Annotated in this window: 59 protein-coding genes (1 of these 59 only partly in view); 43 read left to right on the top strand and 16 right to left on the bottom strand. The window is 47.1% G+C overall.

The genetic code is table 11. The features are described 5' to 3' along the window. On the top strand, window positions 1-101 hold the end of the coding sequence (gene purD / locus CYJ37_RS23155; RefSeq protein WP_101552172.1) for a phosphoribosylamine--glycine ligase. The gene continues 1,183 nt to the left of window position 1, outside the view; only the last 101 of its 1,284 coding nucleotides appear in the window; its start codon lies beyond the left edge, outside the window; it ends in the stop codon at window positions 99-101. Here purD and CYJ37_RS28070 read toward each other — a convergent pair. Next, a complete protein-coding gene (locus CYJ37_RS28070) occupies window positions 67-180 on the bottom strand; it encodes an EYxxD motif small membrane protein (RefSeq protein WP_323131897.1) in 114 nt (37 codons plus the stop codon). The two genes, purD and CYJ37_RS28070, sit on opposite strands and share 35 nt — an antisense overlap. Before the next feature lie 69 nt (window positions 181-249). Further along, on the bottom strand, window positions 250-600 hold the full coding sequence (locus CYJ37_RS23150; protein ID WP_009792556.1) for a YgaP family membrane protein: 351 nt from the start codon (window positions 598-600) through the stop codon (window positions 250-252). Window positions 601-785: 185 nt separating this feature from the next. On the opposite strand from CYJ37_RS23150, the gene CYJ37_RS23145 reads away from it, so the two are divergent. The 13 genes from CYJ37_RS23145 (at window position 786) to CYJ37_RS23085 (ending at window position 19,920) form a co-directional block, all read left to right on the top strand. Next, complete coding sequence (locus tag CYJ37_RS23145; protein WP_180827426.1) at window positions 786-2,531, top strand: adenine deaminase C-terminal domain-containing protein; 1,746 nt, start codon at window positions 786-788, stop codon at window positions 2,529-2,531. 53 nt (window positions 2,532-2,584) lie between these two features. After that, window positions 2,585-3,652, top strand: coding sequence for a DUF3048 domain-containing protein (locus CYJ37_RS23140; protein ID WP_441296447.1), 1,068 nt, complete (start codon window positions 2,585-2,587; stop codon window positions 3,650-3,652). A 37-nt stretch (window positions 3,653-3,689) separates the two neighbouring features. Continuing rightward, window positions 3,690-4,004 carry a YerC/YecD family TrpR-related protein gene (locus CYJ37_RS23135; protein WP_009792553.1) on the top strand — a complete coding sequence of 105 codons (315 nt, stop codon included), beginning with the start codon at window positions 3,690-3,692 and terminating at the stop codon, window positions 4,002-4,004. Between the two features lie 219 nt (window positions 4,005-4,223). Continuing rightward, complete coding sequence (locus CYJ37_RS23130; RefSeq protein WP_009792551.1) at window positions 4,224-4,904, top strand: heptaprenylglyceryl phosphate synthase; 681 nt, start codon at window positions 4,224-4,226, stop codon at window positions 4,902-4,904. A gap of 72 nt (window positions 4,905-4,976) precedes the next feature. Beyond that, a complete protein-coding gene (gene pcrA / locus CYJ37_RS23125; protein ID WP_101552121.1) occupies window positions 4,977-7,217 on the top strand; it encodes a DNA helicase PcrA in 2,241 nt (746 codons plus the stop codon). A gap of 318 nt (window positions 7,218-7,535) precedes the next feature. Next, window positions 7,536-9,542 carry an NAD-dependent DNA ligase LigA gene (gene ligA, locus CYJ37_RS23120; RefSeq protein ID WP_101552168.1) on the top strand — a complete coding sequence of 669 codons (2,007 nt, stop codon included), beginning with the start codon at window positions 7,536-7,538 and terminating at the stop codon, window positions 9,540-9,542. 14 nt (window positions 9,543-9,556) lie between these two features. Continuing rightward, window positions 9,557-10,729 carry a CamS family sex pheromone protein gene (locus tag CYJ37_RS23115; RefSeq protein WP_101552119.1) on the top strand — a complete coding sequence of 391 codons (1,173 nt, stop codon included), beginning with the start codon at window positions 9,557-9,559 and terminating at the stop codon, window positions 10,727-10,729. Window positions 10,730-11,407: 678 nt separating this feature from the next. Further along, on the top strand, window positions 11,408-12,361 hold the full coding sequence (locus CYJ37_RS23110) for a nuclease-related domain-containing protein (protein ID WP_101552118.1): 954 nt from the start codon (window positions 11,408-11,410) through the stop codon (window positions 12,359-12,361). Between the two features lie 115 nt (window positions 12,362-12,476). Then, a complete protein-coding gene (gene pruA / locus CYJ37_RS23105) occupies window positions 12,477-14,024 on the top strand; it encodes an L-glutamate gamma-semialdehyde dehydrogenase (protein WP_009792546.1) in 1,548 nt (515 codons plus the stop codon). Window positions 14,025-14,579: 555 nt separating this feature from the next. Further along, the gene (gene putP / locus CYJ37_RS23100) at window positions 14,580-16,043 is read left to right on the top strand and encodes a sodium/proline symporter PutP (RefSeq protein WP_094769571.1); all 1,464 of its coding nucleotides are present in this window, start codon (window positions 14,580-14,582) and stop codon (window positions 16,041-16,043) included. 360 nt (window positions 16,044-16,403) lie between these two features. After that, window positions 16,404-17,906 carry a sodium/proline symporter PutP gene (gene putP, locus CYJ37_RS23095; protein ID WP_009792544.1) on the top strand — a complete coding sequence of 501 codons (1,503 nt, stop codon included), beginning with the start codon at window positions 16,404-16,406 and terminating at the stop codon, window positions 17,904-17,906. 151 nt (window positions 17,907-18,057) lie between these two features. Further along, on the top strand, window positions 18,058-19,341 hold the full coding sequence (gene aceA / locus CYJ37_RS23090; RefSeq protein ID WP_101552116.1) for an isocitrate lyase: 1,284 nt from the start codon (window positions 18,058-18,060) through the stop codon (window positions 19,339-19,341). A gap of 132 nt (window positions 19,342-19,473) precedes the next feature. After that, window positions 19,474-19,920, top strand: a complete 447-nt coding sequence (locus tag CYJ37_RS23085) for a YueI family protein (RefSeq protein ID WP_009792542.1) — start codon at window positions 19,474-19,476, stop codon at window positions 19,918-19,920. Between the two features lie 73 nt (window positions 19,921-19,993). On the opposite strand, the gene CYJ37_RS23080 is transcribed toward CYJ37_RS23085, so the two are convergent. Then, entirely contained in the window at window positions 19,994-20,452 is a 459-nt protein-coding gene (locus CYJ37_RS23080; RefSeq protein WP_009792541.1) for an NUDIX domain-containing protein, read from the bottom strand. A 284-nt stretch (window positions 20,453-20,736) separates the two neighbouring features. On the opposite strand from CYJ37_RS23080, the gene CYJ37_RS23075 reads away from it, so the two are divergent. Continuing rightward, window positions 20,737-21,564, top strand: coding sequence for a VanW family protein (locus CYJ37_RS23075; protein ID WP_101552166.1), 828 nt, complete (start codon window positions 20,737-20,739; stop codon window positions 21,562-21,564). Window positions 21,565-21,813: 249 nt separating this feature from the next. Here the strand turns inward: CYJ37_RS23075 and CYJ37_RS23070 are convergent, their stop codons facing one another. After that, a complete protein-coding gene (locus tag CYJ37_RS23070; RefSeq protein ID WP_094769550.1) occupies window positions 21,814-22,164 on the bottom strand; it encodes a cupin domain-containing protein in 351 nt (116 codons plus the stop codon). Window positions 22,165-22,423: 259 nt separating this feature from the next. Here CYJ37_RS23070 and CYJ37_RS23065 point away from each other — a divergent pair, with 259 nt between their 5' ends. The 5 genes from CYJ37_RS23065 to CYJ37_RS23045 all read left to right on the top strand — a co-directional run bounded on the left by CYJ37_RS23065 (window position 22,424) and on the right by CYJ37_RS23045 (window position 27,802). Beyond that, window positions 22,424-23,665 (top strand): MFS transporter, encoded by a 1,242-nt coding sequence (locus CYJ37_RS23065; protein WP_101552114.1) that lies wholly within the window; start codon window positions 22,424-22,426, stop codon window positions 23,663-23,665. Window positions 23,666-23,844: 179 nt separating this feature from the next. Continuing rightward, window positions 23,845-24,135: an Asp-tRNA(Asn)/Glu-tRNA(Gln) amidotransferase subunit GatC gene (gene gatC, locus CYJ37_RS23060; protein WP_094769552.1), complete on the top strand. Its 291-nt coding sequence runs from the start codon at window positions 23,845-23,847 to the stop codon at window positions 24,133-24,135. Window positions 24,136-24,146: 11 nt separating this feature from the next. After that, window positions 24,147-25,604 (top strand): Asp-tRNA(Asn)/Glu-tRNA(Gln) amidotransferase subunit GatA, encoded by a 1,458-nt coding sequence (gatA, locus tag CYJ37_RS23055; protein WP_101552112.1) that lies wholly within the window; start codon window positions 24,147-24,149, stop codon window positions 25,602-25,604. Window positions 25,605-25,617: 13 nt separating this feature from the next. Further along, entirely contained in the window at window positions 25,618-27,045 is a 1,428-nt protein-coding gene (gene gatB, locus CYJ37_RS23050) for an Asp-tRNA(Asn)/Glu-tRNA(Gln) amidotransferase subunit GatB (RefSeq protein WP_101552110.1), read from the top strand. 205 nt (window positions 27,046-27,250) lie between these two features. Next, window positions 27,251-27,802, top strand: a complete 552-nt coding sequence (locus CYJ37_RS23045; RefSeq protein WP_101552108.1) for a thioredoxin family protein — start codon at window positions 27,251-27,253, stop codon at window positions 27,800-27,802. Window positions 27,803-27,911: 109 nt separating this feature from the next. On the opposite strand, the gene CYJ37_RS23040 is transcribed toward CYJ37_RS23045, so the two are convergent. From CYJ37_RS23040 to plsY, 4 genes are all read right to left on the bottom strand, one after another. Beyond that, complete coding sequence (locus tag CYJ37_RS23040; RefSeq protein WP_009792532.1) at window positions 27,912-28,235, bottom strand: hypothetical protein; 324 nt, start codon at window positions 28,233-28,235, stop codon at window positions 27,912-27,914. Between the two features lie 129 nt (window positions 28,236-28,364). Next, complete coding sequence (locus CYJ37_RS23035) at window positions 28,365-28,805, bottom strand: NUDIX hydrolase (RefSeq protein WP_180827425.1); 441 nt, start codon at window positions 28,803-28,805, stop codon at window positions 28,365-28,367. Between the two features lie 71 nt (window positions 28,806-28,876). Next, the gene (locus CYJ37_RS23030) at window positions 28,877-30,124 is read right to left on the bottom strand and encodes a dicarboxylate/amino acid:cation symporter (protein WP_009792530.1); all 1,248 of its coding nucleotides are present in this window, start codon (window positions 30,122-30,124) and stop codon (window positions 28,877-28,879) included. A gap of 194 nt (window positions 30,125-30,318) precedes the next feature. Further along, on the bottom strand, window positions 30,319-30,945 hold the full coding sequence (plsY, locus tag CYJ37_RS23025; RefSeq protein WP_101552104.1) for a glycerol-3-phosphate 1-O-acyltransferase PlsY: 627 nt from the start codon (window positions 30,943-30,945) through the stop codon (window positions 30,319-30,321). 126 nt (window positions 30,946-31,071) lie between these two features. Here plsY and CYJ37_RS23020 point away from each other — a divergent pair, with 126 nt between their 5' ends. Both CYJ37_RS23020 and lepB read left to right on the top strand, forming a co-directional pair. Continuing rightward, a complete protein-coding gene (locus tag CYJ37_RS23020; RefSeq protein WP_101552102.1) occupies window positions 31,072-31,866 on the top strand; it encodes a class I SAM-dependent methyltransferase in 795 nt (264 codons plus the stop codon). Window positions 31,867-31,970: 104 nt separating this feature from the next. Continuing rightward, window positions 31,971-32,522, top strand: coding sequence for a signal peptidase I (lepB, locus tag CYJ37_RS23015; protein ID WP_009792527.1), 552 nt, complete (start codon window positions 31,971-31,973; stop codon window positions 32,520-32,522). 41 nt (window positions 32,523-32,563) lie between these two features. Here the strand turns inward: lepB and CYJ37_RS23010 are convergent, their stop codons facing one another. Beyond that, entirely contained in the window at window positions 32,564-33,697 is a 1,134-nt protein-coding gene (locus CYJ37_RS23010; RefSeq protein WP_180827424.1) for an NAD(P)/FAD-dependent oxidoreductase, read from the bottom strand. 153 nt (window positions 33,698-33,850) lie between these two features. On the opposite strand from CYJ37_RS23010, the gene CYJ37_RS23005 reads away from it, so the two are divergent. Together CYJ37_RS23005 and CYJ37_RS23000 are read left to right on the top strand one after the other, a co-directional pair. Continuing rightward, window positions 33,851-34,396: a hypothetical protein gene (locus CYJ37_RS23005; RefSeq protein WP_101552098.1), complete on the top strand. Its 546-nt coding sequence runs from the start codon at window positions 33,851-33,853 to the stop codon at window positions 34,394-34,396. Between the two features lie 110 nt (window positions 34,397-34,506). Beyond that, complete coding sequence (locus tag CYJ37_RS23000; RefSeq protein WP_009792524.1) at window positions 34,507-34,671, top strand: DUF3934 family protein; 165 nt, start codon at window positions 34,507-34,509, stop codon at window positions 34,669-34,671. A gap of 65 nt (window positions 34,672-34,736) precedes the next feature. On the opposite strand, the gene CYJ37_RS27460 is transcribed toward CYJ37_RS23000, so the two are convergent. After that, window positions 34,737-34,892, bottom strand: a complete 156-nt coding sequence (locus CYJ37_RS27460) for a hypothetical protein (RefSeq protein WP_009792523.1) — start codon at window positions 34,890-34,892, stop codon at window positions 34,737-34,739. Between the two features lie 52 nt (window positions 34,893-34,944). Then, the gene (locus CYJ37_RS22995) at window positions 34,945-35,382 is read right to left on the bottom strand and encodes an Lrp/AsnC family transcriptional regulator (RefSeq protein ID WP_009792522.1); all 438 of its coding nucleotides are present in this window, start codon (window positions 35,380-35,382) and stop codon (window positions 34,945-34,947) included. 122 nt (window positions 35,383-35,504) lie between these two features. Between CYJ37_RS22995 and CYJ37_RS22990 the strand changes: the two genes are divergently transcribed. The 6 genes from CYJ37_RS22990 (at window position 35,505) to CYJ37_RS22965 (ending at window position 39,784) form a co-directional block, all read left to right on the top strand. After that, window positions 35,505-35,990, top strand: coding sequence for a hypothetical protein (locus tag CYJ37_RS22990; protein WP_009792521.1), 486 nt, complete (start codon window positions 35,505-35,507; stop codon window positions 35,988-35,990). After that, entirely contained in the window at window positions 35,990-36,538 is a 549-nt protein-coding gene (locus CYJ37_RS22985) for a cysteine hydrolase family protein (protein WP_009792520.1), read from the top strand. Before CYJ37_RS22990 ends, CYJ37_RS22985 begins: the two co-directional genes overlap by 1 nt. Window positions 36,539-36,656: 118 nt before the next feature. Further along, complete coding sequence (locus tag CYJ37_RS22980; protein WP_009792519.1) at window positions 36,657-37,232, top strand: RNA polymerase sigma factor; 576 nt, start codon at window positions 36,657-36,659, stop codon at window positions 37,230-37,232. Next, on the top strand, window positions 37,229-37,699 hold the full coding sequence (locus tag CYJ37_RS22975; protein WP_009792518.1) for a hypothetical protein: 471 nt from the start codon (window positions 37,229-37,231) through the stop codon (window positions 37,697-37,699). The genes CYJ37_RS22980 and CYJ37_RS22975 overlap by 4 nt, the downstream gene beginning before the upstream one ends. Continuing rightward, complete coding sequence (locus CYJ37_RS22970; protein ID WP_009792517.1) at window positions 37,699-38,799, top strand: hypothetical protein; 1,101 nt, start codon at window positions 37,699-37,701, stop codon at window positions 38,797-38,799. The genes CYJ37_RS22975 and CYJ37_RS22970 overlap by 1 nt, the downstream gene beginning before the upstream one ends. Window positions 38,800-38,806: 7 nt before the next feature. Next, window positions 38,807-39,784, top strand: a complete 978-nt coding sequence (locus CYJ37_RS22965) for a LiaI-LiaF-like domain-containing protein (protein ID WP_248138506.1) — start codon at window positions 38,807-38,809, stop codon at window positions 39,782-39,784. A 39-nt stretch (window positions 39,785-39,823) separates the two neighbouring features. Here CYJ37_RS22965 and CYJ37_RS22960 read toward each other — a convergent pair whose 3' ends face one another. Continuing rightward, a complete protein-coding gene (locus tag CYJ37_RS22960) occupies window positions 39,824-40,012 on the bottom strand; it encodes a hypothetical protein (protein WP_142385296.1) in 189 nt (62 codons plus the stop codon). 163 nt (window positions 40,013-40,175) lie between these two features. On the opposite strand from CYJ37_RS22960, the gene CYJ37_RS22955 reads away from it, so the two are divergent. After that, complete coding sequence (locus CYJ37_RS22955; RefSeq protein WP_009792514.1) at window positions 40,176-41,531, top strand: TrkH family potassium uptake protein; 1,356 nt, start codon at window positions 40,176-40,178, stop codon at window positions 41,529-41,531. 97 nt (window positions 41,532-41,628) lie between these two features. Further along, complete coding sequence (locus CYJ37_RS22950; protein WP_165352690.1) at window positions 41,629-42,147, top strand: spore coat protein; 519 nt, start codon at window positions 41,629-41,631, stop codon at window positions 42,145-42,147. Here the strand turns inward: CYJ37_RS22950 and CYJ37_RS22945 are convergent. Continuing rightward, window positions 42,088-42,738, bottom strand: coding sequence for a hypothetical protein (locus tag CYJ37_RS22945; RefSeq protein WP_101552092.1), 651 nt, complete (start codon window positions 42,736-42,738; stop codon window positions 42,088-42,090). The genes CYJ37_RS22950 and CYJ37_RS22945 overlap by 60 nt on opposite strands. A gap of 255 nt (window positions 42,739-42,993) precedes the next feature. On the opposite strand from CYJ37_RS22945, the gene CYJ37_RS22940 reads away from it, so the two are divergent. From CYJ37_RS22940 to CYJ37_RS22925, 4 genes are all read left to right on the top strand, one after another. Continuing rightward, entirely contained in the window at window positions 42,994-43,242 is a 249-nt protein-coding gene (locus CYJ37_RS22940; RefSeq protein WP_009792511.1) for a hypothetical protein, read from the top strand. Between the two features lie 15 nt (window positions 43,243-43,257). Beyond that, complete coding sequence (locus CYJ37_RS22935; RefSeq protein ID WP_101552090.1) at window positions 43,258-43,815, top strand: GNAT family N-acetyltransferase; 558 nt, start codon at window positions 43,258-43,260, stop codon at window positions 43,813-43,815. After that, window positions 43,816-44,430: a TetR/AcrR family transcriptional regulator gene (locus CYJ37_RS22930; RefSeq protein ID WP_101552088.1), complete on the top strand. Its 615-nt coding sequence runs from the start codon at window positions 43,816-43,818 to the stop codon at window positions 44,428-44,430. Between the two features lie 263 nt (window positions 44,431-44,693). Next, entirely contained in the window at window positions 44,694-45,623 is a 930-nt protein-coding gene (locus CYJ37_RS22925) for a diacylglycerol kinase (protein ID WP_022543268.1), read from the top strand. Window positions 45,624-45,851: 228 nt separating this feature from the next. Here CYJ37_RS22925 and CYJ37_RS22920 read toward each other — a convergent pair whose 3' ends face one another. After that, a complete protein-coding gene (locus tag CYJ37_RS22920) occupies window positions 45,852-46,181 on the bottom strand; it encodes a hypothetical protein (RefSeq protein ID WP_094769568.1) in 330 nt (109 codons plus the stop codon). A gap of 609 nt (window positions 46,182-46,790) precedes the next feature. On the opposite strand from CYJ37_RS22920, the gene rlmD reads away from it, so the two are divergent. Then, on the top strand, window positions 46,791-48,167 hold the full coding sequence (rlmD, locus tag CYJ37_RS22915) for a 23S rRNA (uracil(1939)-C(5))-methyltransferase RlmD (RefSeq protein WP_009792505.1): 1,377 nt from the start codon (window positions 46,791-46,793) through the stop codon (window positions 48,165-48,167). A gap of 84 nt (window positions 48,168-48,251) precedes the next feature. Beyond that, window positions 48,252-49,181, top strand: coding sequence for a glutaminase A (gene glsA / locus CYJ37_RS22910; protein WP_009792504.1), 930 nt, complete (start codon window positions 48,252-48,254; stop codon window positions 49,179-49,181). Window positions 49,182-49,222: 41 nt separating this feature from the next. On the opposite strand, the gene CYJ37_RS22905 is transcribed toward glsA, so the two are convergent. Further along, window positions 49,223-50,113: a TetR/AcrR family transcriptional regulator gene (locus CYJ37_RS22905; RefSeq protein ID WP_101552087.1), complete on the bottom strand. Its 891-nt coding sequence runs from the start codon at window positions 50,111-50,113 to the stop codon at window positions 49,223-49,225. Between the two features lie 182 nt (window positions 50,114-50,295). Between CYJ37_RS22905 and CYJ37_RS22900 the strand changes: the two genes are divergently transcribed. Then, window positions 50,296-51,840 carry a DHA2 family efflux MFS transporter permease subunit gene (locus tag CYJ37_RS22900; RefSeq protein ID WP_009792502.1) on the top strand — a complete coding sequence of 515 codons (1,545 nt, stop codon included), beginning with the start codon at window positions 50,296-50,298 and terminating at the stop codon, window positions 51,838-51,840. A gap of 78 nt (window positions 51,841-51,918) precedes the next feature. Here the strand turns inward: CYJ37_RS22900 and CYJ37_RS22895 are convergent, their stop codons facing one another. Next, the gene (locus CYJ37_RS22895) at window positions 51,919-52,593 is read right to left on the bottom strand and encodes an NAD(P)H-dependent oxidoreductase (RefSeq protein ID WP_009792501.1); all 675 of its coding nucleotides are present in this window, start codon (window positions 52,591-52,593) and stop codon (window positions 51,919-51,921) included. A gap of 279 nt (window positions 52,594-52,872) precedes the next feature. Here CYJ37_RS22895 and CYJ37_RS22890 point away from each other — a divergent pair, with 279 nt between their 5' ends. The 4 genes from CYJ37_RS22890 to CYJ37_RS22875 all read left to right on the top strand — a co-directional run bounded on the left by CYJ37_RS22890 (window position 52,873) and on the right by CYJ37_RS22875 (window position 56,459). Next, on the top strand, window positions 52,873-53,958 hold the full coding sequence (locus CYJ37_RS22890) for a YsnF/AvaK domain-containing protein (protein ID WP_009792500.1): 1,086 nt from the start codon (window positions 52,873-52,875) through the stop codon (window positions 53,956-53,958). Between the two features lie 116 nt (window positions 53,959-54,074). Next, window positions 54,075-54,698 carry a LysE family translocator gene (locus CYJ37_RS22885; protein ID WP_009792499.1) on the top strand — a complete coding sequence of 208 codons (624 nt, stop codon included), beginning with the start codon at window positions 54,075-54,077 and terminating at the stop codon, window positions 54,696-54,698. 66 nt (window positions 54,699-54,764) lie between these two features. Beyond that, on the top strand, window positions 54,765-54,995 hold the full coding sequence (locus CYJ37_RS22880) for an excisionase family DNA-binding protein (protein ID WP_009792498.1): 231 nt from the start codon (window positions 54,765-54,767) through the stop codon (window positions 54,993-54,995). 585 nt (window positions 54,996-55,580) lie between these two features. Next, entirely contained in the window at window positions 55,581-56,459 is an 879-nt protein-coding gene (locus tag CYJ37_RS22875) for a hypothetical protein (RefSeq protein WP_101552085.1), read from the top strand. Window positions 56,460-56,493 lie beyond the last annotated feature (34 nt).

The following is a 56,493-nucleotide window of genomic DNA, read 5'->3' as shown; positions in this document are numbered from 1 at the left end:
TCTATGCCGGGCTTGAAAAGCTTCAGTGCGACGGTGTTTTCTACCGCAGGGATATAGGCGGCAGGGCTATCGCGCGCCTTTCTTCCCGGACTTCCTTATAAAAGCGTAAAGAATTGCGACGATGCTGCCGATCAGGATGATCAGCACAAACGACATATCGGTAACATACTCAAGAAACATTCATATCATCTCCTTAAGATTCAAAAGCGGCAGGCACCTTTATACAGGTGTCCGCCGCTTTCTTTTTTCTCATTTAAGCGTGTTATTCTGCATCAGGGTCTTTTCAAGCATGGCCAGATCCTGATCGTTCAGGTCCTGTTTGCTCCCGCCAGCCTGGTGTTCATGATGCTTCTGTTCAGAATGATCTTTCCGGCTGCCGCTTTCATTCATCATATCCTGTCCGCGGTCAAGCATGGCTGTCACCGGACAATAGCGGACAATCCCTTCTGCCACCTTCATGGCCCCAAGCATAGCCATTACCAAATAAGAATCACGCCAAGGCATTTTTACCAGCTTCGCGGTGCTCCAGGAAAGGACGGTAAGACCGATGGTGATGCGGATAAGAGCATTCAAGATGCCGATGTTCTGCTTGATCTTCATGACTTCTGCACTCCTTCACAAAATTTTCAATTTCTTTACAATTCTTTAATGCGTTAAACAGTGAAATATGTTAGTATAGATAGAACAGCTCTGAAAGGGCTTTCTTTTTTAGAATCTGATCTTTTAAGATCTTTTTAAAATATAACTAAGCCGTCTCAGCGGCATCGTAAACGGAGGGGACATTGTTGCTCGAACAGCGGTATCGGTGGAAAAACAAACAAATTAGGGAACAGGTCTCCGTTCTGGATGGAAAGCTTGCCCCGACTATGCTTTTGAAAAATGCCACATACTTAAACCAAGTACTGAATAAATGGATTACCGCCAATATCTGGATCTATGACGACCGGATTGTCTATGTCGGAGAGAAGCTTCCTGCACGGACAGACGGCTGTGAAATCAGGGACTGTCATGGCGAATGGCTTGTTCCAGGCTATATTGAGCCCCATGCCCATCCATTTCAACTTTATAATCCCCATTCTCTGGCGGCCTATGCATCACAACTCGGCACAACGACACTCATCAATGATAATATGTCGCTTGTTTTGCAGATGGATAAAAAGAAAGCGTTTTCTTTTTTGAGGGAGATGCGCAATATTCCTTCTACGATGTATTGGTGGTGCCGGTTTGATGCTCAGACAGAGATTCAAAATGAAGAACAGGCCTTCTCCCATGGAAACATCAAATCCTGGCTTGAACATGACGCCGTCCTGCAGGGCGGGGAACTCACAGGGTGGCCGCGGCTTTTGGACGGCGATGATATGATGCTTCACTGGATACAGGAAGCTAAACGGATGCGCAAGCAGATTGAAGGGCATTTCCCGGGTGCATCGGAAAAAACACTGGCGAAGATGATGCTCTTTGGCGCAGACTGCGACCATGAAGCGATGACAGGAAAAGAGGCTTATGACCGGCTCATGCATGGATATACGGTATCCCTTCGCCATTCCTCCATCAGGCCGGACCTGCCTAAGCTGCTGGAAGAAATTCATGAGCTGGGAATCGATATGTATGACCGGTTTATTTTTACGACGGATGGTTCGTCCGCTTCCTTTTACGAGCAAGGCATGATTGATCATATGATCAGGATTGCCATCGAAAAAGGGGTGCCTGTAATAGACGCTTATAATATGGGGACGATCAATCCCGCCCGCCATTATAACATCGACTATCTTCATGGCAATATCACGACAGGCAGAATTGCCAACATCAACTTCCTTGAAGATGAAAGAAACCCCACACCGGTTTCTGTCCTGGCGAAAGGCAAATGGGTCAAAAAGGACGGCAAAGAAGTGGAAGGTGCTTACGGCTGGAATACCTGGGAGGAACATGGCTTTGAAAAGCTGGACATTGACTGGAGCCTGACGGGTGATGATATGCAATTCTCCATGCCGTTTGGGATCAAAATGGAAAACGCAGTGATTACAAAACCGTATTCCATCTCCATTGATGTTTCCTATGAAGAGCTGTCAGAAGACCATGATGAATGCTTCTTCATGCTTGTTGACAGGAAGGGCAAATGGCGGATCAACACCATGCTGAAGGGCTTTGCCAGCAGGATTGGGGGCATGGCGAGCTCGTTCTCCAATACCGGGGATATCATCCTGATCGGGAAGAACAAACAGGATATGCTGACAGCCTTTGAACGGATCAAAATGCTCGGCGGAGGGATTGCGATTGCCGGAAATGGAACGATTGAATGCGAGGTCGAGCTCCCGCTGAATGGAGGGATGTCCGCAAAGGCCGTTCCAGACTTGATAGAGGATGAAAAGAAGCTGCTGAGGCTGCTCGAAGAAAAAGGGTACAGATTCGAGGACCCGATCTATTCGCTCCTCTTTTTCTCATCGACCCATCTTCCGTACATCCGGATCACTCAGCATGGAATGTATGATGTCATGAATAAAACGGTACTCTTTCCAACGATAATGCGTTAAAATATAAAAGAATAGACTATAAAGATAGATAGGGATCAACAGGGGTGAAAAAGATAAAGAAGTGGATGATGCTTTCAGCAGCAGTGCTGATGCTTATTTCAGGGTGCAGCAAGTCAAATGATGAGGCAGAGCCTGGAAAAGGGAATAATCAGGCTCCGGTTGAACAACCTTCCAAGGAAGACGAAGGACAGGAAACAGTGGCAGAATCGCCGTATGCCTTTCCGCTGACAGGGATTGGCACAGAGAAGGAAGCCGCTGGCCGTGCCGTCGCAGTGATGATCAATAACCATCCGGCTGCAAGACCGCAATCCGGACTTCCGGAAGCTGATATTGTTTATGAGCTTTTAGCGGAAGGGGATGTGACCAGGTTCCTGGCCATATACCAAAGTGAACAGCCGGAGAAGATCGGTCCGGTCAGGAGTGCCCGTGATTATTACATCGAGCTTGCCAAAGCATATGATGGGCTTTATGTCTGCCACGGAAACAGCCCGGACGCGAAGGAGCTTATGGACAACGGCTATATCGACCATCTGAATGGTCTTTATTATGACGGGACCCTTTTTCAAAGGGCCGGTTTCCGCAAGGCGCCGCATAACTCGTATACCTCTTATGAAAATATTCTGAAGGGGGCAGCGGAAAAGGACTATGAAATGGAAGAAGCCCCCGGTCCCCTCAGCTTCATGACAGCTGAAGAAGCAGGGCAGCTCACAGGCGAAGAAGCAGAGAGTGCAAAGGTTTCGTACCTTTCAAACGAAACATTCTCGAGCACCTATGAATACGACAGGAATCTAGATAAATACAAAAGATATTCCAATGGCGAACTGACCGCTGATTATGACAGCGGCGCCCCCGTCCTGATTGACAATATATTCATCATAGAAGCCTCCCACAAAATTGTTGACAGTGCAGGCAGGCGTGAGATTAACTTAACATCTGGGGGAAGAGGCTATCTTCTTCAGAAAGGCCTCCTCGTGGAAGTTGAGTGGAAAAATGAAAAAGGAAGGCTGCTTCCTTATATTGATGGAAAGGAAGCACCGCTGGTCCGCGGAAAGACATGGATCAATGTTGTTCCATCAGACCCTGGCCTCGGCCAGGCAGTCAGCTTGAATGAATCTAATTAAATCTTAAAAAATATGGTTTAAATAAAGGAGACCCCATATGCAAATTGAAAAACTTAGAGGCAAAGAACTGGATCAATTGTTCAAATCGGTCCTGTCCCTAAAAGACCTGGAAGAATGCTATCGATTCTTCGACGATCTTTGCACGGTAAATGAAATCCAATCTCTTGCCCAGCGCCTTGAGGTTGCCCGGATGCTGCGCGAAGGAAAGACCTATCATAAGATCGAAACAGAAACAGGAGCAAGCACGGCAACGATTTCCCGTGTAAAACGCTGCCTGAATTATGGCAATGACGCCTACGAAATGGCCCTTGAGCGCATCAAGGACGAAGAAGCACAGGCCGCAGCAGAATAATTGATGAAAAGCCGCAGGATGAAGATCCCGCGGCTTTTTCTTTAGGAAAAGCCAGCATTCCGGTCTGCGCTTTTTGTTTTCGCTGCCGCCCCGCATCCTGCAGGCATGACTTGCCTTCTTCCATCAATATGCAGGAAAAGTCCTCCCTGCTTTCCTTTTTGATTCCAGTGTCTAATGCTATAATGTTGTAATGGAATGATAGAATGGAGGCAAGTATGCATGTATGATGTTCGCGAGTGGCGCCACGCCTTTAAACTCGATCCCAATAAAGAAATTTCTGACCGGGACCTGGAGCGGATCTGCGAATCAGGGACGGATGCTGTAATAGTCGGAGGAACAGACGGCATTACACTTGAAAAGGTGCTGGACCTCATGGCAAGAATACGCCGCTATACGGTGCCCTGCGTGCTCGAAGTTTCGACGATTGAGTCTGTTACTCCGGGCTTTGATTTGTATTTTATCCCGTCTGTCCTGAACAGCGGGGACAGCAAATGGATCACCGGGCTTCATCATCAGGCGGTCAAGGAATACGGCGAGATCATGAGCTGGGAGGAAATCCTTGTCCAGGGCTATTGCATCCTGAACAGCGAATGCAAGGCGGCAAAGCTGACAGGGGCGAAGACGGATCTGGATGCAGAGGATGTTGTTGCATACGCCATGATGGCAGAGAAGATGTTTCATCTCCCAATCTTCTATCTCGAATACAGCGGGACATATGGCGATCCCGGGCTTGCGGCTGAAGTCAAGCGCACACTGGAGGAAACAACCTTTTTCTACGGCGGAGGAATCTCGTCTGAAGCACAGGCAAGGGAAATGGCTGAAGCAGCGGACGTCATTGTTGTCGGCAATATAATATATGAAAATCTAGATGAAGCTCTAAAGACAGTTTTGCCTAAATAAAGTTGCTTGCAGAGGGACTTAAGGATACACTAACTATAAAGAACATATGTTTGTTTGGCGGTGAATAAAAAGATGCAATATTTAACGGATAAATTATTAAACGGATTGAATGCCCAGCAGCAGAATGCTGTAAAGGCAACGGACGGGCCGCTGCTTATCATGGCCGGTGCGGGAAGCGGAAAGACGAGGGTGCTGACCCACAGGATTGGATACCTGATGGTTGAAAAAGGGGTAAACCCGTATAACATCCTTGCCATCACCTTCACTAACAAGGCGGCAAGGGAAATGCGCGAGAGGATCCAGAACATGATGGGGGGAGCAGCCGATGATATTTGGATTTCAACGTTCCACTCAATGTGTGTGCGGATTCTCAGGAGAGATATAGACAGAATCGGCTTTAACCGTAATTTCACGATCCTTGATACAACAGACCAGCAGTCTGTCATCAAGGCGATCCTCAAGGAAAAGAATCTGGATCCCAAAAAATACGACCCGCGTGCGATTCTGGGCAGCATCAGCTCGGCGAAGAACGAACTGATCGACCCGGAGGAATATGCAAAGGCGGCCGGCGGCTACTTCGAGCAGATCGCAAGCGACGTATACACAGAATATCAAAGACGCCTCCGCAAAAATCAGGCGCTGGACTTTGATGACCTGATCATGACAACGATCCAGCTATTCCAGCGGGTGCCTGAGGTGCTGGAATATTATCAGCGCAAATTCCAATATATCCATGTTGATGAGTATCAGGATACAAACAGAGCACAATATATGCTTGTAAAGCTGATGGCAGACAGATTCAAGAATCTTTGCGTGGTCGGGGACTCCGACCAGTCAATCTATCGCTGGCGCGGAGCTGACATTGCCAATATCCTGTCATTTGAAAAAGATTACCAAAATGCCCGCACAATCCTCCTGGAGCAGAATTACCGTTCAACAAAGCGGATCCTGCTGGCTGCCAATGAGGTGATTGCCAAGAACCTCAACAGGAAGGCCAAGAATCTCTGGACAGAAAATGCAGAAGGCAATAAACTGTTCCATTACCGCGCCGACAGCGAGCAGGGTGAAGGGCAGTTTGTCGCAGGGAAAATCAAAGAAATGGTCGACAGCGGCAAACGGAAGTATTCCGAGATCGCCATCCTTTACCGGACCAATGCCCAGTCACGTGTAATGGAGGAAGTGCTGCTTAAATCAAACATCGAGTACTCCATTGTCGGCGGCATCAAGTTCTATGACAGAAAAGAAATCAAGGATATCCTTGCCTATCTGAGGCTGATTGCCAATCCTGATGATGACATCAGCCTGCAGCGCGTGATCAACGTGCCAAAACGCGGCATAGGCTCAGGGTCCGTGGACAAAATCGCCAATTTTGCGCAGATGCATGATATGACGATGTACCAGGCACTCGATGCCCTTGACCTGATTGGCCTGAGCCCGAAAATCACGAAGGCGGCAACCGAGTTCCGCGATCTGATCAGAAGCTACGAACAGATGCAGGAATATTTGTCTGTAACTGAGCTTGTAGAGGAAGTGCTGGAGAAGTCCGGCTACAGGGACATGCTGAAGGCAGAGAAGTCAATTGAAGCCCAAAGCCGCCTGGAGAACATCGACGAGTTCCTGTCTGTAACGAAAAACTTCGAGGACGGCAGCGAAGATAAAACACTCGTCGCTTTCCTGACAGACCTGGCCCTTGTTGCAGACATTGACAAGCTTGAAGACGATGGCACAAAGACCGATAGTGTCGTCCTTATGACGCTTCACTCCGCAAAGGGGCTGGAATTCCCCGTTGTATTCCTGATCGGGCTTGAGGAAGGCGTCTTCCCTCACAGCCGCTCCCTCATGGAAGAGGCGGAAATGGAAGAAGAACGCCGCCTCGCCTATGTGGGAATCACCCGTGCAGAGGAAGAATTATATATAACTAATGCCCAGATGAGGACATTATTCGGACGGACGAATATGAATCCTCCATCACGCTTCATCCAGGAAATCCCGGCAGACCTTATCGAAGGGATCGAGCCGAAGAAGGCATCACCTTCTCCATTTGGCAGCCCGGCAGCAGGAGGACGGCAACTATCATCCTCAGCACCGCGGCAGGCTATGCGCAAGGCCGTGGTCAAGCCGGCTGTTGCCTCGACCGGCGGGGATGCCCTTGGCTGGCAGGTCGGAGACAAAGCCGTCCATGGAAAATGGGGCACCGGAACAGTTGTCAGCGTAAAAGGCCAGGGAGAAGGAACAGAGCTCGATATCGCCTTCCCGAGCCCGACCGGCATCAAACGCCTGCTGGCAAAATTCGCTCCGATTACAAAAGGATGATACAGTACAGAAATATAGGATAAAAAGCATAATTGCTGCGGAGCTGCCAGGCCTAATTGGAGGCGGGCAGCGGCCGAGTTTTTCTAAAGGTAAGAAAGTTTATTTTTTATCTTCGATTACTGTCTAGCTCCAGCGCCTACCCCCTCGAGGTCACAAGCCAATCCTCCCAAAAAGGCAAAGAACGCCTTTTAGGGAGGATCGTCTTGAGGCCCCCAGGATGGGGGTCATGCAGACGTTGCCACAGGACGTGGCGTTCTTAGTCTGCGTTCCTTTAGGGAGCAAGGCGCTTGCGCTTTTCTAATGAAAGGGCTGGAAAATATGGACCTTCAAAATGCCGAAGCAAGAGTAAAAGAACTGCATAATCTGCTGAATCAATATGGCTATGAATATTATGTCCTTGATAAGCCGTCAGTGCCGGATTCTGAGTATGACCGGCTTCTGAAAGAGCTGATGGAGCTTGAAAATGAACATCCTCAGCTGAAAACCGCTGATTCCCCTACCCAGCGGGTCGGCGGCGAAATACTCGATATGTTCGAAAAGGTCGAGCACCAAACACCTATGCTGAGCCTTGGCAATGCCTTCAACGAAGAAGATCTGCGCAGCTTTGACCGCCGGGTGCGGCAGACTGCAGGAGAAAATCTTTCTTATGTGTGCGAGCTGAAAATTGATGGCCTGGCCGTCGCCCTGAAATATGAGGATGGGCTGTTCATCCAGGGTGCGACAAGGGGGGACGGGACGATCGGAGAGGATATCACCGTAAACCTGCGGACAATCCGCTCCATTCCCCTCCGCCTTTCAGAGCCTGTATCCATTGAGGTGCGCGGGGAAGCATTCATGCCTGGCCGTTCCTTTGAAGCATTGAATAAAGGGAAAGAAGAGCGGGGCGAGGAGCCGTTTGCAAATCCGCGCAATGCGGCTGCAGGCTCCCTTCGCCAGCTCGATCCCCGCATCGCCGCTTCCCGAAATCTTGATATCTTTTTATACGGGATATCAAACACTGGCGATACAGGTGTAGAATCACACAGTGCCGGACTGGATTATCTGGAAACACTCGGATTCAAGACGAACAAAGAGCGCAGAAAATGCGCCAGCATAGAAGAAGTTATTGAATATGTCAGCAGCTGGACCGAGAAGCGGCCTAACCTGGATTACGATATAGACGGAATCGTCATCAAGGTTGACTCGCTTGCACTTCAGGAAGAGCTGGGTGCAACAGCGAAAAGCCCGCGCTGGGCGATTGCTTATAAATTCCCTGCTGAAGAAGTGGTCACCACTTTAAGGGATATTGAGCTGAGCGTCGGACGTACCGGCGTTGTCACTCCTACAGCCCTGCTTGAACCGGTCCGTGTCGCCGGGACAACTGTCCAGCGTGCATCACTTCATAATGAAGACCTGATCCGTGAAAAAGACATCAAGATCGGTGACAAGGTCGTCGTCAAGAAAGCCGGAGATATCATCCCGGAGGTTGTCAATGTGCTGGCTGAGCAGAGGACAGGAGAAGAGCGAGAATTTATAATGCCGACACATTGTCCTGAGTGCGGAAGCGAGCTGGTACGCCTTGAGGGTGAAGTGGCCCTGCGCTGCATCAATCCGAAATGCCCGGCCCAGATCCGTGAGGGGCTGATCCATTTTGTCTCCCGGAATGCGATGAATATTGACGGACTTGGCGAAAAAGTGGTCAGCCAGCTGTTTGCAAAAGAGCTGATCAAGGATGTCGCTGACCTTTATAAGCTCACTCATGAAGCTTTGATCGGAATGGAGCGCATGGGCGAAAAATCAGTCAATAATCTGGTGCAGGCCATTGAGGCATCAAAGCAGAACTCCCTTGAAAAGCTACTGTTTGGATTAGGAATCAGGCATGTAGGCGCCAAGGCAGCCAAAACGCTTGCCCAGCATTTCAGCAGCATGGATAACCTGATGGCCGCCTCTGAAGATGATCTGACGGCAATCAATGAAATCGGCGGTAAAATGGCTGGCGCAATTGTCGCATTCTTTGAGCAGGAAGAAGCGAAGGAGCTTATCGGCGAATTAAAAGAATCAGGCGTCAACATGGAATACAAAGGGCCGAAGCCGGTTGCGGCAGAGGACTCCGACTCGTTTTTTGCAGGAAAGACGATCGTGCTGACAGGCAAGCTTTCCATATTGAGCCGAAATGAAGCAAAAGAAAAGATCGAAGCACTGGGCGGAAATGTTTCCGGAAGCGTCAGCAAGAAAACGGACCTCCTGATTGCAGGCGAGGATGCCGGCTCCAAGCTGGCGAAAGCCCAGGACCTGGGAATTGATATTTGGAATGAGGAGCAGCTGGTTGAAGAATTAAATAATTAAGAGGTGTAAAAGCAGTGAGAAGAACATCAATAATCGCCTTGTCCCTTGTCCTTTTGCTGACAGGCTGCGCCCCTAACTTCCAGAAGCAGGAGGAAGTGGTGCAGGAGCAGGATGACTCAAAGGAGAATGCGATTATTCCAAACTATAAGATTTCTGATCAGTATTATCGGGTATTGTCGCCATTTAAGCCTAGTGAAGCGCGCGGCCTAGTAGTCAACAATATTAATACAAGATATGACCTGAATGAATTCGAGACGGGCCTTATGAGGGTGGCCCAAAATTCATTTGATACCGATAAATACTTTTTCCAGGAAGGCCAATTTCTAAAAAGAGACATGGTCAGCAAATGGCTGAGCCGCAAATATACGGCCGCACAGCTGAAGGAAAAGAATCTCGAGGAAAAAGACAATCTTGGCCTGAATCCAGTGGATGACGAGAAAGGCGACATCAAATCGAGGGAAGAAAGAAATCCGATTTACCTGGCCCATATCCTTGAGCATAACTACCACCTGGTAAATGAAGATGGCAAAGCCTATCTCGGAGGAGTCGTCATCGGTCTCGCATTGAACTCTGTTCACTACTACAGAACAGTGGAGTATGGAGACGTTTTTGAGAAAAAAATCGATCATGCCACCCTTGAAAAAGAAGGAAAGCAGATTGCCGATCAGGTATTAAGCAGACTCCGCAGCATGGACGAGCTTAAAAATGTACCGATCACCATCGCCCTTTTCGAGCAGGAAAGCAATAAATCAGTCGTGCCTGGCACTTTCTTTGCCTATGCCCAGGCGGACAAAGGAAGCAGCAAGCTAGGCGGCTGGGAAAACGTAGATGAAGAATATGTGCTATTCCCATCCCCTGGAGCCACCGAAGATCACAGGGAAGACGTCACCTCATTCCTTAACTTCAAGCAGGACGTCGAAAAATACTTCCCGAACTTCAACGGGGTCATCGGGAAAGCCTTCTATGCTCAGGATCAGCTCCAGGAGCTGAACATTGAAATCCCGATTCAATTCTACGGGAAAGCAGAAGGCATAGGCTTTACCCAATATGTGACCGGACTCGTCATGAAGCATTTCCCTGACTATATATCCGTCCAGGTCAGCGTCACCTCCGTCAACGGCCCGGAAGCACTCATCGTCCGGAAAGCCGGAGACCAGGAACCATTTGTGCATATTTATCAGCAGTAGAAGAGACAAGCAGCCGGTTGGGGGGCTGCTTGTTTTTTTTGTGGGGCGGGAGCGGGAGTTGGCAGATAAACGCGTGGATTTGGTAGAAAAGTTAGCTCAATCGGTTAAATGATTGCGCGGTTCGGTAGAAAAAGGCGCCAGTCGGTAGAAAAAGCTGCGGAATGGTGAAAAAGCCCCTCAAAATGAGCTATCAGAGAGCCTTTCAGAGGGCGTGGATTCAGCCCGATAAGAGGACCGTCAGGAGTGATTTGGTAGAAAAATTCGTAAATTAATTAAAAAACAAGCTGAATTAATGAAATTATTCTGCGAATCGGTAGAAAAAAGACCCGATTCGGTAGATTAAGCCTTAAAATGATGAAAAAGCTCTCTTCGACCTCACTTCAAAACGAGCTGATAAGCCAATAGAGAGCTTGGCAAGTCCGCGCTGGCTCATTTATGTAAAAATCGCCTGAAAAATAGGCAATTATAGAAAAAAGCTCATTTAATTTACAAAAAAAGCCCCCGTAATACAAACTGCCCCGCCAGCCGCCCAACCACTCCCGAGAATGACTCATATGCTGCTCCTCCTGGTCGCCTGCCCCCCCCTCTCCAAAAGCTCAAACAAATTTCCCAATAAAAACAGGATTTCCACCCCCAAACCAAGTATATAAATACTAGAAAATAAGAAAGGAGCTTCCTATGATTCTAAAAAAAATAGAAATGCCTTTAAAACTGCAAAAGCTGCAGGCCCTTCACCGGCAACTGCCGCAAAGCCACCCCAAATACCAGCTTATCCAGGAAAAATTGGCGAAGGGGCTTGCCGGTTACAGAGGAGAGCTTTCGGTAGAGTACCAGCTCGGTTTTCTTCCGGAAGATAAGTATTTAATTTTCCATGATATCCGTCTGCAGGAAAAGGAGCATTTTTTCCAAATGGATTTCCTCCTCTTATCCAAAGAGTTCATCGTCACTATTGAAGTTAAGAATATGGCTGGAACCTTGTATTTTGATCCCGTGTTTCAGCAGCTGATCCGGACGCAAAACGAGAAGGAGGAAGCATTTCCTGACCCGCTTATCCAGATTCAGCGACATAAATCCCTCATGGCCAGCTGGCTCAGGAAGCAGAACTATCCCCCCATTCCTATTGAATCCCTCATAGTCATAAGCAGCCCATACACTCTATTGAAGACAAGCCCCAAAAACGAATCGATCTCCAAAATCATTCTTCATAGCGAAGCACTTTCGGCTAAAATAAAGAAGCTTGAATTAAACCAGAGAGAGAGCTGCCTGGATGATAAACAATGGAAGAAGCTAAGCCGCCTGATCCTCAAGAAACATACCCCTCTAAATGCAGATATCCTTGAACAATATGATATTAGGAAAGCTGAGCTTATTACAGGTGTATTTTGTCCATCCTGCCAAGCTCTTCCGATGGGAAGGTCACATGGAACATGGTTATGTCCCCAATGCCATTTCAAAGCTGCGGATTGCCATTTGCCTGCTTTGGATGATTATCGCTTATTAATAGGGCCGGCAATTACAAACGGAGAGGCCAGGCATTTTTTGCAAGTTTCATCCCTGCAGCTGGCAGGGCGGCTGCTCCATCATGTACAGCCAGATGGAAAAACAAAGGGAAGGATTTATATATTAAAATAACAACCTGCAGAACTTTTGGAAAAATAAACATTTCTCAGAATGTTGGAGATAAATAGAAAGTCATGTTAAAATGGAACCTGGATGTAAACGTTTTAGTACATAGGAGGCGTTATAAATGGTACAACCTTACAAGCATGAACCTTTTACTAATTTTTCTGTTGAAGAAGAGCGCGAGGGCTACCTGCAGGGATTAAAGACTGTTGAGGGCTATCTTGGCCAGGATTATGATCTGCTGATTGGCGGAGAGCGCGTGTCGACTGAAGATAAAATAGTTTCCTATAATCCTTCTAATAAAGAAGAAGTGATCGGCCGTGTATCAAAGGCGACGCAGGAGCATGCCGAGCAGGCAATGCAGGCCGCTGTTGAAGCTTTTAAGACTTGGAGAAAAGTGAAGCCTGAGACGCGTGCTGATGTGCTTTTCAAGGCAGCAGCGATTATCCGCCGCCGCAAGCATGAGTTCTCTGCTTTGCTGACAAAGGAAGCGGGCAAGCCTTGGAATGAGGCTGATGCAGATACAGCGGAAGCAATTGACTTCCTTGAGTACTATGCACGTCAAGCTCTGAAAGTGAAAGACGGCATGCCAGTGAACAGCCGTCCGAATGAATATAACCGCTATGATTATATTCCATTGGGCGTGGGCATCGTTATTTCACCTTGGAACTTCCCGCTTGCCATCATGGCTGGTACGACTGTGGCTGCGATTGTTGCCGGAAACACTGTACTGCTGAAGCCGGCTTCAACTACTCCTGTGGTTGCAGCGAAATTCGTTGAAGTCATGGAACAGGCAGGCCTTCCGAAGGGCGTCCTGAACTTTGTACCTGGAAGCGGTGCAGAAGTGGGCGACTATCTGGTTGACCATAAGGACACTCGCTTTATTTCATTCACAGGATCACGTGATGTTGGTCTGCGCATCAATGAACGTGCATCTAAGTTGAATGATGGCCAGATCTGGCTGAAGCGCGTGATTGCGGAAATGGGCGGAAAAGATACAATTGTTGTTGACAAAGAGGCAGATCTTGAGCTTGCTGCACAGTCAATCGTTGCTTCCGCATTCGGTTTCTCCGGTCAGAAATGCTCAGCCTGCTCACGCGCAGTGGTGGTAGAGGATGTGTACGATCAAGTGCTTAACCGCGTGGTTGAGCTGACAAATGATCTGACACAGGGCAACCCGGAAGACAAGAGCAATTTCATGGGTCCTGTTATCGACCAGAATGCATTTGACAAGATTATGAGCTATGTTGAAATCGGCAAAGAAGAAGGCAAGCTGATGACAGGCGGAGAAGGGGACAGCTCTAAAGGCTACTTCATCAAACCGACTGTGTTCGCTGACCTTGCTCCTGATGCACGTTTGATGCAGGAAGAAATCTTTGGTCCGGTTGTAGGCTTTACAAAGGCTAAAGACTTTGACCATGCATTGGAAATTGCCAATAATACAGAGTACGGCTTAACAGGTGCGGTCATCACTACGAACCGTGAAAACATCCAGAAAGCGCGCGAAGATTTCCATGTCGGGAATCTGTATTTCAACCGCGGCTGTACAGGAGCAATCGTTGGATACCAGCCATTCGGCGGTTTCAACATGTCTGGTACAGATTCAAAAGCTGGAGGACCTGATTATATCCTTCTGCATATGCAGGCGAAGACAACTTCTGAAATGTACTAATCCGGACTGCCGGACATGCCCGCATCCCAATATGGGATGCGGGCTTTTTGTGCTTGTTAAGGAATTTATAAATTGTAATTCTTGTGGATGATTAGTATTTCTTGATCAACGTCCAGCTCCAGCGACTACCCCCTCGAGGTCACAAGACGAACCTCCCAAGAAGGCAAAGAACGCCTTTCCGGGAGGTTCGACTTGAGGCCCCAGGATGCGGGTCATGCAGACGTTGCAGCAGGACGTGGCGTTCTTAGTCTGCGTTCCTAAGGGTGATCAAGGCGCATGCGCTCTTCTAGTAGGATAGTCATGTTTTTATCTTAATATTTATACTATTAAATTAATTGTGTATAATTTTATTAGTTTTACCCTCTTAAAGCCGCTTGGTAGGAGGGTGGAACAGGAATTAATCAATCGTTTGAGGAAGAGGCTTTTACTAAAAAAATGGAGGTGACGGGAGATGGGCTTGAGCGGGATGACGATTTTCTGGCTGTTTGTGCCGATGCCGGCATTGATTTTGCTTTCTATCGTTACGTATTTTACGGAGAGGAGAATGGAAAGATGATGTCTACGGCTACATTGGTTACTTTTATTGTCTATTTGGCCGGGATGCTGGCAATTGGCCTGTTTTTTTACCGGATGACCAGCAATCTGTCTGATTATGTTTTAGGCGGGAGGAGCCTGGGGCCGGGTGTAGCAGCGCTAAGCGCCGGGGCCTCTGACATGAGCGGCTGGCTTCTCCTGGGATTGCCGGGCGCGGCCTATGTTTCAGGATTTTCTGCTGTCTGGATCTGCATCGGCCTATCTGCAGGCGCTTATTTGAACTGGCAGTTTGTTGCAAGAAGGCTGAGGGCCTATACAGAGGTTTCACGAAATTCCATTACGATTCCTGATTATCTTGAGAATCGCTTCAGGGACCATTCAAAAGTGCTGAGGGTGATTTCTGCATTTGTTATTTTATTATTTTTTACCTTTTATGCTTCATCAGGAATGGTGGCAGGAGGCAAGCTGTTTGAAAATTCCTTTGGTCTGCAGTATGAAGCAGCCTTGTGGATCGGAGCCATTGTCATCATTTCCTATACTTTCCTTGGCGGCTTTCTCGCAGTAAGCTGGACTGACTTTGTGCAGGGAATCCTAATGTTCATTGCCCTTCTCATTGTCCCGATAGCGGCCATCAGCGAAGTCGGCGGATGGAGTGAGGCTGTTGATAAGGTGGGAAGCATTAAGCCGGACGGCCTTGATGTTTTTGCCGGCACTACTGCAATCGGGATCATATCTTCAATGGCCTGGGGCCTCGGTTACTTTGGGCAGCCGCATATCATCACCCGTTTTATGGCATTGAGATCAACCAGGGATGTGCCGATGGCAAGGCTGATCGGGATGGTATGGATGATTGCAGGGCTGTTTGGTGCTATATTTACTGGTTTTGCAGGCATTGCTTATTTTGCGGATACGCCGTTAAAGGATTCGGAAACCGTCTTTATGGATTTTAGCTCTCTGCTTTTCAATCCTTGGATCTCTGGCATTCTTCTTGCTGCGATCCTTTCAGCGATTATGAGTACAATTGATTCCCAGCTGCTTGTGTCCTCAAGTGCTGTGGCCGAAGATTTCTATAAGGCAGTCTTCAGGAAGGGAGCCGGAGAAAAGGAGCTTGTATGGGTCGGCAGGATCTCGGTCATTGTGATTGCCCTGATTGCCATCATTCTTGCCATGAACCCGGAAAGCTCTGTCCTTGATCTTGTTAGCTATGCGTGGGGCGGATTTGGCGCGGCATTCGGTCCAGTGATTATCCTGTCGCTTTTCTGGAAGCGAATGACAAGGAATGGGGCACTCGCAGGGCTTATTTCCGGTGCTGCCACTGTTGTCATTTGGGAAAAATTGAAGGGCGGCATCTTTGATTTATATGAAATTGTTCCTGGCTTTCTGGTATGTACTGCAGCCATTATTATTTTCAGTCTGGCATCTTCTTCACCGGATAAGGAAATTGAAGAAGAGTTTGAAAAGGCAAAGGCATCCTCTTTTGATTGAAAAAATTCATCTATTGAATGGCAGGCTATTATGGCCTGCTTTTTTATATTCCAGAGAAAATGATGACTTAATTTTATAAATTTAGATGAATAGATACTCGTGTATAACCGTTTTCTTAATTATATATGCAAATTTAGTGAATAAATATAAAAGACGTCATGGAAAACTGAATTTTCTCCCTGTTCTGATTATGTATCTGTGTTACGCTTATTAACGGCTGTTAAACGGCGGGAGTGAGGATTGTTTTCTTTCAGTATTTTTTCAAATGATGATCCCTGCATAAGGTTGCAGAAATACTGCATAGAAAATGATACTCGTATTTAAATATCTTAGTTATGGAAAGGAGAATGCTTTAAAACAATGGAAACGGCTACGTTAATTACTTTTATTGTGTATTTAATTGGAATGCTTGCAATTGGACTTATTTCTTATAAACTGACAAGCAATCTGTCTGACTATGTTCTCGGAGGTAGAAGCCTTGGGCCTGGAGTGACAGCCCTTAGTGCTGGTGCTTCAGATATGAGCTCCTGGCTGCTGCTTGGACTCCCGGGCCTTGCTTATGCAACAGGACTTGATTCTATTTGGATGTGTGTAGGCTTAATTATTGGTGCTTATCTCAACTGGAAATTTGTTGCTTCCAGGCTGCGTGCCTATACGGAGGTTGCGAATGACTCCATCACAGTCCCCGACTTTTTTGAAAACCGCTTTAAGGATGGATCACGGCTTCTCCGTGTTATATCCGCTCTCGTCATATTAATCTTTTTCACCTTTTATGCTTCATCGGGTCTGGTAGGAGGAGCCCTGCTTTTCCAGGAGACCTTTGGGATGACGTATAATACAGCTCTGCTGATTGGGGCGATTGTCATCATTTCCTATACTTTCCTTGGCGGCTTCCTGGCTGTCAGCTGGACTGACTTTTTCCAGGGCCTTCTGATGTTCCTGGCACTTGTGATTGTACCGATTGTGGCTTTCGCAAAGCTTGGCGGGTGGGGAGAAACGATTGATACAGTCCGGTCCATCGATCCGTCTTATCTGGATCCAATTGATACGATGTCAGGCCTGGGAATCGTTTCTCTGATGGCTTGGGGGCTTGGCTATTTCGGTCAGCCGCATATCATTACCCGATTTATGGCCATCAGATCTACAAAGGAAATTCCTAAAGCACGTTTTTATGGGATGTCCTGGATGACCATTTCCATTATCGGCGCCATTTTGGTCGGTCTTGTAGGAATTCCGTCATTTGCGGAAAACCCCCTGATCCAGGGAGACGTGGATAATAGCGAAAAGGTATTCATTTTCTTCGCCGATATCCTGTTTAATCCATGGGTATCAGGCATCCTGCTGGCTGCAATCCTGTCAGCCATCATGAGTACGATTGATTCCCAGCTGCTTGTATCATCGAGTGCTTTGGCGGAGGACTTTTATAAAGGCATCATCCGCAAAAATGCGAGTGATAAAGAGCTTGTCTGGGTCGGGCGCATCGGTGTCATCGTCATTGCATTGATTGCGATTCTTCTGGCTTATACCGGCAATCCGAAAAACGGAGGGGCTTCGATCCTCGATCTGGTCAGCTATGCATGGGGCGGATTCGGCGCTGCATTCGGTCCGGTTGTTCTTTTGTCCCTGTATTGGAAACGGATGACACGCAACGGCGCGCTTGCAGGTATGCTTACCGGTGCCATCACGGTGGTCGTCTGGAAACAGCTGACTGATAAAGAAATCATCCCGTTTGAGCTGTATGAAATTGTCCCTGGCTTCTTCCTCGCTCTTCTGGCCATTATAATCTTCAGCCTTATCGGCAATCAGCCGGACAAGGTGATCAGGGAAGAATTTGAAGAAGCAGTAGAGAGCGATCGGGAATAAACGGGAAAAAAGCTGATGAGATCTCTCATCAGCTTTTTTTTGCGGGAAGTTTCAGAAAATTTAACAAAAACTCTTTTCAATCTCTCGACAGCTGTTATATAATACAAAATGTAAATATTTTTCTGTATTATAACATAAAGGAGGAGTTGGAATGGTTACTAACACAGCTGCAGCAATTCAGGAGAAGTGGGAAATGGAGGATCGGTGGAAGGGAATTGAGCGTCCTTATTCTGCGGAGGATGTATTAAGGCTGCGAGGGACGGTTCAAATTGAACACACATTGGCCAGAAGGGGCGCCGATAAGCTGTGGAATCTGGTTCATGAGGAAGATTTTGTGAATGCACTGGGAGCACTGACAGGCAATCAGGCGGTCCAGCAGGTAAAAGCGGGTCTGAAGGCGATTTATTTGAGCGGATGGCAGGTGGCGGCAGATGCCAATCTTTCAGGCCATATGTACCCTGATCAAAGCCTTTATCCTGCCAACAGTGTTCCGCAGGTGGTCAAACGGATCAATCAGGCGCTGCAGCGGGCTGATCAGATTACACACAGCGAAGGTGACCATTCTATTGACTGGTTTGCCCCGATTGTTGCCGATGCAGAAGCCGGCTTCGGGGGGCAGCTGAATGTATTTGAGCTGATGAAAGGGATGATTGAAGCAGGAGCGGCTGGTGTCCATTTTGAAGACCAGCTTTCCTCAGAAAAGAAATGCGGCCATCTTGGCGGAAAGGTGCTCCTGCCGACACAGACAGCTGTAAAAAATCTGATCGCTGCCAGGCTGGCGGCAGATGTAATGGATGTCCCGACTGTGCTGGTGGCACGGACAGATGCCAATGCGGCTGATTTGATCACAAGTGATGTTGATCCATATGATCACGCGTTCATCATGGGTGAGAGGACACCGGAAGGCTTTTTCCGGACCAGGGCAGGGCTTGATCAGGCCATCGCCCGCGGGCTTGCCTATGCCCCTTACGCGGATTTGATTTGGTGTGAGACATCCGAACCGGATCTGGAGGAGGCGAGAAGGTTTGCAGAAGCCATCCATGAAAGGTTCCCGGGAAAATTGCTTGCCTACAACTGCTCACCTTCATTCAACTGGAAGAAAAAGCTGGATGATGAAACAATAGCGAAATTCCAAAAAGAGCTCGGCAGCATGGGCTATAAATTCCAATTTGTCACACTGGCAGGATTCCATGCTTTGAACCACAGCATGTTTGAACTGGCACGGGGCTATAAAGACAGGGGGATGGCTGCCTATTCCGAGCTGCAGCAAAGAGAATTCGCCAGCGAGGAATTCGGCTATACGGCCACCCGCCATCAGCGCGAGGTGGGCACAGGTTATTTTGACCAGGTTTCCATGGTTGTTTCCGGAGGCACATCCTCAACAACTGCGCTAAAGGGTTCGACTGAGGAAGATCAGTTTACGGTGTCCCAATAGCATTTTGATTTCCCTCCTTGGGCAAAGGAGGGTTTTTTTTATCCGGGAAAAGGAATAGTAAAAAGAGGAGCATCACAATCTTAGACAAATTTACATACATAATAGTAGGCTCATACTAGAGGAGGTGTGGAGATGCCCCAAAATGTGGATGATTATGTGAAGCAGGGAATGTATGGGCAGAAGCAGACAAAACCGGATGAACGAAGAAAATTCCTCGGAACGATCAGGGAGCGGATTGTGATTGCACTCACCCAGCCCCAAGTCAGAAGGGAAGGGACGCACCGTGAGGTTGAAGCTGCGCTGAAGGAGAACCCGTCTGCCCATCTATACTTAAACGGGAACATGAATTACTCTTATCTGTCCAAGTATATTAAGCTCGCGTCAAAATTCGGAGTCGAATATACCATTGTTACAAACAAAGAGCACAATACGGAAATCGGTCTTGTCCTTGCTTATGATCATGCGATAGATAAGGAAGAGATTTATATTAGCAGTGACAAGGCTGGAAAGGAAGCTCCTGAGAAAAAGGCAAAAAAGGGAGTGGCTGGTTTTTTGAAGAAATTTTTCAAAGGTAATTAAAGAATGCTGAGGCCGATGGTCCTCAGCATTTTATGTTAAAATTAAGAAGTATTTTCCAAAACTATTTCTTCAGTCAATTGACATCCCCCATATAAACAGGCAGCCCTGTTTCACCATCTGCATGCCTGATGATCAGCTCCCTGATGGGGGCAGGAAATAAAGGGCAGTCTGCCAATTCTTTTAGGGGAAGCCATTCAATTCCAACCTGATTTTTATCCGGGATGCTTCCTGATGCCGGAGAGCCTCCGTCCTGGATGCAGCAGGCAAAAAAGAATTCTACTTGATGCTGTCCTGCGTGAGGTTCATAGCCATGATTGCTGCCGATATAATCACGAACAAACAGCAGGCTGCCGATCTCGACAGGTACGCCGATTTCTTCCAGGCATTCGCGCTGCAGATTGGCATGCAGATTTTCACCGTTTTCCTGGCCGCCCCCCGGAAGGACATAGAAATCCTCCCCGCTGTCATGCATCTTGATGGCAAGCAGGCAGCCATTCTGTATAATGATTGCTTTTGAAGCTGTTCTGATCATTTTTATATCCTCCTTGGGAATACATCCTTGAGTCTTTCATGGAATGGGGACATTCAGACTCTATTTTTTTGTTAAGAGTAAATAAAAGTTCAGGAGCCTCTGTTTATTGGAGTGGAAGGCACGTAGACTCCTGTGGGAAAGCAGCGGCAATGCTGATACCCCGCAGCGCGCAGCGTGAGGAGGCTCAGCGTCGCCCCGCGGAAAGCGAAGTGCCTGGAACGGAAATGAACAGACCCCATATGAATGCTATCCCTTTTGTTTTATTTTTAAGCGAGGTGTCATGGATGAATATTGCCGAATTGCGCCCCAAAAAACGTTCAGACTTAAGAATTAGAGCCGGCACGTGGTTTTACACCTGGAAAAGATATGGCCGCTGGCTGGCAGAAGCCCGTACATACAGCAGCAAAAAAGAAGCAGCCGCTCTGCCATATCCGGTATTCAGGCACCAGACCCCCCTTCTCAGAAAGCTGAAGGACGTAGACATGGCCTATCAATATAATAAAATCAAAAACCTGAAAATTGCGGTTGAGCGTCTGAACTCGATCGTCATTTATCCCGGGGAAACATTCAGCTACTGGAAGCTTATAGGCAGGCCGACTGCAAGAAAAGGATACCAGCCCGGCATGATTCTTCATTGCGGCAGCTTTAAGATGGGAACGGGGGGAGGTCTCTGCCAGCTTTCCAATCTGATTTATTGGATGACACTGCATACTCCGCTGACAGTGACAGAAAGGCACCGCCACAGCTATGATGTATTCCCGGACTCAAACCGCACCCAGCCGTTTGGGAGCGGCGCTACATGTGCCTATAATTATCTGGACCTGCAAATTACCAATCATACTGAAGAGCCTTATCAGCTGATCCTGTATCTGACGGATGAGTATTTATGCGGCGAGTGGCGGACAGTTTCAGAGCCTTTATACACGTATATGGTGTATGAACGGAGCCATGCCATCACGCCTGCATATTGGGGCGGATATGTCCGCCATAATGAAATCTTCCGCAGGTCCTATAACCGGCAGGGAAAGCTTTATGAAGACGAATATGTAACAGAGAACCATGCCATTATGATGTACGAGCCTCTTCTGGAAGGAACAGCCCGCCCGGATTAACAGAGCGGGCTTCCTTATTGTGCAGGAAATTTAAAAATTGTAAGTCTTGTGGAATATTATTAATCCTTGATCCACGTCCAGCAGCTGCGCCAAGTTCACAAGCTAAACATCCCAAAAAGGCAAAGAACGCCTTTCCGGGAGGTTCGTCTTAAGGCCCCCAGGAAGCTGGTCATGCAGACGTTGCCACAGGACGCGGCGTTCCTAGTCTGCGTTCCTTAAGGGTAATCAAGGCGCTTGCGCTTTTGTTCTTCAGAGAGGCTGAAGCTGCGAAGAAGGCTCAAGTCCGGGGCCTTCAATAATAACGGCGGTCATGCCAAGAGCAGAGCCGGATTCATGTTCTTCCCCATCTTCCCAGAAAACAGCCGTTCCAGGACCTACAGCTATTCGCTCTCCATCTGCAATCCTTACCCAGCCCTCCCCCGAAACAATCAGGAAAAGCTGCGGGCAGGCCGCAGGATGCATGCCAAGGACGCTGTCCTCCTTCAGATGCATGCAGCCTACCGTAACCGTGATTTCTCTGGATAAAAGAGTATAATAGCTGTTCAGGCTGCCAAATTTTGAAACCTCTTTGCCGGCTGAATCAAATCGAAATAGCTTCATCTAAAACCTCTCCTTAAATGGATTCACCTTCTATTATAACTGAAAAAAATGAATAGAAGGAATTGTAAAAAAACAGGTGTGCCTTATTGGATTCAGCCCGTATAATAGTTTTATCAGGCAGCAAATGCCAGCATACAAGGAGGAGTTCAATATGACAATCAAGGTGCTTGTTTCCTAGTCTGGGACGGGGAGCTTGTCACGAGATCTCCGTTTCAGACTTTCTTAGTTTTTATTAAGAAGGAGAAGCGGAGGAAGGGCAATGGAGGCAAAAAAAGTATATTATAGGCTGACGGGAATTCGGGCATTTTTATTTCAAGTCATTTTTACCGTAAATGCGATTTATTTTGTTGTGGAGGCTGGGCTTAATCCGCTCCAGCTTGTCCTGATCGGGACGATTATGGAATTGTCCATTGTGCTGTTTGAAGTGCCGACAGGAGTCATAGCCGATCATGTCAGCAGAAAGAAATCCGTTATCATAGGAACGATCCTGCTCGGACTGGCCCATCTTCTGGAGGGGGCAGTGCCTGCATTTTGGGGAATCGCATCAGCTTATGCTGTCTGGGGCCTGGGCTACACATTTCTCAGCGGTGCGGAAGAAGCATGGATTGCCGACGAAGTGGAAGGAAAAGGTCTTGATAAGGTTTTTCTAAAAGGATCGCAGATTGCCTCTATTGGCAAAATTGCCGGTATCATAGCAAGCATGATTATATCCATGCTCTTTTCAGTTCAGGCAGCGATTCTGATTGCGGGCGGTTCTTTCATTATATTGGCTGTCTGGCTCTGGTTCCGGATGCCTGAAGAACGATTTGAAAAGCTGGAGCGTGAAGAATCATCCCAGCTCCGGCAGCTTGCCGGAGCCATACACAAAGGATACAGGACAGTGAAGGGCCATCCGGTTCTTGCCGGCATGGCTGGCATTGCCCTTATGTGGGGGCTCGCAAGCGAAGGTTTCGACAGGCTGTGGGCTGCCCATTTTCTGGAGGATATTCAGCTTGCCGGGAGCTCTGCAGTTCTCTGGTTCGGATTGATCAATGGGATTGCATTGCTTCTGAATATCGGGGTGGTCGAGTGGATCAGCAGGAGGCTGAATGGGGAAGGGGAGCAGACATATGTCCGCCTGCTGCTCCTCGTGAACGGAGCTCTCGCGGCCAGCACACTGATTTTTGCGCTTAGCGGGGAGCTTTGGCTTGCCCTTGCCTCTTATTGGGCCAGTTTTACACTGAGAGGCCTTAACAGCCCGCTTTACAGCATCTGGCTTAATCAAATGCTTGAGCCAAAGGGAAGGGCCACCATGCTTTCACTGTTTGGACAGCTTGATGCAATCGGACAGATTGCAGGGGGGCCGTTTGTTGGCTGGATCGCGTTTTCGATTTCCATCCAGGCCGGATTATTTGCAACAGGTCTGCTTACTGTACCGGTCCTGATTTTTCTTTGCATCGCCGGCCGCTATGCGAGCAGCCGCGGAGTGTCCAAGTCATCCGGACAGGAAGGTGCAGGATGAAACCGGATGAATGCAATATTTAGAACAAGGGTAAAGGCGTCTGGGATATCCAGGCGCCTTAGCTTTTCACTGCGGCCGCCATATATTCCACTACTTTCGGCAATTGCTTTAAAGCGCTGGAGTCTGATATGATTCTATCTATACTTATAGCATTTTTAAAATATTTGGAGGTGACAGAGATGTCTAGAATATCAGAAGATCAGGTCAGGCATGTAGCCCACCTGGCACGTTTGGAGATTTCGGATGAGGAAGCAGCGCGGATGCAAAAAGAGCTGGAAAAAATGCTTTCTTTTGCAGAGCAGCTTAGTGAACTTGATACAGAGAAGGTTGAGCCAACTTCCCATGTACTGGATATCAAGAATGTATTCCGGGAAGATATCGCGAAAAAAGGGCTGCCGCAGGAGGAAGTGCTGAAAAACGCGCCGGACCACCAGGATGGGCAAATTAAGGTGCCATCCATACTGGAATAGGGGGAAGACAAATGAGTTTGTTTGATCATAAAGTTTCAGAGCTCCATGAACTTTTACATAAAAAAGAAATTTCCGTATCTGATCTGGTTGAGCAGTCTTTTAATCGGATTGGGGAAGTAGACAGCCAGGTGGGGGCATTCCTGACCTTGAATGAGGAAGAAGCACGGCGGCAGGCAAAGCGCTTAGACGAAAAGCTGGGCACGGAAGAATCGAAGGGCCTCCTTTTTGGCATGCCGATCGGCATTAAAGATAATATTGTCACGAAGGGACTGAGAACCACCAGTGCCAGCAAGATCCTCGAAGATTTCGACCCGATCTATAATGCGACTGTTATGGATCATTTACATAATGCCGAAACCATCACGATTGGAAAACTGAATATGGATGAATTCGCGATGGGTTCCTCAAACGAGAATTCAGGATTCGGAAATGTCCGCAATCCATGGAATCTTGAGAAAGTGCCAGGCGGCTCTTCAGGCGGCTCGGCTGCAGCGGTCGCAGCAGGGGAAGTGCCTTTTGCCCTTGGGTCAGATACAGGGGGATCCATCAGACAGCCTGCTTCCTATTGCGGAGTGGTTGGATTAAAGCCTACCTATGGGCGTGTTTCCCGGTTCGGTCTTGTTGCGTTTGCCTCATCCCTTGATCAGATCGGCCCAATAACCAGGAATGTTGAAGATAATGCTTACCTTCTTCAGGCGATTTCCGGTCTGGACCCGAATGACTCTACCTCAGCAGATGTTCCTGTCGATCATTACGCCGGCGCCCTGACCGGAGATGTGAAGGGTCTGCGAATCGCTGTGCCAAAAGAGTACCTTGCTGAAGGTGTGGATGAAGAAGTCCGCCAGTCTGTCCTCGATGCGCTTAAGGTGCTGGAGAATCTGGGAGCTGTATGGGAAGAAGTATCCCTCCCGCATTCCAAGTATGCTCTGGCTGCCTATTATCTGCTTTCATCATCAGAAGCGTCCGCCAACCTTGCCCGCTTTGACGGTGTCAGGTACGGCTACCGCTCTCCGGATGCTGAAACTTTGATGGAGCTTTACAAAAAGTCGCGCGCCCAGGGCTTCGGCGATGAGGTGAAAAGAAGGATCATGCTCGGAACCTTCGCCTTAAGCTCAGGCTATTATGACGCTTATTATAAAAAAGCACAAAAGGTCCGCACTTTGATTAAAAAGGATTTTGAAGAGGTATTTCAATCTTATGATGTCATCATCGGGCCTACAGCGCCGACTCCGGCATTCAATATCGGGGAGAATATAGACGATCCGCTGACTATGTATGCCAATGATATATTAACTATCCCTGTTAACCTGGCCGGTGCGCCTGCCATTTCGGTTCCGTGCGGATATTCGAATGGCATGCCGCTCGGACTGCAGATCATCGGCAAGTATTTTGACGAGAGCACGATCTACAGAACAGCCCATGCCTTTGAGCAGGCAACTGACTTCCATAAGCAAAAGCCGGGACTGTAAGGGGGAAACAGACATGAACTATGAAACGGTTATTGGACTTGAGGTCCATGTTGAATTAAAAACAGATTCGAAAATCTTTTCCGCGAGCCCGAACCATTTCGGGGCGGAACCCAATACAAACACAAGCGTTGTGGAACTCGGCTATCCCGGCGTGCTGCCGGTGCTTAACCGGAAAGTGGTCGATTACGGGATGAAAGCGAGCATGGCGCTGAACTGCCAAATAGCTGATGTAACGAAATTTGACCGCAAAAACTATTTTTATCCGGATAATCCAAAGGCCTATCAGATCTCACAGTTTGATAAGCCGATTGGTGAGCATGGCTGGATTGAAATAGAAGTGGACGGATATAAGAAAAAAATCGGAATCACCCGGATCCATCTGGAAGAGGATGCCGGCAAGCTGAATCATGAAAAAGGCTATTCCCTCTGCGATTACAACCGCCAGGGAACCCCGCTGATCGAAATCGTGTCAGAGCCTGATATCAGAACAGCCAATGAAGCCTATGCTTATCTCGAAAAACTGAAAAGCATTATTCAATATACGGGTGTTTCTGATTGTAAAATGGAAGAAGGATCGCTCAGATGTGATGCGAATATTTCCATCAGGCCAGTTGGCCAGGAGGAATTCGGCACCAAGACCGAGCTGAAAAATCTGAACTCTTTCAACTTTGTCAGAAAAGGGATTGAGTATGAAGCAAAGCGCCAGGAGGAGGTGCTTCTTGCCGGAGGTACGATCCAGCAGGAAACCCGCCGCTATGACGAGTCTACTAATACGACCCTGCTTATGCGTGTAAAAGAGGGTTCTGATGATTACCGCTATTTCCCTGAACCTGATCTGACGGATATTTACATTGACCAGGAGTGGAAGGACCGGATCCGTGCCGGGATTCCGGAGCTGCCGGACGCGAGGCAAAAGCGTTATGTAGAAGAGCTTGGCCTCCCTGCTTATGATGCTGCAGTCCTGACGGTAACAAAGGAGACAGCTGACTTCTTCGAGGCAGCGGTCGAAGCAGGAGCGGACGCCAAGCAGGCATCAAATTGGCTGATGGGTGAAGTGTCTGCCTACTTGAATGCGGAGCAGAAAGAGCTGGCTGATGTAAGGCTGACACCGGAGAACCTGGCCGGGATGATCAAGCTGATTGAAAACGGGACAATCTCCAGCAAAATCGCTAAAAAGGTCTTCAAGGAGCTCATCGAAAATGGCGGGACCGCGGAAGCCATCGTCAAGGAGAAGGGCCTCGTCCAGATTTCTGACGAAGGAGCGCTCCTTCAATATGTGACAGATGCACTTGATGCAAATCCGCAATCGATCGATGACTTCAAGGCAGGCAAACAAAAAGCAACCGGGTTCCTGGTCGGGCAGATCATGAAAGCCTCCAAGGGACAGGCTAATCCCCAAATGATCAACAAGCTGCTGATGCAGGAAATAACAAAACGATAGAGAATAAGCCGCTGGGGAAATCCAGCGGTTTCTATTTATTATGGGGAAATTTGCTGGTCTGTTTAGACAAACTTCCTCTTTATTTCCCAGGAAAGGATGAAATGCGGCAAAGTCCGGCAAAAAAAGGATTGTACTGTATTCGCAGAGAATAAATAAGAGATGCAATAGCCAATTAATCAATATTGATAGGAAAGGAAGTGCTTGTATGGAATTGAAAGACTGGTTTGCGAAGGGACTGACCTTCTCTGAATATGTGGAAGGTATGAGTGTTAATAAGCAGGAGATGGAAAGCATAGAAAATAAGTTTTCTCTTACAGAAGAGGAAAAGGCCAAGCTGGGGAATGTGAAGGGAAACGGATTAAAAGTGATTGTCCTGACAGAGGACTGGTGCGGGGATGCGATGCTTAATATTCCGATCCTTATGCATATAGCAAGAGAGACGGATATGGAGACAAGGTTCATTCTGCGGGATGAAAATCTTGAGCTGATGGATCAGTATTTAACCAATGGAACGGCACGTTCAATTCCTATTTTTATCTTCATCGATGGAGACGGACAGGAAAAGGCTGTATGGGGCCCGCGGGCAGAGACCGTTCAGGCCTTTGTCGATAATGAACGGGCGCAGCTTCCATCAGCCGACAGTGAAGACTTCAAAGAAAAGCAAGGCATCATGTTTAAAAAGATGAAAGCGGCATACCAGGAAGATGAACAGGTCTGGCATGATGTGGCAGCAAGCATTATAGCTAAACTTCAATAAAGGCAGCAAAAATAGCCGCCCATATTAAAAGTATAGCAGGCAGCCCGGCTGGCTTCTCAATTACAAATAAAGCTTCCGCATCTCAGCGGCAGCTTTATTTGTATTCTGTTCAAGAGAACAAAAACGAAATTCCAAGGGAAGCAGCGAGCATAAGCAGGGAGGATGCGAGCAGGGGATTGACTCTGATGTGGAACATTTCTCTGGCTTCCCTGTGCCCTGTATCCCGGTGGTTCATGAATGAACTGGCGATGACTCTGTTGGTCCAAGCATCGCCTGTGCTGGAAAAAAACAAGACGAAAGCAAACCACAGAGCGGAAAATAAGAATGAGAAATCAATCAGGCCATAGCCGGAAAAGAAGAAATGCCAGATGGAGAAAAGCAGCAGGGCCTGGATGGTCAAGGAAGCAGCAAGGATGATGGCAAAACGTTTCATGAATTCATCTCCTTTCCATTATTAGAGGAAGCGGCGTATGGAAGGATGTGTGTTTCAAAGTTGGCCGGCTTGCCCCCATGCTTCTTTTTTTACGATTAAAGAAAGAAAAAGTTCCAAAAAAAGTAAAAATTAAGAGATGGTATGAAAGAAAGAGAGAGGGATATAACTTTGTTTCAGTATAGAGCGGGCTATTTGCTTGATTACACCGGGCTCCCGCAGCCCGTTATCGTCCATGCTGAGAATTTCCTGAGCTGTCATCCATTTATATTCTGTCATCCCATTTTCTAATTTGATAGATCCGCCGGCAAATTCAGCAAGAAATTGAAAAAGGAGAATAGGGTGGCCTGTCCTGCTGGTAAACTGGAAGATTCCTGCCGATTCCGCAATTTTAATATCCAGCCCTGTTTCTTCTTTTGTTTCCCGCCGGGCGGCCGAAATTATATCTTCCCCGGGCTCCACATGGCCGGAGGGGAAATTCCAGGTGGGACCAGCCTCATTTTTTTGTTCCTTAATCATGAGCAGGCGGCCATCCATCAGGACGGCAGTGCTTGCAATCAAGATAGAATTCATTGAGTACCTCCTGTATACTTTTTGGTTCATTATAACATGAGAAATGCCCCCTTCATTCAGGGGGCATGGTGTTAAATGATAGCTTCCTCTTCTTTTTCAAAGTGTTTATCCATCCAGTCTTTCCCTTCGAGCTGTTTGGTGACAAGCATGCTGGAAACAGTATCTCCGGTGACATTGACTGCAGTGGCTGGCGGATCGACCACTACGCCGATTGCTGAAATGATCGGAAGCGCCTCAATTGGCAGGCCGTAAAGTGTGATGATCATCATCTCGCCAATAAAGCCTCCTCCTGGCACACCGCTCATGACTGTCCCTGCAAGCAGCGAGATGCCGATTGCCGTTAAGAAGGTGTCCAGGCCAGTGAAATCCATATTGAAAATGCCGAATACAAAAGATATCTTCAATATGGCCGCCAGGCAGGAGCCATCCATATGAATGGTTGCGCCGAGCGGAAGAACGGTTTCCCTAATATCTTTAGGCACGCCGATTCGTTTGGCGGCCTGCAGGTTAACAGGCAATGAGCCAACGCTGCTTCCAGTGGCAAGAGCGGTGGCAGCAGGGGAAAAGATATTTTTCCAAAAGCGGGCCACTCCTCTCCGTCCCCCGGCAATAAAGGCATAAAGCGTAAAGCCGATCAGGAAATAAAGAATGGCAGCAGGGTAATAGACGATTACGGCACGGGCATAATCTCCGAGAAGTTCAGGACCGAATACGCCTATCAGTGACGCAAAGTAAGCGCCAAGTCCAATGGGTGCATAATACATGACAAGATTGATCAGCCTCATAAAGACTTCTGAACCGCTGACCAGAAACTTTGTGAAAGGGCGTCCTTTTTCACCAGAAAGGCCTGAAGCCACCCCAACCAGGACTGAAAAGACTATTAAAGCGAGCATATTCTTGCGGGAGAAGATCTCAATAAAGTCAGGCACGGTAAAGGTTTTGACCAACTGATCGGGCAGGCTCAGCTCTTCTGTATTTTCCGGCTGTGTCAGAGGGATGTCAGTCCCCTGGGCCGGAGGGAAGGCTGTTACCGCAACTAGCATCACAATAGAGGCAATAATGCCTGTAGCAATGAATACAACCATCATGCTGCCCATGATTTTTCCGAGCCGCTTCATGCTGTTCATATTGGCGATAGCCGATGAGATTGTGAAAAAGACGAGCGGTACTACTAACATAAATAAGAGATTTAAGAATAAGTCCCCAAGCGGCTTGATTACTTCCGCTTTTTCTCCGAAAACGAACCCGATAATGCTTCCAATGATAATTGAAGCAAACAGGATAATGGGAAAGCGGTATGCTTTTAATTTTTCCTTCATTTAGGTAACTCCTTTTGCAAAAAAATTGAGATGATGCCCATAGGATATGGGTGAACCTCTACCATTCTACCCGAAATGGAATGGATATGACAGATTGGGAAATGAACAGGTATTTTTTTCATTCAAAGGATCTGCCATTTAGAAGGCGGACCGGGCTTGTTTATACAACAAAAAAAAGAGAGCCATCACAGCTCTCAAGCCTGCTTCGGCCCTTTTCTCGCAGGTATCCTGTCATTCTTTAAGTTTTTGTCATTGATCTTTGGCTCTTTATTTTGGCGGAAGTTTGAGATGTTTGAACGGTGCAGGATGATCAGAAAGATTGTAAAAAAGAAAAATATAAGTTCATGGGTCCAACCGGGCTGAAATAAAGAAAAAATGAAAAGGGCAATTCCGACAGAGATTGAACCGAAAAATACATATTTTGTTGCATAAATGACTCCGACAAACGCTGCATAGGCCGCCAGAAACATCCAGGCATTGGCAACCAGCAGCACCCCTGCGGTTGTTGCAATGGCTTTGCCTCCGCGGAAGCCAGCGAAAATAGGGAAGCAGTGGCCCGCAACCGCAATCAGTCCGGTGTAGAGCGGATCCAGGTCAGTATGAAGAAGGAGAGGCAGACCTGCGGCAAGTGCCCCCTTGCCTGCATCAATGAGAAGGACGGCAATCCCGGCCCGCTTTCCAAGGACCCGCACGGTGTTGGTTGCCCCGGGATTATTGCTGCCATGCTCACGTATGTCGATTTGGAACAGCCACCTGCCAATCAGAAGAGCGGTTGGAATCGAGCCGATCAAATAGGCGGCTGCAAGAATAGCAAAATTCATAAATCCTCCTTTCTGCAAGCCCTACAGCAAAAATAAAGTGAGAGAAATTGTAATTGCTTTCATTCTACCATATAATGAGCATACCCCGATTTAAATTCCTAATATTTTGAAAAAGGATGTGGCGGAATGGGTATTGTTGATTTTGGAAACAGGGCAAGTGAATATGCACGTTCCCGGAACGATGTTCCAAATAGTCTGTTTGATAGCCTTCATCTAAGAAATATTAATTTTACCGGCAAAAAAGTGGTTGATCTGGGCTGCGGGACAGGAGCGCTGACTAGGAGGCTGATTTTCCGCAAAGCAGACGCTGTCGGAATCGATCCCTCAGAAAAGCTTCTACAGGAAGCCGCCGGGATCAGCCGGGACAAGTATCTTGAAATCCCTTATAAAAAAGGAACTGCAGAAAATACAGGCCTTGACGGGGCTGAGTATGATATGGCGACGGTGCTCCGTGCCTGGCACTGGTTTGACAGGGAAGAAGCCCTCAGGGAAATTACCAGGATTCTTAAGCCGAAGGGTCACCTGATTGTGGCAGATACAGGATTCAAGACAGACCAAAGGCTTGTGGAAATCACTTTTGATTTTTTGAAGAAAGAAGGAGTAGAGCTTAAACCTGCCGGAAGCAAGGCAGAGTCAAGCCAAAGAATCAATGGATTTCCTGTAGAGTGGTTCCGTGAGTGGGAAGAGGCAGGGTTCGGGCTGAAGGATTTGTATGCGCTTCCATACGATGTCCATTTCACCAATGAAGAATGGCTGGACAGAGTGGCTTCTTTATCGTATTTGGCGGACCTCTCAAAAGAGGAAGGAGATGGATTGCTGCAGCGCCTGAAAGAAGAGCTGGAGGCACACTATGGGGCCAGTGCCTCACATGAGATTGCGCATTTCTGCGCTATAGCTATTCTTCAGGAGGGAATCCGGTAAAGTGACTGATGGAGGACATTCAGTACAGAGCGCTTTTTCAAACCGAAATGTGCATATGCCATTCTTTTCGCTTATAATAGATTCATATAGTGATTGAGAGGAGAATGACCATGGCAGGGAACAGCAAAAAGTCTGAATGGATTTCATGGGCCAAATCGATTGCCCTCGCGCTCGTCATTGCGTTTATTTGCCGCCAGTTTATATTTGCGCCGGTGACTGTCCAGGGCGATTCCATGATGCCGACCTTCCAGAATCAGAATAAAGTGATCGTGACCAAGCTCAGCAAGATTGAGCGTTTGGATGTCGTTGTATTTCATTCGCCTGATTCCGAGGATGATTATATAAAAAGGGTGATCGGTCTGCCAGGGGATGAAATTTCTGTGAAGGACGACCAGCTTTTTGTGAATGGGAAAAAAGTGGACGAACCATATCTGGCTGAAAACCGCAAGGAAGCGGCAGAGTTCGGCATTGAGCATCTGACAGAAAATTTTGGACCGCTTGTCGTGCCGGAGCATCAATATTTTGTGATGGGCGATAACCGTTTGAACAGCAATGACAGCAGAAGCTTTGGATTCATTTCTGATGAGTCTGTCGTTGGGGAAGCCAAGTTCCGCTACTTCCCGCTCAATCGGATAGGAAATCCTGAGAAACCATAAAAGAAGGAGCCCGGCTGCTAATTAGCCGGGCTCTTTTCCTGTCACTCGCTTTTTTGATCCTTTAAAGCTCCTTGAACGTGATAAGGATTGAGATCAATGTCTGTATCATGCCCCAATGCCAGCTTTGCAAGCTGCTGTCCAAGAAACGGCCCCATCGTCAGGCCGGAAGCGCCAAGCCCGTTGGCAGTGAGCAGGCCTTCCCACCCAGGGACAGCTCCGATGACCGGAAGGAAGCCGGGAGTAAAGGGGCGGAAACCGACCCTGGCTTCTATTAGACTGGCATCCGCCAGGCCGGGAGCTGTAGAGAGGGCTTTTGAAAGGACCTCCTGCATGCCTCCGGCTGTGATTCTCGCATCAAAACCGGATACATCATTTTCATGAGTTGCCCCTGCAACAATCCGTCCGCCGGTGAAGGCAAGCAGATACTGGTCACCGGGGGGCATAAGGACAGGCCAGCTGTCAGTTGCTTCATCCGGAAGCTTTAGGTGGGCAATCTGGGCCTTCTGATAGCTGACATCCATTTCAATGCCGAGCGGCTTGAATATTTCCGCTGCCCATGCGCCGGCACAGACGATGACAGCATCTGCCTCCCACTGTTCTTGACCGGCAAGGATGCCTGTCACCCGGTTTCCTTCATAGATCAATGAAGCATCCTTTTCGAGAAAGACTGCCCCTTCCTTTTCTGCCGCACGGATCAGGGAATCCCTCAGTGCCCGTCCGTCTACCCGGGCGGCTCCGCTGACCTGCACTGCTGCAAACTCTTTATCAACCGGAGGGAAAGCCTCTGTTGTCTGTTCCCGGGTAAGAAGTGTGACTTCGCCGATTTCCGGTGCTTCCTCCCTCCGCTTCAATGTCCGTTCTTCAGCCTTTTCCAATTTATTGGTTTCCTTGTGCAGGATAAGGGCACCTACCCTGCTGTAGCCTGTATCCGGCTCGCCGCGTTCCTCAAGCTCCTTCACGAGCTCCGGATAATAGCGTGCACCCGCTTTAGCAAGCCGGTACCAATCTTTATTGCGCCTCTGCGATACCCATGGGCAGACAATGCCGGCAGCAGCGGCAGTAGCCTGTCCTTTTTCATTCCGGTCCGCCAAAATCACCCGGTTCCCCGATTTTGCCAGGTGGTAGGCAGCTGAGGCTCCCAATATCCCTGCACCTATCACAATATATTTTTTCATAGCCTGCATCCTTTATAATGGAATTTAGTTATAGTATACCGTCCTGTCGGCTTAATTGTAAAAAGTGCATAGAGCATCTTTGTGGAATCTGGCAGAATATGTATTTTTGTGTGAGATAATAAAAGCATCCTTACAAGAAAGCAGTGACAATAGATGAAAAAACTCCTCATGATCGGCCTTGCCGCAAGCCTTCTTGCAGGCTGCCAGAATATGCAGAGCGGAAAACTGGATACAGATAATCTGAAAAAAGTGGAGATGGCCGACGTGGATAAAGAACAGGCCAAAAAAATTCCTGTTACATATGAAGCGCAGACTGTTGAAGGGGGACTCGATGCGCTCCCGTTTGAAATGAAGCTGCCGAAAAAGCTGCCGTTTGATGGGGAGGGATTTCAGCCGCCGGCTATTATGGATATGAATCATACCGGAAAACAAATCAAGGCGGAATTCAAGGCCTTTCCAAGAAGCAAAAAAGAGGATTACTTGCTGATGGTTTCTGCTGATTACCCGGTCGAATCCTCCGAGCAGCCCAATTCCGAACCAGTGGAGCTTGAAGGAGGGGCAGAGGGCATGTATCAGGGAAACACCTTGTCCTTTCTGAGGGATAAGGTTCAGTACACCATTATGTACAATAACAAAGCCATTCCGGAAGATCAGCATAAAAAAGAGCTGACTGAAATGGCCAATGAGATGCTGAAGTAGTTCGCTTAGCAGGCTCCTGATATGGTATGCTAATGTTCATGTGCAAGCCTTGCTGCGGACCGTGTGTTGGCAGGAAGAACGCTTCACAGTTACATGGGAGCTGATTATTGATGACCAAAGCAAAAAAAGGAAAAAGCGGCACTGGCAGCGGAACTGGAAAGAAAGGGTGGAACCGCTGGCAGGCGGGTGCCAAAAAAGCAAAAAGCGCCAAGCCATATAAAAGCAAAGGCACAAAAAATCAAGGGAAATCCGGGGATTCCGGCGGGAATGACTAAGGATGGGGATAAGAGCCAGGAAGTTCCTCTGGCTCTATTTTATTTGTTCATAAAGACCCCTGCAGTTATTTGTAATCCTGCTGATCCTCTCTTCCGTCATTTCCTTCATCAACGCCCGTTGCCCGGTTGAATGCCTGGGAGATGATATTGAGCCCCTGATCCATCGCGTCCATCGACTTCATTTTTTCCCCGACCTTTTTGTCCTTCTTTTGTTCTTCCATAAAAAGCACCTCCTGTGTTTATAGGATTCGATGCTATCCATGGATTATGCGCCTATTCCAGGAAGAAGCTGTTCACAGGCACCTCCGACAGGGCAATATGGGTGACTGTTCCTGCATAAGGTGTAATTTCATTGATGAATCCTTCAATATCCTCAAGCTTTTTCAGTCTCAGCTTGACGAGATAGCAGGCCTGGCCGGCTATACGGGAGCAGAATTCCGCGTTGGGGACCTCAGCTATTTTTTCCCTAAACTTCTGATAATCTCCTTGCCGCAAGGTGACTTCTACAAAACATTCAATCCCATATCCGAGTTTTTTATAGTCAATGGAAATGGTGTATCCTTTGATGATTTCCTCACTTTCCAGGCGTCTGACGCGTTCTGTGACTGAAGGGGCTGAAAGGTTTACTTTCTTTGCCAGCTCCCTCATTGATTGCCGGCCGTTTCTCTCCAGCTCCTGCAAAATACGCTTGTCTGTCTCATCTATTATCATATGTAAGCCTCCTTGGTAGAAACATATTTCATTTGAAACGAGTATCGGTAAAAACTGGTTTCATATTTAATTCATTATTATTTTAATTCCTTCTATTATAAAAGCAGAAGGAGGAGTTGCAAATGCCAAGAATCAAATTGAATGAAAAACAGGGGGAGACCAATTTTCAAAAAGCGCTGGCTTATGTGCCAGAAGTGGCCGCCCTGTATGATGCCCTGTATGAGCAGCTGTGGAATGAGGAAGGAATCAGCCTGGACGTAAAAGAGAAGGTGCGTTTATATCTGGCTAATAAAAATGGATGTGCGACTTGCATGAGCCTCTCGTATACCGGCGGAATGGAACAGAATGAAGCCATCGCTTATGCTGTGGAGCACAATAATTTCTCGGATTTCTCTCATTGGGACCGGAAGCTGTTTGATTTTCTGGAAACCTACAGATCCAATCCGCGGCTCTTAAAAGACTCGGATTTGGAGTGGCTGAAAAATTCCTATGACGAAAAGGAAATCATGAAGCTGCTGGCACTCATCAATCTTTTTGACGGCTATCATAAAATGATTGTCAGCCTTGATTTATACGATTTTTGTTCTTTAGGGAAGGAGGGTGCCTGATGGCTGTTCTGCTGTTGGTTGATATCCAGAAGGCCTTCGAGGATCTTTCCTGGGGTGAGCGGAATAATCCTGGTGCGGAAAAAGAAGCTGCAAGGCTTTTGAAGCATTGGAGAAACTGCAATCTGCCGGTGATTCACGTCCAGCATACCTCTCAAAGCAGGGAGTCTTTATTTTTCAAAGGAAGCATCGGCCATCAATTCAAGGAAGAGGTGAAGCCTGCAGCTGGGGAAAGCATTATCCAGAAAAGCGTCAACAGTGCGTTTATCGGCACGCCCCTTGAAGATTTGCTTAAAAATCTAAGAAGCAAAGAGCTTGTCATTGCCGGGCTTACCACACCCCATTGCGTTTCAACCACTGTCCGGATGGCAGCTAATCTCGGCTTTTCGGTCTGGCTGCCGGAGGATGCCTGTGCATCCTTTGAACGGAAAGGCCATGACGGCACCATCTTCTCTCCCGGTCATATTCATCAAATAGAGCTTGCCATCCTCCATGGGGAGTTTGCGGAAGTGTGTACTACTGAAAAAGTATTAAAGGAATTCCCGGCCTGAAGAGCCGGGATTTTTTGATTCCAGTGGGATCCGGAATGGGGGATGATAGAATGAAAAGGACTTTTAATTTTTTTTTTAAAACCTGTAGGGGTCTTTTATCCCGGTTTCGTCTATTACGTTGGAAGCTGCCAGAAAGGGGGAGAGAGAGATTAGCGACCAAGTTCTTATCCAGCAAGCGAAGAGCGGCAAGGAGCATGCCTTCCGGCTCCTGGTTGAAAAATACAGCAATGATTTGTTCCGGACAATCTTTGCAGTATTAAGGGACCGGAAGGAAGCGGAAGATGCCGCTCAGGAAGTGTTTATAAAAATCTATTCCTCTCTCCCCCAATATGAGGACCAGGGCTTTAAAACCTGGATCACCAGAATTGCAGTCAATCATGCTATTGATGTAAAAAGAAAGAGGGACCGGCGCAGGGAGGATTCCCTTGAGTATGCCGGATATGAGCTTCACGGCACCCAAAAAGAGGCTGTAGAGGCCGAAGTTATGAATAAGGAAAGGCGGAAGCGGGTGAGGGAAAAGCTTCACCAGCTGCCTGATAATTATCGAGATGTAATCTATGACTTTTATATAGCTGAAAAAAGCTATCAGCAAATAGCGGAAGAACAGAATGTCCAGGTGAAGACTGTGGAGACAAAGCTCTACAGAGCGCGCTTATGGATGAGGAAGCACTGGAAGGAGGATGATTTCTCATGAAGCACTTTACGTATGAAGAGTGGAAGCGGTATGCGAATAATGAACTGGCAGAGGCGGAAAGGGAAGTTTATGAAGATCATCTGTACAGCTGTGATGAGTGCCTCGACGTCTATCTGGAGGCAGTTGCGGTAACAGAGCTGCCGCAAATGGAAAGCGGCTCAGGCTTCACTGATCTGGTGATGGCGCAAATCTCAGCAGAAGCATTAGAGCCTGCCCAGCCTCCGGTTTATGAAGAAAAGAAGCGCAGGCCATTCTACCAGTCGCCGCTGTTCCACTACTCCCTTGCAGCGGCAATGACCATCCTGCTCATGACGACCGGTGTTTTCCAGTCGATCACCCAGTATGCTGGAGCTGTTCAGGATCCGGATTTCCAGGAAAAGAAAACATCTGTGACAGAAGGGCTAGTGGATAAAACCTTTGCCTGGATGGATACGATCGAGAAGAAGAATAAGGAGGCAAATAAATAATGAAGAAAAATCCGATTATCGCTTTTCTTTTAGCTTTTTTCCCTGGGGGAGGCCTGCTTTATCTGGGAAAGACCCTTAGAGGTTTATTTTATACAGCAGCTGTGTTCGGGCTGATGATCTTAACGGTGGCTTTGATCAGCATGTATGTTTACGGGGACGGGGCAATCATATTTGCACTGTTCGGCCTGCTGATCTATTTCGTCAACTTTATTGATACGGCCATCACTGCATCAAAGCTCTACCAGCAGGGCGGCACAGCCTTTACGGATGGCAGCGGGGCTGCCGGATCAGCTAAGCCGGCAGCAAGCCAGGAGTCGGAGCGCTTTTTTACCATCATCCTGTCCTTTGTGCCTGGTCTTGGACACTTTCAGCTGGGCCTGATGAACCGGGGTTTAACGCTCCTGACCGCTTTTCTTGGTCTTGGTGTGATGGTGCTGTTTGTGTCGGTGCTGACCCATCGAAGTGAGTTCCTTGTATTCTGGGCGATCCTGCCGGTTATTTGGGTATACGGCTTCTTTGATAGCATCCAGCAGCTGAACCGTAAGCATCGGGGAGAAGAGCTGGTGGACCGTACAATCATGGAGGATTTCGAGTCGAAGCGGGATGAAGGCAAGAAAAGCAAATCTATTGCCACATTCCTGTCCATTTTTCCGGGAGCAGGCCATCTGTATCTCGGACTGCAGCGGCGGGGCATTCAGCTGATGGCTGCCTTCCTGTTCTCCATTTATATCCTGGATGTACTTAGGCTGGGGATCTTCCTGTTCCTGATTCCGATCATCTGGTTCTACAGTTTCTTCGACGGACTCCAGAAATCATCCAGATATGGAAATGAGCCTTTGGAGGATACGCCGATCATTTCGTATTTCATCAATCATCAGAAATGGGTGGGGATCGGCCTGGTCCTTGTAGGGCTGTACTATCTGACAACAAGCATCGTCCTTCCCGCCATTTCTCCAATGCTGTATAACATGATTGATATAGACATCCGCTATTGGTTTGACCGCTACTTCCAGACAGGCATTGTATGCATCCTGCTGATCGGCGGCGGGCTGCGCCTCCTTCTTGGCAGCAAATCTGTAAAAGAAAAGGCGGTTGATTAATTTGGGCATGGATGAGAAAAATGAAGGGCGGAATGAAGGAATGAGGACATGGCGTGTTGGTACATTTTCCATGGGGGCGGCACTGCTTTTCCTTGGGGTTTTCCTGCTGCTTTCGCGTATGCTTGATATGGATTTCGGCTATGCCATGATGTCATGGTGGCCGATCATCCTCGTAATCCTGGGAGCGGAAATCCTGCTTTTCCTGCTTTTTTCCAAACAGGAAAAGCCTTATTTGAAATATGATTTTCTCAGCATTCTCTTTGTCGGCATTCTCGGCACGGCCGGCATCGGATTTGCGGCAGTCAGCTCAACGGGCATTCTGGATAAATTGGATGATGTGGTGAGCAGGGAAGAACGGACTATGGATCTGCCTGAGTTCACCGAAAAGCTGGATGGAAGCATTAAGAGGGTTATTGTCCAGACCGGAAATTCCCCGATTACTATTGAAGGTGCTTCCGGGAAAGACGTTTCCATGTTTGGCACCTACAGGGCAATGACTGGCAAAAACGAAAAACTGGTTTCAAAGCCCTCAGATTATGTCAGTTCCCACCGGAACGGCGACTCGCTCTATATCACGGTCAAAGAGCTCCCGAATGAAACAGCGGGGCCGTTTGAACGATACGCCTCCACAGATGCCACGCTCCTTATTCCTAAAGGTGTGAAGCTTGAAGTGACAGGAAGCGGCAACACGGTGACCATGAAGCCGAGGGAGCTGATGAGCGACTGGAGTGTTGAACAGGTATCCCATGTCTCCCTTTATATCCAGGAAGAAAGCAGCCTGAAGGTAAATGCCTTTGATATAAAGGATCTTCAGGGCAGCGAGGGAGACTGGAAGGTGACAAAAGAAGAAAAGCCCTCTGCTGAAGAGGGATATGCAGATTCCGGCAGCGGCGGAAAGGATGCAACCTACCAGTCTGGCAGCGGAGAGCACCGGATCAGCATTTCCGGCAGCTATAGTGTGAGTTTGAATACAGCTGCAGAATAAGATGCAAGGCCGATTGGGCCCTGCATCTTTTTGTTATCCTTATACTTCTTGTGCGGAACTGCTTTTGATTGTTTCTTCTTTTTTAGCCTTTGCCCTCATGTACATGCCGATATTCAGGATAACAAGGATGCTCGAAACCATTAAAGAGCGGTCTGTCAGCCCGTCGCGGAAAATATAGCTGGACGCAACCGCCAGAATAATGAGTGCTGCGAGTAATAAATGGTGCATGATCTTATTTCCTCCCATAATGTCTTTTTCCCAAGTATACAGGCCGGAAATTTCAGCGCTGTGAACAGAACCTTACGGGAACCTTAACAAGGCAGGAATTAACAGCAGGGTGAAAATTGGGTATACTGAAAAGACTCATACTCTTACATAACGTTGGTGAAATATGAAGACATTTATTGAAAAAGTCCTGGAGCGGTTATCTTCCGCGCAGCTGATTGTTCTGTTCTACTTATTTGCTGTTATTCTTTCGGCTGTACTGCTGGAGCTGCCGATCACCCTGAAGGAAGGCGTTGAACTGTCCTTTATAGATGCTTTTTTTACTTCAGTCAGCGCCATCAGCGTCACGGGCCTCTCCACTGTGAATGTCAGCGAGATCCTCAGTGTGCCAGGCACTTTTATCTTTGCTTTTATCCTGCAGTTCGGCGGAATAGGGATTATGACGCTTGGCACTTTTTTCTGGCTGCTTGTTGGAAAGAAAATCGGGTTAAGAAAAAGGAAGCTGATCATGACCGATCAGAATCAGTACAATCTTGCTGGACTGGTCGTGCTTATCAGGCGTATTCTTGTTATCTTTATAACCATTGAATTAATTGGCGCCATCATTCTTGGCTTTCATTTCCTGAGGTATTTTCCTACCTGGCAGGAGGCGTTCCTTCAGGGATTCTTTGCCTCTGTCAGTGCAACGACCAATGCGGGTTTCGATATTACAGGGCAGTCCCTGATCCCGTTTGCTGATGATTATTTTGTGCAGCTCATTAACATCATCCTGCTGATCGTCGGGGCCATCGGCTTTCCTGTATTGATTGAGATACGAGAATTTATACGGCATCGCGGTACGATTCCGTATAAGTTCACCCTTTTTACCAAAGTTACGACCGTGACCTTCTTTCTGCTGGTTGTACTGGGTACTGCGTTTATCTGCCTTTTTGAATATAATCATTTCTTTGCTGATAAATCGTGGCATGAATCCTTCTTCTACGCGCTGTTCCAATCTGTATCAACCCGGAATGGGGGGCTCGCAACCATGAATATCAGCGATTTTTCAGAGCCAACCTTGTTCTTTATCTCTATCCTGATGTTTATCGGCGCCTCTCCCAGCAGTGTCGGCGGAGGAATCAGGACAACCACCTTCGCTATCATGGTGCTGAGCATCTACACATATGCCAAGGGCAATACGCATATCAAAGTGTTTAAAAAGGAAATCATGCAGGAGGATGTAATCAAATCTTACATTGTGTTCGCAACCGCTATCCTGATTTGCAGCCTGGCAGTCATCCTGCTCACCTTCACTGATCCGAAGTTCACCTTTCTGCAGATTGCCTTTGAGGTGGCTTCTGCATTCGGGACAACCGGCCTTTCCATGGGAATTACAGCGGATCTGACGGATGCAGGGAAAATCATCATCATCCTGCTGATGTTCATCGGGCGGATCGGCATTCTGTCCTTCCTGTTCCTGATCAGGGGAACCCCGAACAAGGAAAGATATCATTATCCGAAGGAAAAAATCATAATTGGATAACATACAGCAGCCTGCTTCGAAAGCGGGCTGCCTTTTTTTGTTCATGAATGGGATATCTTTTCAATATATAAATATATACACAATGGGGGGGATTGGAATGATTATAAAAGCGATAGATCTTGGGCTGATGTCAGAGCATTTAATGGTGCATAAAGGTGTCCTTGGAAAGCTGGAGCTGTATTTTTGCCTGGCGGAGGATGAGAGGCTCAAACAAATACTGTATGAACAGGCTGTGGTGATGAAAAACCATGTACATGTGATGATCAAGCTGATGAATCCAGAGACAAATGAAGGAGTGACTGCAGCCGCCCTTCAGGAACTGAAACCATTAGAAATGGTATGTACTGATACAGAGGGCAGGTTGAGCGATCAGGAAATCGCCCTGGAAGCGAGAAACACGGCAAAGTCGATGGCCGGCACCAATTTCAGCTCGGCACTTGATATGAAAACCCCGAATGTCCGCCGCATTCACATACAGATGGCACTTCAGCAGACAGGGATACAGGAAAGATACAGTGAACTGATTAAGGAAAAGGGCTGGGAATACGCCCCCGATTCAAACAGAGGGGAGCAGGAAGAGGCTGCCCGCCGATTCAAAGAGCTGTTTAGAGAATAAGGCCTGCTGCTCTTCTAAAATCCACCATCTTACCGCATAATGGCTGTTTGGGAGGTAGGCGATCTTCAGCTTCCTTCCCTCCAGCCGTTCTTCATAATAGCTTCGGCTGATATCCATGGAATACACGTCCACCATCAAATCATCAAAAATAAGCTCCATTACAAACTCGGTGCCTGTTTCGGGATCATCGTACTCTGCCTCATCTGGAACACCTTCTACAAACAGGAACTCTTTATTTTCATAGGCATCCTTATCCTTGTAGAGCAGATGGGCTTCGTGTATGAAATATCCCCCGGATGCGAGGAAGACTATGGTAAAAAGAGAGATAATAATTCCCCCCGACCAGCTTTCTGCAGTCCATACTAAAGCCAGGAAAGCAAGGCCTGCGCAAAGGCATATAGAGACAGCAATAATTAAGCTGAGTACCTCCGACCAGAGGAAATCGTTAATCAATCCGGACACACCCCAAAGAATGAGCGAACAAATCAAAAAGAAAAGGCTTCCAATGCCAGAGATTGCAGTCAGCCATTCCAGGACAGACTGCGGCCTTTTAATTTTTTTGTTTTTGAAGTTCAGCTTCTTTTTCTTCATATAAACCTCCATCTGCCTTTTTCTTTTTATACGTTAAAAAAGGAGAGAAGTTTCGTCAAGAAAAGCAGAAGGCATTCAGGGAGATCCGGAAAGCAAAGAGCGCCAAATCAGGACTCTATGCATTTTAATCAAGTAAAAGATAAAATGTTTGAATTTTTAGATATATATCCTTATAATTAAATAAACTAATTGGTTTATTTAATGGGGAAACAGGGAAACACAATGCGGTTGTTTTAAGAAAAGCGGGTGAGAAAGATGAGCAGAAGAAGAATCTCAAGCGAGATGAAGAAAACGAGCAAGAGCATCCATATGGAAGAATGGATATGGGAGCTTTCCGGGCATATCCAGCCTTGCCGGTCAGGTGCGATTAAGGAGCTGTTCTTAGATAGAATCAGAACAGAACTGGTGAAAGAGGGGCTGATAGGTGAAGATGCTGTTATTACCAAAGAGCATGGGGAACTTTTTGCAGTGCTGATGGAGAAGCGTGCAAAAAGCTGCGGATAGAAAGGATTTTGCGTGATGGAAAACTATTTTACAGGAAACCGGGTCAGTCTGCGGCCTTTTAGAGAAGGAGACAGCACCCATATTTATCAGGCCCTCCTCGATCCTGAGTTCAGGAAGCTTACAGGGACACAGACCTTTTTTACAGAAGACAGCCTTGAAAAAGCCTATAAGAACTTTGCTGAAGACAAATCACGGATCGATCTTGTCATAACAGACAAAGAGACAGGAGCTGCGATAGGGAATCTGGCTCTGACGGAAATTGATTATATCAATAAAAATGCCAGCCTCAGAATTGCTCTTTATAAAAAAGAGCATTACGGAAAGGGGCTTGGAACGGAGGCTATTTCGCTTCTGCTTCAATATGCCTTTGAAGTGCTCAGCCTTTACCGCGTGTATCTCAATGTGTATGAGTATAACAGCCGGGCCATCAGGGCTTATGAAAAACTGGGATTTGTAAAGGAAGGGGCTTTCAGGGGAGAACTGCTTTGGAATGGAGTCCACTACGACAATCTGATCATGGGCATTCTCAGGCATGAGTTCCGTCCTATGAGCACAAACAGGGAGGGGAATTGAGTGCCTCCGATTGTATCAGAGGAGTATAAACGGAATAAGAAGAAGGAGATTTTGGCCAGTGCGCTGAGATGCTTCGCCAGGAAAGGCTTCCAGGCTGCATCCATCGACGACATCGTTGCAGAATCAGGCATCAGCAAGGGTGCCATCTACAACTATTTTAAAAGCAAGGATGATATTTATATCACCCTTATGATGGAGCAGACGGAGGAAGCTAATGACCGCCTCCTGAAGGAAATCGAGGCACTTGATTCCGCCGGTGCCAGGCTTTCTTATCTTTTTGACCGCTACAGCCGCTCAAGGCCGGATAAAGACATGAAAGATTACATCGTCGTCCATTATGAATTTACACTTCATTCTTCGCGGAATGAAGAGATCAGCAGAGTGCTGAAACAGCGCGGCAATCAATTCTTCATTAACCTCATCCTCAAAATTGTGGAAGAGGGCAAGAAATCGGGAGAGTTTGCAGCTGAAACAGATTCCCGCCTTATTGCCAATATGTTCTGGGTGGTGGTTGACGGAACGAATATCCAGCGCATCCTCTTTGAAGATTTTCCTTCAGATAAAGTTTTTCAGACGTTTAAGCAGTTTATGATGTCGTATATTAAGAGTGGATGAGGCTGAGAATTACCTCACCGGAATATCCCCGAAAATCTGCCGCCGGCAGGTTTTTTATTTTTTCAGCAGCTGATGCAGAGAGAGGATAATTATCTCCAAAAGGGGTATAATGCCAAGGTGCATAATCGAAAAAATTAAGGGTAAAATTATGCTTTTCAAACTGTATGGTGTTAAAATTATGAAGGAAGCTTATTTCCTATATTAAGGAAAAAGTAATGGACAGTTTTGAATTGAGCGTCAATTTTATTAATAGGATGATGGGTATGAAAAGAGCAAGAATCATTTATAATCCAACCTCTGGACGGGAAATTTTCAAGAAGAATCTGGCAGAGGTGCTGCAGAAGCTGGAGGAAGCGGGCTATGAAACCTCGTGCCATGCTACAACCTGTGAGGGTGATGCCACTAAGGCGGCACGTGTAGCAGTGGAACGGAAATATGATTTGGTCATAGCAGCCGGGGGAGACGGAACGATCAATGAAGTGGTCAATGGGATGGCCGAGCAGGAGTACCGGCCGAAGCTTGGCATCATTCCGTGCGGCACAACCAATGACTTTGCCCGTGCGGTCCATATTCCCCGAGATGTACAGGCTGCAGTTGATATCATCATACAGGGCGATACGATTCCTGTTGATATCGGCCGGTTCAATGATAAATATTTTATTAATATAGCCGGGGGCGGAAGGCTGACCGAGCTTACGTATGAAGTGCCGAGCAAGCTGAAAACCATGCTGGGGCAGCTGGCCTATTATCTGAAGGGCATTGAAATGCTTCCTTCGATCAAATCCACGGAAGTCAGCATTGAATACGATGGGAAGCTGTATGAAGGTGAAGCCATGCTCTTTTTGGTTGGGCTCACCAACTCGGTGGGGGGCTTTGAACGCCTGGCCCCGGATGCGTCGATCAATGACGGGCTGTTTTCCTTGCTCATCCTGAAAAAGACGAATCTCGCCGATTTCATCCGGATTGCATCCATGGCAGTAAGAGGAGAGCATATCCATGATCCCCATGTCATCTATACACAGGCCAACCGGATAAAAGTTACCTCCAAAGAAAAAGTCCAGCTGAACCTGGATGGAGAATTCGGCGGACTGCTTCCAGCTGAATTCGTCAATCTTTACCGCCATCTTGAAGTGTTCGTGCCGATTGATAAGATCCGCAAGGAAGACCGGCCTTACGAAACAGTGGAGGAATAAGAAACAGGGAAGAGAGCTGGTGTCTCTTCCCTGTTTTTTTTGTTAAGGCGCGGAAATGCTCCCGCGCCTTGTCTCATTTATTTATGCTTTATGCTTAATCAAATCAGTAATTGCGTGGTAGATCTCCATTCCCTGATACAGAAACAGAGTAGACGCCGTTAATGAAAAAGCGCCGATCATTAAGAATCGAATCCACATAATATTGTCCTCCTTATTGTTTGTTTAGCTTTAGCTGAACAATACAGGAGAACGGTCCACATAGTTGGACTGATAAAAGACGCTTTTCAGGAAAAAATGATGAAGTGCGAAAGCAAGATGGCGTACAGCCAGGAATACCATGATAGCTGCCAGCAGGATAACAGCGGAACTGCCGGGTAATGCGGAAGGTTCGTGCTTTTCATCGGCAGTCAGCTGGAATGATTCCCCGGTTTCTCCGAGAAGGGCTGCCTTGCTTTCATGGACGGGCTGGTGATCCTGATGGATTGGCTGATAATGAACGAACAAAAATGACAGGATTGTCATTAAAAGCAGCGCTGAAACAGCTCTCGCCTTTCTCATCTTCTCACACCCCTTCGCCAAATAGAATATTACCATCATATCGCCTTTGTTCATGTTTTAAAACAAAAAAGTTTTGACAAAATCCCCAGTTTTGACGCGATTTGGAGATGAAAAGGTTTACTTTGCTGCTGTATCAAGGGTGGGGAAATTTTGTGTGTTTTTCATGTGCATGCGGTTGGTTTCAGCTAGTGAGAATGTGGCAGGGGAGGCGGTTATTTGCGAGTTTTGGGATTTATTTGCGGGATATGATTTTTATTTGCGAGTTTTCAATAATATTTGTGACTTTCGGCATATATTTGCGACTGTCCTTAGATCGGGGGACTCTGCAAGCAGGCCGCACATTCCGGTTATTAGCAACTTTTCAAGTTTATTAGCAAGTTTTCCGTTTTATTAGCAACTTTCCCCATATACTAGCAACTTTCCGATTTTATTAGCAACTCCTTCAATATATTAGCAACTCCATTCCGCCTATCCCCCAAACCCAGCCCAGCTCACTGCTAACCCCACTCTCCCCAAAATCTCCACCACCTTCGCTTTCCCCCACCCTTTGTGGTACAATCTTGCTAGTCAATAGAGCCACGGAAATTAACACAGCAAAGGACGAACGTGATGAAGGGTACTGTTCCAGTTCAGAAGAATGATTATATAGATGTAATGTTTGAAGATTTGACGCATGATGGGGCAGGAGTCGCGAAGGTGGATGGCTATCCGCTGTTTGTGCCGAATGGCCTGCCGGGCGAGAGGGCACAGGTGAAGGTGACGAAGGTGAATAAAGGGTACGGGTTTGGGCGTTTGATGGAGATTTATGAAGAGAGCCCGCACCGTGTCGTTGCTCCCTGCCCGATTTATAAGGAGTGCGGCGGCTGCCAGCTGCAGCATCTCAGCTATCAGGGCCAGATGCTGGCAAAGGAAAAGCAGGTGCGTGATGTGCTTACAAGGATCGGAAAGCTTGAGGACGTGAAGGTTCATCCGGTTCTCGGGATGAGTGAGCCGTGGAGATACCGGAATAAGGCACAGGTGCCGATAGGCGAGCATGAAGGCGGTCTGATCGGCGGCTTCTACCAGCAGCGATCCCACCAGATCATCGATATGAAAGAGTGTCTGATCCAGCAGGAAAAAAATGATGAAGTCGTCCAGACAGTCAAAGAGATCTGCGCCAAGTATGGAGTCAGGGCTTATGATGAAGGGCGCCATAAAGGTGAGCTCCGCCACATCATGGCGCGGCATGGACTTGTAACCGGAGAAGTGATGGTCGTGCTGATTACAAGGACCAATGAGCTTCCGAACCGGAAAAAGATCACCGAGGAAATTGCAGCGAGCATAAAAGGAATCAAGTCGATCGTCCATAATGTGAACCCGAAGAAAACGAATGTGATCTTTGGAGACGTCACCCGTGTCATCTGGGGCGAAGAAGTGATCTACGATTATATTGGCGATATCAAGTTCGCCATCTCAGCCCGCTCTTTTTACCAGGTCAATCCGGAGCAGACGAAGGTGCTTTACGAGAAGGCGCTTGAATATGCAGATCTGTCAGGCGAAGAAAGCGTCATAGATGCTTATTGCGGAATCGGCACTATTTCTCTTTTTCTCGCTCAAAAGGCAAAGAAGGTCTTTGGAGTGGAAATCGTGCCTGAGGCAATTGAGGATGCCAAACGCAATGCGGCTCTTAACGGGATAACAAATGCGGAGTTTGCGGTTGGGGAAGCGGAAAAGGTCATCCCTGATTGGTATAAGGAAGGAAACCAGGCGGATGTCCTGGTTGTAGATCCGCCGCGCAAAGGCTGTGATGAAGCCTTGCTGCAGACGATTCTAAGCATGAAGCCGAAAAAAGTGGTCTATGTTTCCTGCAATCCTGCCACGCTTGCCCGCGATTTGCGGATCCTTGAAGACGGCGGGTATAAGACAGAGGAAGTCCAGCCGGTTGATATGTTCCCGCAGACGATGCATTGTGAAGCAGTGGCAAAAATCACCCTAAAAGATCAATAATCCATAAAACTGAGGCAGCCCCAACCAGGCTGCCTTTTCACATACTTCCAAACACTCTGACCAATACTAAAACGGGTGATGAAAATGGCATGCCGTTCTAGTGATGAATTAAAAAAACTGGTTGAGGAAGCGCGGAAGGAGACGGTGCACGGAAGGGTGGCCGATTATATCCCTGCGCTTGGTAAGGCGGATCCGGGGGATTTATCCATTGCGATCCAATATCCTGGCGGCGAATGCGTCTCTGCCGGTGATGTTGAGGAAAAGATTACGCTTCAAAGTGTGTCAAAAGTAATCAGCCTGGCCTATGTTTTAATGGAAAGGGGCCCTGGTTATGTGTTCGACCGTGTGGGGATGGAGCCGACGGGCGATCCGTTCAACTCGATTGCCAAGCTTGAGACCATGGCGCCTGCCAAACCCCTGAATCCCATGATTAATGCAGGGGCGCTTGTCGTTACACACATGGTGGAAGGAAGTTCTCCTGATGAACGTTTCGAAAAGCTTCTTGGTTTCGTCCGGCGGCTCGCAGATGATGAAACGATCGGCTACTGCCGGGAAGTAGCAGAGTCCGAATTGAGGACAGCCGACCTGAACAGGGCGCTTTGCTATTTCCTGAAGCAGCATGATGTTATCCAGGAAGATGTAGAAGATCTGCTCGACTTATATACGAGGCAGTGTGCTATTGAAATGAACTGCCTGAACCTGGCGAGGATTGGCCTTGTTTTTGCACTGGATGGAAAAGACCCGCGGACAGGCGGGGAAATCATGCCTAGGGACATCGCGCGGATCTGCAAGACCTTTATGGTAACCTGCGGCATGTACAATGCTTCAGGCGAATTTGCGATCAAAATCGGGATCCCGGCGAAAAGCGGTGTTTCAGGAGGGATCATGGGTGCGGTCCCTGGCCGTTTTGGCATTGGCATCTTCGGGCCGGCCCTTGATGAGAGGGGAAACAGTATTGCAGGGATCCGGCTTTTGGAACTGCTGTCGAAGAATTACAGTTTAAGCATGTTTTAATCCAATCATAAAACCCGCTGCAATTACAGCGGGTTTCTGGCTTATGCCGGTTCCTTGATCTGGTCAAAAAATGCCGAAATAAGCTGTTCAAGTTTGTCGGTATCCATCAGTTTGAATAAGCCACTTGCCTTAATGGTTGCCAATGTGCTCTCAATCAAAAACCTTCTCGGATTCTTGGATCTTAGAAGCTCTTCCTGTATAAAATCAAGAAGCTCCACATATTTAGGCTCTTCTTTGTTGATTGCTTTTTTCAGCGTTAGGACCGTGTGGTGGAGATCCTTTTGGAAGCCGGGATTTGGGTGTCTGCAGTCTGGCGCCCATTTATCCAGAAGTTCAGGCTGAAACAGCTGGTCTTCTGTACTGGATACCTCTTCAACCATTTTCACAATTCTCTTTACACTGTACTGTACCACCTGGTGGATGCTGGCATTCACTTCATTCGCAATTGTGTGATATTTCAAGTTCTGGTTAAGGATCCCGAGAAATATGATCGAGCAGTCAAGAAGATAGTATTTCTTGCTTTCGCCGAACAGATCGATGAACCGCTGATACAGCCAGCGCAGCATGCGGAGCTGTCCGCGTTTGATGAATTCCTTCAGGTCTTCATCATTTAAGATGTAGACTTCTTCGAAAAGGGCGATCAGCTTATTCGCTCGGTTCGTTATCAGCTGAAGCTCGATCTGCTGGATGAATATATCTATATCGGCAGGATCCTGGCCAATGAGCAGTTCATTGCGTTCTTTTTCCAGCTGGGAATAGATGCTTCTGACCATTTCAATCAGGAGTTCATTCTTAGATGGAAAATAATTATAGAAGGTTCCTTTGGAGATGCCGCTGTACTCCAGGATATCCTGAATGCTGGTGGCCTGGAAGCCTTTATCGATAAACAGCTGGTGTGCCATTTTGATCACATGCTGTTTCCTGTCATTCATAAAATCACCTTTTTTAAGTAGTATACTGCCTGTATAAATTTTATAGTACACCATTTATTATGCCAAAACAAATCCAGTTATTTCAACGGAATTTAATGATTGCAATCTTTGTACCGATGGTATATGATATGTTTTGTGAAACAGGAGTCCAATATATTGGACTTAAAGTATAGGAGGAAAAAATGGAACAAAAAATAAATAATACAGGCAGGCCGCCGTACGGTATGATCGCGGTTCTGATGATTGGCGCCTTTATTGCTTTCTTGAATAATACGCTCTTGAATATCGCGCTGCCTTCTATCATGAAGGAGCTTGAAATCGGCGCATCAACCGTTCAATGGCTGACAACCGGCTTCATGCTCGTCAACGGAATTCTAATCCCGACAACTGCTTTCCTTATTCAAAAATATTCTGTACGCAGGCTGTTCCTTGCAGCCATGCTTTTATTTACAGCGGGGACTGTGCTGGCCGGAACTGCGCATATTTTCCCGGTATTGCTGGCTGGAAGGATGCTTCAGGCATCAGGTTCGGCTATTCTTATGCCGCTTTTGATGAATGTTATGCTGATCAGCTTCCCTGTTGAAAAAAGGGGAACGGCAATGGGTGTATTTGGACTGATCCTCATGTTTGCACCTGCAATCGGCCCTACGCTGTCAGGTTGGATCATTGAGCACTATGATTGGAGAATGCTGTTCCACTTCATTACTCCGATTGCGGCTGTAGTTCTGCTTGTCGGATTCTTCCTGCTGAAGGATAAGAAGGAAAAAGTGAACATCCGCCTGGATATGCTGTCTCTTATCCTGTCCAGCATCGGTTTCGGCGGAATCCTTTACGGGTTCAGCTCCGCGGGGGACAAAGGCTGGGACAGCCCGCATGTGTATGTAACCATTACAGTGGGTGTTATCTCGCTGATTATTTTCATCCTGCGCCAGACAAAGCAGGAGCGCCCGATGCTGAACTTCGGGGTTTATAAATATCCGATGTTTGCTTTATCATCAGCCATTACAATGGTAGTCAATATGGCACTGTTCTCAGGGATGATCCTTCTGCCGATCTATGTGCAGACCCTTCGCGGAATCTCGCCTATGGATGCAGGGCTTCTGCTTCTGCCTGGAGCCATCATCATGGCATTCATGTCGCCTATTACCGGCCGTTTGTTCGATAAATTCGGAGGCCGCGTGCTTGCGATCATCGGACTTGCGATCACTGTAGTAACGACTTACCTGTTCTCAAAGCTTACTCTTGATACAACTTATACAAATTTGATCATTCTTTACTCTGTCCGTATGCTTGGGATGTCCATGGTTATGATGCCGGTATCAACTAATGGCCTTAACCAGCTGCCAGCCCAGTACTATCCGCACGGAACAGCGATGAATAACACTTTGAACCAGGTATCTGGCGCGATTGGAACAGCATTGCTTGTGACAATCATGTCAACGCGGACCAAAACCCATGCTGAAGAGATTGCTGCTGATGCATTGCAGCAGTCGGCAGGGTCAAATGCCGGCGTCCAGCCGACAGAAGCTGCGCTTGCCCAAATGGAGCAGCAGATCGGCATGCAGGCTATGCTTGAAGGCATCAATGATGCTTTCCTTGTGGCAACCTTCATTGCTGGTGTTGCCCTTGTGCTTGCCTTCTTCATCAAGCGTGCCAAGCCGGCTGAAGAACCATCTGAAGCAAAATCTTCACAGGAAAAGACTGCACCAAAGCTGGCTGAAAACTAATAGAGAAAAGGAGAATGTCCATGGGGCATTCTCCTTTTTACATTAAAAAAAGGAAGAGCAGAATCTTCCTTTTCCCTTTTAATATGTTTTTACCACATCATCGAAAGCCCTTCTTGATTTCGGACGCGGATCTTTTGTACGGTAGCCGAATGCAACCATGACGGATATGCCGAAGTGGCCGTCCTCGAGGATGCCTTCCTCCTGGAGCAGTTCATTCATTTTTTCAATATTAAAGCCTTCGATCGGACAGGAATCGATGCCAATCTGGGCAGCAGCTGTCATCATATTAGCAAGGGCGATGTAGGTCTGCTTGGAAGCCCAGTCATACAGCGGACGGTCTCCTTCAAGAAGCTTGAAATCATCTTTCTGGAATTCCTCAACCCGGCCAAGGTATTTTTCGAGTATATCAGAAGGCATATTCAGAACATTGGTGAATTGGTCTTTTAAATAATCCGAATCATACTTAGTATCCATTTTGGTCCGCGCCAGAATGACGACGAAATGGCTCGCATCAGGCAGCTTGCTGTAAGCACCCCAGGAAGCGTTTTTGATTTTTTCCCGAAGTTCCGGGCTTTCAATGACAGCAAAGCGCCAAGGCTCAAATCCGAATGAGCTTGGAGAGAGACGGCCGGTTTCCATGATGAAGCGGAAGTCATCCTCCGGGATTTTTTTATCTGGATCAAATTCCTTTGTTGCGTGGCGGAAATGGTAAGCGTCCAGAATCTCCTGCTTTAATTCTTCTTTATTGCGCATCTCGTCAACTCCTTCTATTTTACTCTCATTAAAATTACCATAATCCATTTTTTAATTCATGAAATCGGCTCGGCGGGAAATAGTAATGGAAAAATCTGTTTATTATTCCTCTATTTCCATAAATTATTGGGCAGGCGGTGCGGGTACATAACAACTACACCTGAATAATAGAACATCTTGGAAAGGCTGGATGAGGCAGAACATTTTTTGTATGTTTCCAGCAGAGTCCATCGGGTAATTAAAAAGCATATTAAAATCTAAAATTTACAGGAGGTAATCATGATGAATGACAACAAAAAGTTCATTGGAGTATTCGATACACAGGAAGAAGCAATCAAGAAGATTGACGACTTAAAACTCCAGGGCTACGGAGAATCGGATATTTATGCGGTTGCGAAGGATGCCGATGATATCTCTATGGTAAGAGGGCGAACCGGTGCAGAAGTGGAAGGAACGGATGCAGACGGCGGTTCATGGCTGGACAAGTTTATGTCATTCCTGACTGGTGAGGATGAGGTCCGCGGAGGAATGCAGAATATGGGACTGACAGATGCAGAGGCTGACCGCTATTACAGTGATATTCAGGCGGGAAAAATTCTGCTGTACGTTGATAAGGATTATGATCAATACTATGGAGAACGGACACTTGCTAATGAAGCAAACCCTACGAGCCCTGCTGCTCCGACCCTTGATGCCACAGGCTATGGGGCAGTAACCGGTCCGAATAATACAGCAGGTACAGCCGGCATGGCAAACACTGCAGGAATGCGTACAGGCAGACTGACCGACGAGCCGGACGGCTATGTAGAGGGTGTCAAGGCAGATGAATTGACCGGCTCTGCTGATGTAGAGGGTGTCAAGGCAGATAAATTGAATGGCTATGCTGATGAAGATGACTTGACTGACGAACAGCGCCTGCGCCTGCGTGAGGAGCGCCTGCAGGTTGACAAAGAGCGCGTCCAGACCGGTGAGGTTCACGTTGAAAAAGACGTTGTAGAAGAAGAGCGTTCAGTTGATGTGAATGTCAGCCATGATGAAGTATATGTAGAACGGCGCAAAGTTGACGGGCAGGCCGTTGATGGAGATGCCGGACCGATTGTCGATGACAATGACGATATAAGAATTCCCATTACTGAAGAACGTCTGGAAGTTACGAAGAAACCTGTCGTGACTGAGGAGCTTGTTGTCGGCAAGCGGAAGGTTGAGGATACAGAGACTGTCAGGGATACAGTCAAGCGTGAAAAAGCCCATGTGGATGGTGCGGATGATTACGATGAAGATGACCGTGATTCCGGCACAGCCTATCTGGGCAGCGATCAGGACGACAGCATGGCAGACCGTATGGACGATCGCGGCCGCTTCTAATCTGAATAAAGACGAAACAGCCAGCATCATGCTGGCTGTTTTTTCTGTGCAGAATTTTATTTACATTCACATATCGGTGGTATAAATTGGTATATAAAAAGAAAGCGGGTAAGCGTATGGTGAACTTCTATTTATTTGCTTTGATGTGCATTTTTCTGATCATCCTGCCAGGGCCTGATACAGCGGTTGCTACAAGAAATACACTCTCTGCAGGCAGGATGGGCGGACTCAAAACGGCGGCAGGCACATGCTCTGCGCTGGCAATCCATACACTTGCTGCGGTTGCCGGGCTTTCCGCCCTGATTGTCAAGTCGGCTATGCTTTTTTCTGTATTGAAATATGCCGGTGCTGCTTATTTGGTCTATCTTGGAATCAAAAGCCTGCTATCAATCAGGAATGGCGGACAGGAAAAAGATAATAGCAGCGGGCCGTTGATAAAAGGGAAAACGTTTTTCAGGCAGGGCTTTCTGACGAATTTGCTTAATCCGAAGGTCGCTGTATTTTTCCTGACCTTTCTGCCGCAGTTTGTTGAAGAGGGGACCGCGCCATTTTTCCCATTCCTCCTTATGGGAGCGGTCTATACCATTTTGACTGCTGTCTGGTTTTTCTTATATGTACTCTTAATCCAGCAGATTAGTTCTTTTATGAAAAAACCGAAAACTCAGAAGGCAATCGAAGGGCTGACCGGGACCATTCTCATCGGTTTCGGGGTCAAGCTTGCTCTGGAGAAGGCGCGGTAGTCTCCTCATTTCCATTAAAACATGCTATTCTGTAAATAAGATCATAAGAACAGAAGGGCTGAGTCCATGTATTTAACTATTGAAGAAACGGCAGAATATCTGTCAATGCCAGCTGCTGCTGTCGAAAAGCTTGTACAGCAGAAGAAAATCCGCGCCATTTTTGACGGCGAGCAGTATCTCATTTATAAAGAGCAATTCAAGACTCATTTGGAACAGATGGAGAAATATAAAAGGCTGGTCGAGGAAGTACTGAATGAACCGATTCCGGAAGATCGGGATATAAAGGATGAAGACTAACACAAAGCGCCTGGGCTGCCGGGTGCTTTTCTATTTTTTAAAAGCTCTGTTAAAATCTGTTGTTGATAATTTGATTACATGGAGATATAAAAACAGGAAGTCGCCTTATGGAGTGGCCAGCAAGCTTTAAAATAAGCGGAAATTTTCCGGTTAAGCTGCTAAATATGGCACGAGTGGGTATAAATAAGCGGAGAATTTCCGTTTAAGCGGAGCAAAGTTGCCCATTTGCCTGTTTTTTGAGTTGATAGGCGGAATTTCTCCGTCTATTTGAGCTGTTTTTAGAGGTTTTAAGAAATTAGGGGGAATTTCTCCGCTTATTTTTCAGCCGGTCACTGATTCCCTAATTCAGGTCCGGGAAGGGAAGGTTCGCTCTGTTATGGCTGGAAGGGAAGAAAAAAATTGCTCTTATGTAGTTTTCCTTTAATGTCGCCCCAATTAGATTATGCACAAACGGGGCAGTTTGGTTAAAAGGAATTTTTAATTAGCCAGATAAATATTGTAACGGAATTATTTTATCAATAGAAATGAAACTTCTATGGGTAAAGTTCGTATTAAATAGAAAAAATTAACATTTTAGGTATGGTGATGGATAAATTTAGAGGTTTTTATCTTATATTTATTGTCTTATTAACAGCCTGTACCCAGCATGAAGTTGTTCCTAAAGAAAATTTACAGAAGAAAGAAAATGACGACAATACTATTTTTACATCTGATGGACAACTAACCTTTAAGATTTTTAATAACATAAAAGTTCCACAAGAAAAAGTGGAATCAATAAAAGAAGAGCTTCTTAATGCCTATGATGATATACAGGATACCTTTTATTCTGGCTATGTCCCTTCCGAAAGAATAAATGTATTTCTCAATGCAGGAAATCAGGATTCATGGGGGCTAAGATCTGAACTTAAACTATATTCCGTTAGGGAAAATCAATATCCGCTTGTCCATGAACTGACACACTCTTTACTTGGGTATGGAGATAATGATTCAAGCAAGGGCTATTTAACACAAGAGGGTTTTGCTACTTATATGGAAGATAAGCATGGAAAAATCAAATCACATGCCCACAAGATAATGAAATATTTTTTAGATATAGACAAGACAATTCCAATTACGAAGTTGCTAGATCAAAATCAGGATGATTCCTTTTTTCGGCCAGCTCTTACTAAACAAGAAGAATATACGCTCAGGTGGATGAGCTATCTTCATTCAGCTTCTTTTGTCACTTATTTAGTAGATACGTATGGATTAGAAAGATTCGAGAAAATTTATAACAAAGAAGACTTGGGAAATAAAGTAGAAGAAGTTTACGGAAAGAAAGTTAACGAAATAGAAAATGATTGGAAAACTTTTATTAAAGATAGTCAAACGGAACTTACATATAATGAAAAACTGGAAATGAAATATTTTTATACATATACTTCAGCTATTGATGAAATCGATCCTAAATTCTTTACAAGGTAATTATTTTCTAACTGGAGAGAATACAAGCGTGCTG

Source organism: Bacillus sp. UMB0728, from assembly GCF_002858875.1.
GTDB lineage: Bacteria > Bacillota > Bacilli > Bacillales > Cytobacillaceae > Bacillus_AB > Bacillus_AB infantis.
Note: the sequence above shows the minus strand (reverse complement) of the source record. Positions and strands in the feature narration are given on the sequence as shown.

Excerpts from the sequence above, each read along its gene's own strand:
- CYJ37_RS28070 (WP_323131897.1), bottom strand. The coding sequence starts at position 180 with ATGTTTCTTGAGTATGTTACCGATATGTCGTTTGTGCTGATCATCCTG.
- CYJ37_RS23150 (WP_009792556.1), bottom strand. The coding sequence starts at position 600 with ATGAAGATCAAGCAGAACATCGGCATCTTGAATGCTCTTATCCGCATC.
- CYJ37_RS23135 (WP_009792553.1), top strand. The coding sequence starts at position 3,690 with ATGCAAATTGAAAAACTTAGAGGCAAAGAACTGGATCAATTGTTCAAA.
- CYJ37_RS23130 (WP_009792551.1), top strand. The coding sequence starts at position 4,224 with ATGTATGATGTTCGCGAGTGGCGCCACGCCTTTAAACTCGATCCCAAT.
- pcrA (WP_101552121.1), top strand. The coding sequence starts at position 4,977 with ATGCAATATTTAACGGATAAATTATTAAACGGATTGAATGCCCAGCAG.
- ligA (WP_101552168.1), top strand. The coding sequence starts at position 7,536 with ATGGACCTTCAAAATGCCGAAGCAAGAGTAAAAGAACTGCATAATCTG.
- CYJ37_RS23110 (WP_101552118.1), top strand. The coding sequence starts at position 11,408 with ATGATTCTAAAAAAAATAGAAATGCCTTTAAAACTGCAAAAGCTGCAG.
- pruA (WP_009792546.1), top strand. The coding sequence starts at position 12,477 with ATGGTACAACCTTACAAGCATGAACCTTTTACTAATTTTTCTGTTGAA.
- putP (WP_094769571.1), top strand. The coding sequence starts at position 14,580 with ATGTCTACGGCTACATTGGTTACTTTTATTGTCTATTTGGCCGGGATG.
- putP (WP_009792544.1), top strand. The coding sequence starts at position 16,404 with ATGGAAACGGCTACGTTAATTACTTTTATTGTGTATTTAATTGGAATG.
- aceA (WP_101552116.1), top strand. The coding sequence starts at position 18,058 with ATGGTTACTAACACAGCTGCAGCAATTCAGGAGAAGTGGGAAATGGAG.
- CYJ37_RS23085 (WP_009792542.1), top strand. The coding sequence starts at position 19,474 with ATGCCCCAAAATGTGGATGATTATGTGAAGCAGGGAATGTATGGGCAG.
- CYJ37_RS23080 (WP_009792541.1), bottom strand. The coding sequence starts at position 20,452 with ATGATCAGAACAGCTTCAAAAGCAATCATTATACAGAATGGCTGCCTG.
- CYJ37_RS23075 (WP_101552166.1), top strand. The coding sequence starts at position 20,737 with ATGAATATTGCCGAATTGCGCCCCAAAAAACGTTCAGACTTAAGAATT.
- CYJ37_RS23070 (WP_094769550.1), bottom strand. The coding sequence starts at position 22,164 with ATGAAGCTATTTCGATTTGATTCAGCCGGCAAAGAGGTTTCAAAATTT.
- CYJ37_RS23065 (WP_101552114.1), top strand. The coding sequence starts at position 22,424 with ATGGAGGCAAAAAAAGTATATTATAGGCTGACGGGAATTCGGGCATTT.
- gatC (WP_094769552.1), top strand. The coding sequence starts at position 23,845 with ATGTCTAGAATATCAGAAGATCAGGTCAGGCATGTAGCCCACCTGGCA.
- gatA (WP_101552112.1), top strand. The coding sequence starts at position 24,147 with ATGAGTTTGTTTGATCATAAAGTTTCAGAGCTCCATGAACTTTTACAT.
- gatB (WP_101552110.1), top strand. The coding sequence starts at position 25,618 with ATGAACTATGAAACGGTTATTGGACTTGAGGTCCATGTTGAATTAAAA.
- CYJ37_RS23045 (WP_101552108.1), top strand. The coding sequence starts at position 27,251 with ATGGAATTGAAAGACTGGTTTGCGAAGGGACTGACCTTCTCTGAATAT.
- CYJ37_RS23040 (WP_009792532.1), bottom strand. The coding sequence starts at position 28,235 with ATGAAACGTTTTGCCATCATCCTTGCTGCTTCCTTGACCATCCAGGCC.
- CYJ37_RS23035 (WP_180827425.1), bottom strand. The coding sequence starts at position 28,805 with ATGAATTCTATCTTGATTGCAAGCACTGCCGTCCTGATGGATGGCCGC.
- CYJ37_RS23030 (WP_009792530.1), bottom strand. The coding sequence starts at position 30,124 with ATGAAGGAAAAATTAAAAGCATACCGCTTTCCCATTATCCTGTTTGCT.
- plsY (WP_101552104.1), bottom strand. The coding sequence starts at position 30,945 with ATGAATTTTGCTATTCTTGCAGCCGCCTATTTGATCGGCTCGATTCCA.
- CYJ37_RS23020 (WP_101552102.1), top strand. The coding sequence starts at position 31,072 with ATGGGTATTGTTGATTTTGGAAACAGGGCAAGTGAATATGCACGTTCC.
- lepB (WP_009792527.1), top strand. The coding sequence starts at position 31,971 with ATGACCATGGCAGGGAACAGCAAAAAGTCTGAATGGATTTCATGGGCC.
- CYJ37_RS23010 (WP_180827424.1), bottom strand. The coding sequence starts at position 33,697 with ATGAAAAAATATATTGTGATAGGTGCAGGGATATTGGGAGCCTCAGCT.
- CYJ37_RS23005 (WP_101552098.1), top strand. The coding sequence starts at position 33,851 with ATGAAAAAACTCCTCATGATCGGCCTTGCCGCAAGCCTTCTTGCAGGC.
- CYJ37_RS23000 (WP_009792524.1), top strand. The coding sequence starts at position 34,507 with ATGACCAAAGCAAAAAAAGGAAAAAGCGGCACTGGCAGCGGAACTGGA.
- CYJ37_RS27460 (WP_009792523.1), bottom strand. The coding sequence starts at position 34,892 with ATGGAAGAACAAAAGAAGGACAAAAAGGTCGGGGAAAAAATGAAGTCG.
- CYJ37_RS22995 (WP_009792522.1), bottom strand. The coding sequence starts at position 35,382 with ATGATAATAGATGAGACAGACAAGCGTATTTTGCAGGAGCTGGAGAGA.
- CYJ37_RS22990 (WP_009792521.1), top strand. The coding sequence starts at position 35,505 with ATGCCAAGAATCAAATTGAATGAAAAACAGGGGGAGACCAATTTTCAA.
- CYJ37_RS22985 (WP_009792520.1), top strand. The coding sequence starts at position 35,990 with ATGGCTGTTCTGCTGTTGGTTGATATCCAGAAGGCCTTCGAGGATCTT.
- CYJ37_RS22975 (WP_009792518.1), top strand. The coding sequence starts at position 37,229 with ATGAAGCACTTTACGTATGAAGAGTGGAAGCGGTATGCGAATAATGAA.
- CYJ37_RS22970 (WP_009792517.1), top strand. The coding sequence starts at position 37,699 with ATGAAGAAAAATCCGATTATCGCTTTTCTTTTAGCTTTTTTCCCTGGG.
- CYJ37_RS22965 (WP_248138506.1), top strand. The coding sequence starts at position 38,807 with ATGGATGAGAAAAATGAAGGGCGGAATGAAGGAATGAGGACATGGCGT.
- CYJ37_RS22960 (WP_142385296.1), bottom strand. The coding sequence starts at position 40,012 with ATGCACCATTTATTACTCGCAGCACTCATTATTCTGGCGGTTGCGTCC.
- CYJ37_RS22955 (WP_009792514.1), top strand. The coding sequence starts at position 40,176 with ATGAAGACATTTATTGAAAAAGTCCTGGAGCGGTTATCTTCCGCGCAG.
- CYJ37_RS22950 (WP_165352690.1), top strand. The coding sequence starts at position 41,629 with ATGATTATAAAAGCGATAGATCTTGGGCTGATGTCAGAGCATTTAATG.
- CYJ37_RS22945 (WP_101552092.1), bottom strand. The coding sequence starts at position 42,738 with ATGAAGAAAAAGAAGCTGAACTTCAAAAACAAAAAAATTAAAAGGCCG.
- CYJ37_RS22940 (WP_009792511.1), top strand. The coding sequence starts at position 42,994 with ATGAGCAGAAGAAGAATCTCAAGCGAGATGAAGAAAACGAGCAAGAGC.
- CYJ37_RS22935 (WP_101552090.1), top strand. The coding sequence starts at position 43,258 with ATGGAAAACTATTTTACAGGAAACCGGGTCAGTCTGCGGCCTTTTAGA.
- CYJ37_RS22925 (WP_022543268.1), top strand. The coding sequence starts at position 44,694 with ATGAAAAGAGCAAGAATCATTTATAATCCAACCTCTGGACGGGAAATT.
- CYJ37_RS22920 (WP_094769568.1), bottom strand. The coding sequence starts at position 46,181 with ATGAGAAAGGCGAGAGCTGTTTCAGCGCTGCTTTTAATGACAATCCTG.
- rlmD (WP_009792505.1), top strand. The coding sequence starts at position 46,791 with ATGAAGGGTACTGTTCCAGTTCAGAAGAATGATTATATAGATGTAATG.
- glsA (WP_009792504.1), top strand. The coding sequence starts at position 48,252 with ATGGCATGCCGTTCTAGTGATGAATTAAAAAAACTGGTTGAGGAAGCG.
- CYJ37_RS22905 (WP_101552087.1), bottom strand. The coding sequence starts at position 50,113 with ATGAATGACAGGAAACAGCATGTGATCAAAATGGCACACCAGCTGTTT.
- CYJ37_RS22900 (WP_009792502.1), top strand. The coding sequence starts at position 50,296 with ATGGAACAAAAAATAAATAATACAGGCAGGCCGCCGTACGGTATGATC.
- CYJ37_RS22895 (WP_009792501.1), bottom strand. The coding sequence starts at position 52,593 with ATGCGCAATAAAGAAGAATTAAAGCAGGAGATTCTGGACGCTTACCAT.
- CYJ37_RS22890 (WP_009792500.1), top strand. The coding sequence starts at position 52,873 with ATGATGAATGACAACAAAAAGTTCATTGGAGTATTCGATACACAGGAA.
- CYJ37_RS22885 (WP_009792499.1), top strand. The coding sequence starts at position 54,075 with ATGGTGAACTTCTATTTATTTGCTTTGATGTGCATTTTTCTGATCATC.
- CYJ37_RS22880 (WP_009792498.1), top strand. The coding sequence starts at position 54,765 with ATGTATTTAACTATTGAAGAAACGGCAGAATATCTGTCAATGCCAGCT.
- CYJ37_RS22875 (WP_101552085.1), top strand. The coding sequence starts at position 55,581 with ATGGATAAATTTAGAGGTTTTTATCTTATATTTATTGTCTTATTAACA.